The organism is Streptomyces sp. SPB162 (assembly GCF_029504575.1).
Lineage (GTDB): Bacteria > Actinomycetota > Actinomycetes > Streptomycetales > Streptomycetaceae > Actinacidiphila.
On record NZ_JAQFII010000001.1, the window covers coordinates 2,457,922 to 2,515,592 of the forward strand.

At 67.2% G+C, this 57,671-nt stretch carries 30 protein-coding genes and 4 pseudogenes (2 of these 34 only partly in view); 19 read left to right on the plus strand and 15 right to left on the minus strand.

Annotated features, from left to right (window positions below):
* Positions 1–614, plus strand: partial view of a hypothetical protein gene (locus tag M2266_RS11425; protein ID WP_277438099.1) — the 3' portion only. It extends 172 nt beyond the left edge of the window; the window shows 614 of its 786 coding nt (coding positions 173–786); its start codon lies off the left edge, out of view; it ends in the stop codon at positions 612–614.
* 335 nt (positions 615–949) lie between these two features.
* Here M2266_RS11425 and M2266_RS11430 read toward each other — a convergent pair whose 3' ends face one another.
* Positions 950–1,213 (minus strand): chitin binding peritrophin-A domain-containing protein, encoded by a 264-nt coding sequence (locus tag M2266_RS11430; RefSeq protein WP_277438100.1) that lies wholly within the window; start codon positions 1,211–1,213, stop codon positions 950–952.
* A 611-nt stretch (positions 1,214–1,824) separates the two neighbouring features.
* Between M2266_RS11430 and asnB the strand changes: the two genes are divergently transcribed.
* The 4 genes and pseudogenes from asnB to M2266_RS11450 all read left to right on the plus strand — a co-directional run bounded on the left by asnB (position 1,825) and on the right by M2266_RS11450 (position 5,804).
* Positions 1,825–3,648 (plus strand): asparagine synthase (glutamine-hydrolyzing), encoded by a 1,824-nt coding sequence (gene asnB / locus M2266_RS11435; RefSeq protein WP_277438101.1) that lies wholly within the window; start codon positions 1,825–1,827, stop codon positions 3,646–3,648.
* A 47-nt stretch (positions 3,649–3,695) separates the two neighbouring features.
* Complete coding sequence (locus M2266_RS11440) at positions 3,696–4,916, plus strand: acetyl-CoA C-acyltransferase (RefSeq protein ID WP_277438102.1); 1,221 nt, start codon at positions 3,696–3,698, stop codon at positions 4,914–4,916.
* Positions 4,917–5,205: 289 nt separating this feature from the next.
* Positions 5,206–5,400, plus strand: a complete 195-nt coding sequence (locus M2266_RS11445; RefSeq protein ID WP_277441156.1) for a type II toxin-antitoxin system VapB family antitoxin — start codon at positions 5,206–5,208, stop codon at positions 5,398–5,400.
* Positions 5,397–5,804, plus strand: a pseudogene (locus M2266_RS11450) (PIN domain-containing protein). Before M2266_RS11445 ends, M2266_RS11450 begins: the two are co-directional and overlap by 4 nt.
* 69 nt (positions 5,805–5,873) lie before the next feature.
* On the opposite strand, the gene M2266_RS11455 reads toward M2266_RS11450, so the two are convergent.
* From M2266_RS11455 to pglW, 6 genes are all read right to left on the minus strand, one after another.
* Positions 5,874–8,006, minus strand: a complete 2,133-nt coding sequence (locus tag M2266_RS11455; RefSeq protein ID WP_277438103.1) for a DEAD/DEAH box helicase — start codon at positions 8,004–8,006, stop codon at positions 5,874–5,876.
* Positions 8,003–9,331, minus strand: a complete 1,329-nt coding sequence (gene brxD, locus M2266_RS11460; protein ID WP_277438104.1) for a BREX system ATP-binding protein BrxD — start codon at positions 9,329–9,331, stop codon at positions 8,003–8,005. Before brxD ends, M2266_RS11455 begins: the two co-directional genes overlap by 4 nt.
* Positions 9,328–11,844, minus strand: a complete 2,517-nt coding sequence (gene pglZ, locus M2266_RS11465) for a BREX-2 system phosphatase PglZ (RefSeq protein ID WP_277441157.1) — start codon at positions 11,842–11,844, stop codon at positions 9,328–9,330. The genes brxD and pglZ overlap by 4 nt, the downstream gene beginning before the upstream one ends.
* A gap of 249 nt (positions 11,845–12,093) precedes the next feature.
* Positions 12,094–15,894, minus strand: coding sequence for a PglY protein (locus M2266_RS11470; protein ID WP_277438105.1), 3,801 nt, complete (start codon positions 15,892–15,894; stop codon positions 12,094–12,096).
* Between the two features lie 83 nt (positions 15,895–15,977).
* Entirely contained in the window at positions 15,978–19,709 is a 3,732-nt protein-coding gene (pglX, locus tag M2266_RS11475) for a BREX-2 system adenine-specific DNA-methyltransferase PglX (RefSeq protein WP_277438106.1), read from the minus strand.
* Positions 19,706–24,154, minus strand: coding sequence for a BREX system serine/threonine kinase PglW (gene pglW / locus M2266_RS11480; protein WP_346780881.1), 4,449 nt, complete (start codon positions 24,152–24,154; stop codon positions 19,706–19,708). The genes pglX and pglW overlap by 4 nt, the downstream gene beginning before the upstream one ends.
* Positions 24,155–24,449: 295 nt before the next feature.
* On the opposite strand from pglW, the gene M2266_RS11485 reads away from it, so the two are divergent.
* From M2266_RS11485 to M2266_RS11515, 6 genes and pseudogenes are all read left to right on the plus strand, one after another.
* Positions 24,450–25,421 (plus strand): hypothetical protein, encoded by a 972-nt coding sequence (locus tag M2266_RS11485; protein WP_277438108.1) that lies wholly within the window; start codon positions 24,450–24,452, stop codon positions 25,419–25,421.
* Between the two features lie 26 nt (positions 25,422–25,447).
* Positions 25,448–26,029 carry a hypothetical protein gene (locus M2266_RS11490; RefSeq protein WP_277438109.1) on the plus strand — a complete coding sequence of 194 codons (582 nt, stop codon included), beginning with the start codon at positions 25,448–25,450 and terminating at the stop codon, positions 26,027–26,029.
* Positions 26,030–26,965: 936 nt separating this feature from the next.
* Positions 26,966–27,199 carry a type II toxin-antitoxin system VapB family antitoxin gene (locus tag M2266_RS11495; protein WP_277438110.1) on the plus strand — a complete coding sequence of 78 codons (234 nt, stop codon included), beginning with the start codon at positions 26,966–26,968 and terminating at the stop codon, positions 27,197–27,199.
* Positions 27,196–27,603, plus strand: coding sequence for a PIN domain nuclease (locus tag M2266_RS11500; protein WP_277438111.1), 408 nt, complete (start codon positions 27,196–27,198; stop codon positions 27,601–27,603). The genes M2266_RS11495 and M2266_RS11500 overlap by 4 nt, the downstream gene beginning before the upstream one ends.
* Positions 27,604–27,814: 211 nt before the next feature.
* Positions 27,815–27,982 (plus strand): annotated as a pseudogene (locus tag M2266_RS11505) (site-specific integrase); the annotation flags it as partial.
* Between the two features lie 35 nt (positions 27,983–28,017).
* Positions 28,018–28,770, plus strand: a pseudogene (locus M2266_RS11515) (site-specific integrase); the annotation flags it as partial.
* Between the two features lie 32 nt (positions 28,771–28,802).
* Here M2266_RS11515 and M2266_RS11520 read toward each other — a convergent pair.
* The gene (locus M2266_RS11520; protein WP_277438112.1) at positions 28,803–29,282 is read right to left on the minus strand and encodes a hypothetical protein; all 480 of its coding nucleotides are present in this window, start codon (positions 29,280–29,282) and stop codon (positions 28,803–28,805) included.
* 802 nt (positions 29,283–30,084) lie between these two features.
* Complete coding sequence (locus M2266_RS11525) at positions 30,085–36,903, minus strand: RHS repeat-associated core domain-containing protein (RefSeq protein WP_277438113.1); 6,819 nt, start codon at positions 36,901–36,903, stop codon at positions 30,085–30,087.
* Between the two features lie 365 nt (positions 36,904–37,268).
* On the opposite strand from M2266_RS11525, the gene M2266_RS11530 reads away from it, so the two are divergent.
* The 6 genes from M2266_RS11530 (at position 37,269) to M2266_RS11555 (ending at position 46,291) form a co-directional block, all read left to right on the plus strand.
* Entirely contained in the window at positions 37,269–41,735 is a 4,467-nt protein-coding gene (locus M2266_RS11530) for an FG-GAP-like repeat-containing protein (protein WP_277438114.1), read from the plus strand.
* Between the two features lie 775 nt (positions 41,736–42,510).
* Entirely contained in the window at positions 42,511–42,744 is a 234-nt protein-coding gene (locus M2266_RS11535; RefSeq protein ID WP_277438115.1) for a type II toxin-antitoxin system VapB family antitoxin, read from the plus strand.
* Positions 42,741–43,148, plus strand: a complete 408-nt coding sequence (locus M2266_RS11540; protein WP_277438116.1) for a PIN domain nuclease — start codon at positions 42,741–42,743, stop codon at positions 43,146–43,148. Before M2266_RS11535 ends, M2266_RS11540 begins: the two co-directional genes overlap by 4 nt.
* Before the next feature lie 190 nt (positions 43,149–43,338).
* Positions 43,339–43,761 carry a hypothetical protein gene (locus M2266_RS11545; protein ID WP_277438117.1) on the plus strand — a complete coding sequence of 141 codons (423 nt, stop codon included), beginning with the start codon at positions 43,339–43,341 and terminating at the stop codon, positions 43,759–43,761.
* A gap of 829 nt (positions 43,762–44,590) precedes the next feature.
* Positions 44,591–45,718, plus strand: a complete 1,128-nt coding sequence (locus M2266_RS11550) for a hypothetical protein (protein WP_277438118.1) — start codon at positions 44,591–44,593, stop codon at positions 45,716–45,718.
* A 99-nt stretch (positions 45,719–45,817) separates the two neighbouring features.
* Complete coding sequence (locus tag M2266_RS11555) at positions 45,818–46,291, plus strand: hypothetical protein (RefSeq protein ID WP_277438119.1); 474 nt, start codon at positions 45,818–45,820, stop codon at positions 46,289–46,291.
* A gap of 590 nt (positions 46,292–46,881) precedes the next feature.
* Here the strand turns inward: M2266_RS11555 and M2266_RS11560 are convergent.
* Positions 46,882–48,271: pseudogene (locus tag M2266_RS11560) on the minus strand (RNA polymerase sigma factor).
* Between the two features lie 391 nt (positions 48,272–48,662).
* The gene (gene dnaG, locus M2266_RS11565; RefSeq protein ID WP_277438120.1) at positions 48,663–50,618 is read right to left on the minus strand and encodes a DNA primase; all 1,956 of its coding nucleotides are present in this window, start codon (positions 50,616–50,618) and stop codon (positions 48,663–48,665) included.
* Positions 50,619–50,738: 120 nt separating this feature from the next.
* On the opposite strand from dnaG, the gene M2266_RS11570 reads away from it, so the two are divergent.
* Positions 50,739–52,649, plus strand: coding sequence for a glycoside hydrolase family 9 protein (locus M2266_RS11570; protein WP_277438121.1), 1,911 nt, complete (start codon positions 50,739–50,741; stop codon positions 52,647–52,649).
* A gap of 31 nt (positions 52,650–52,680) precedes the next feature.
* Here M2266_RS11570 and M2266_RS11575 read toward each other — a convergent pair whose 3' ends face one another.
* Genes M2266_RS11575 through M2266_RS11585 form a run of 3 tightly spaced genes read right to left on the minus strand, consistent with a single transcriptional unit; the run spans position 52,681 to position 54,861 of the window.
* Complete coding sequence (locus M2266_RS11575) at positions 52,681–53,145, minus strand: hypothetical protein (RefSeq protein ID WP_277438122.1); 465 nt, start codon at positions 53,143–53,145, stop codon at positions 52,681–52,683.
* Positions 53,146–53,175: 30 nt separating this feature from the next.
* Positions 53,176–54,438 carry an FAD-dependent oxidoreductase gene (locus M2266_RS11580; RefSeq protein ID WP_277438123.1) on the minus strand — a complete coding sequence of 421 codons (1,263 nt, stop codon included), beginning with the start codon at positions 54,436–54,438 and terminating at the stop codon, positions 53,176–53,178.
* Positions 54,439–54,483: 45 nt separating this feature from the next.
* The gene (locus tag M2266_RS11585; protein ID WP_277441158.1) at positions 54,484–54,861 is read right to left on the minus strand and encodes a helix-turn-helix domain-containing protein; all 378 of its coding nucleotides are present in this window, start codon (positions 54,859–54,861) and stop codon (positions 54,484–54,486) included.
* 166 nt (positions 54,862–55,027) lie between these two features.
* Here M2266_RS11585 and M2266_RS11590 point away from each other — a divergent pair, with 166 nt between their 5' ends.
* Positions 55,028–55,588, plus strand: coding sequence for an NAD(P)H-binding protein (locus M2266_RS11590; RefSeq protein WP_277438124.1), 561 nt, complete (start codon positions 55,028–55,030; stop codon positions 55,586–55,588).
* An 850-nt stretch (positions 55,589–56,438) separates the two neighbouring features.
* Here M2266_RS11590 and M2266_RS11595 read toward each other — a convergent pair.
* Positions 56,439–57,671 carry the 3' portion of a deoxyguanosinetriphosphate triphosphohydrolase gene (locus tag M2266_RS11595; protein ID WP_277438125.1) on the minus strand. Its footprint extends 102 nt past the window's final position, so 1,233 of the gene's 1,335 nt are visible here — the last part of the coding sequence; the start codon falls outside the window, past its right edge; its stop codon occupies positions 56,439–56,441.

The following is a 57,671-nucleotide window of genomic DNA, read 5'->3' on the forward strand; positions in this document are numbered from 1 at the left end:
TCTGGATCACCGGCAACGCTGCGCCCACGCTTCCCGACAGCGCCACCCCCGCCGAATATGCAGCCCACGAGGCGCATATGGCCGCGCGCCTCGACGAGGGTCGCCGCTACAACAAGGCGGCCAGCCTCGTCACCGAAGAAGAGGAAGAACCCGCGGTCATCATCCTGCGCACCCTCGAAGACCTCCTCCCGGCCTTCGAGTACAAACCCCGTTACGTCGGCCACCGGCCGTGGATAGACCTCTTCCACAACGCCCTCGCGGCCGTCACCGCCGAACGCGACACCGCGCCGGCCGCCGTCCCCGCCGTTGATGGCAAAGACGTTGCGGAGGTCGAGCCTGAGCCGGTCACCGAAGCCGAGCCGGAGCCCGAGCCCGTCGCCAAAATCGCGCCCGAAGCGGACACCGAACGGGAGCCGGACGTCGAGGCCGAGCCGGAGCGTACGAGCGAACTGACGACAGCGCCCGAAGCTCAGTCCGAAGTAGTAGATGCTGCACCCGAACCGCCCCAAGCCGAGAAAGACACCGGCGAAGTCGAGGACCAGCCCAAACCAGCCGTGAGTCCGCGCCCCCGGAAGCGCGCGCCCAAGCGTCGCCCGAAGGCCAGCACTAACTGACCTGTTCGACTCGACAAGGGGCGCGGCCACGCCGCGCCCCTACTGGAGAGCCATGAGCAACGACACCGGAGCCGTAGCCCGCCACCGCCACTACATCAGTCTCCGAAACGCCGACAGAGAAGTCCTCCGTACGACCTGGTCCATCGGGTACGGGGACCCCGGTGTCCCTTCTCAGCGAAGCGAGTCGTCGTCTCACCCAACCCACCCGCCAACCGAATCTTGGCGGGTCCGGCCCCGAGGGGTGGGCTGGGTCTGGAAGTCCGAGGCCAGTCCTGGAAGGGACTGAGACTGAGGGCGTCCGGAGCAGCGGAGTACAACTGCTGGCCGGAGCGCGTCTACTCCGGGGGCATCTGCCACGGGTGGACGCACGCGATGAGCTCGGGGTGGTACAGCGTGCCCGGTCCGCACTGGAAGTCGAAGCGAGTGAAGTCCCCATCAAAGTCCACGCAGCGGTGGAACTTTGACTGGTCGTCCGGGTTAGGGAAGAAGCCCTCCTCCGTGCAGGCAGGAGGTGCAGCGGCAGCCTGCGCGGGGACCGAGTAGGAGAGGCCGGCGAGGGCGAGCAGCAGAGCGGCTGCGACGCGGCGCGTACGATTCATACCCCTTAAACGATCTTTTCGGCCTCAGGATGTTCGCCGCAACAGGTGATGCGAGTAGCTCACCAGTCCGAGGGGACCTCCCTGTCCGCAGCAGGCCCTCGGCAGCCCGACGCCCAGCCGCCGGGTCACGAGCCATCAGCTCGACCAGTTCCTTGCCCAGTGCCGTCGCAGCCAGTGTCACCAAAAGCCGGGACCGTGGTTCTTGTCGTCTCTCATGCCTGAAGAACGACGCCTGACGCGGCACGCAACGCCTCACGCGACTGGGTTGGGTGAGACGACGACTCGCCTCGTTGAGAAGGGACACCCGGCTACACCACGCAGTTCGGCACACCGCCGGAACTGTCCCGTCTCACTTGACCTGGTCCCGATCTCCGTTGATCTGGTCCGATCCGCCTGGGAAAGTCCAGGTCAAGTGAGACGGGCGTTCGTTCGGGTGTTTCGCCGTGTCAGGGAGTAACCCGGGCGCTTCTTGATCGTTCCACGTGGTGGTCGGCGTACTGGGTCCGGCCTCGGGGCTTGTCCTTTCCCGCGCGGTGGCGCGGTGTGATGGAGAAGTGCCGGATCGGGTTCCTACGGTGGGCCCCGCGCCGGGGCCGGGGGGATGTTCGAGGATGTGTGGGCTGGTTGGTTATGCCGGGTTCACGGGCCGTGTGCCCCGGGGCACCGGGGACACCTCGCTGAAGGAGATGACGGAGACCCTGGCATGCCGGGGGCCGGATGCCTCGGCCAGGTGGGCCGAGGACGCGGCGGGGTTGGGGCACACCCGGCTGGCTACCGTGGACCTGGTCGGGGGCCGGCAGCCGATGGTCCTGGTGCGCGGCGGGCGCACGGTGCTGGCGGTGGCGTTCACCGGTGAGGTCTACAACCACGCCCGCCTGCGCGGGGAGCTGACCGCCCTCGGGCACCGGTTCACCACCCGCAGCGACAGCGAGGTCGTGCTGCACGCCGTCGACGCCTGGGGCGAACAGGCACCCGCCCGACTGGAGGGCATGTTCGCCTACGCCGCCTGGGAACCGGGCCCGCGACGGCTGACGCTGGCCCGGGACCGGTTCGGGATCAAGCCCCTGTGCTACACGCGCGTCGGCGACGCGGTGGTGTTCGGCTCCGAACCCAAGGCGGTGCTGGTCCACCCGGCGGTGACCGCGCGACTGGACCTGGACGGCTTGCGCGAACTGCTGCTGTCCGCCCACCCGATGATCAAGACACCCGGCCGCAGTGCCTTCGCGGGGCTGCACGAAGTCCCGCCCGCAACCGTGGTCACCGCGACCCCGCAGGGGATTCGCAGCCACCGCTACTGGTCGCTGACCCCGGTCGAGCACAGCGAGGACCTGCCCGCCACGATCGCGCGCGTCCGGCACCTGCTCGAAGAGGCCGTCACCGGGCAGATGGCGGCCGACGTGCCGGTGAGCGTCCTGCTGTCCGGGGGACTGGACTCCAGTGCGATCGCCGCTCTGGCCCGCCCGGCGGCCGGGACCCTGCACACCCTGTCGGTGAACGTGGGCAACCAGGCCAGCGAGGCGGACGCCATGGGACGCGACCCGGACGGCCCCTACGCCGAGATGATGGTGCGCCACCTGGGCAGCTCCCACCGCCGGGTACTTCTGGGCGCCGACGTACTGGCCGACCCCGCCCACCGCGCCCGGGCCGGCACGCTGCGCGACGCGCTGACCCTCGGGGACTTCGACACCTCGCTGCTCCAGCTGTACCGCGCGGTTCGCGAGGACTTCCCGGTCACCCTGGCCGGCGACGGAGCCGACGAACTCTTCGGCGGCTACCGCTGGTTCACCCCCGCGGCCGCGGCAGCAGAATCCTTTCCCTGGGACACCGTGCTGGAACGCGCGGACCTGACCCGGCTGCTCGACCCGGCCCTGGCCGCCGCCCTGGACCTGCCCGCCCACCGCGCCGAACTCCACCGGGCCGCCTGCGCCGAGATCGAGCACCTGCCAGGAACCACACCCGCCGAGGCCGCACTGCGACGCGACAGCTACCTCAACCTCACCCGGTTCCTGCCCTGCCTGCTCGACCGCGCCGACCGCCTGAGCATGGGCGTCGGCCTGGAGGTACGCGTCCCGTTCCTGGACCACCGACTGGTCGAGTACGTCTTCAACACCCCCTGGAAACTCAAGACCTTCGACGGCCGCGAGAAGAGCCTGCTGCGCGCCGCCGTCACCGACCTGCTCCCCGAACCGGTCCTGACCCGCCGCAAGAGCCCCTACCCGGTCGTCCGCGACCCCGCCTACCGCACCGCCCTGACCCTCCAGGTGGAGCGCGTCCTGGCACACGCAGGCCCCGCCACCGACCTGTTGGACACCGCCGCCGTCCGCCGCCTGCTGCTGCACCCCCACGGCGCACACCGCTTCCCACGCGAGGGACTGGAACTCGTCCTGGACCTGGACCAATGGCTGCGCACCCACCGGCCCACCCTCCAGTTCTGACCACCCGGCCCCCACAACCTCCCCACCGAGAACCACAGGAAACCGCCATGCAGCACGCCGTCATCACCTCAGCCGTCCGCACACCCATCGGCCGCGCCCACAAGGGCGTCCTGGCCACCGTCCGCCCCGACGACCTGCTCGCAGCCACCGTTGCCGAGGCCCTGGCCCGCACCCCGGGCCTGGAACCGGGCCAGGTGGACGACCTGGTCGTGGGCTGCGCCCTGCCCGGCGGTGAGCAGGGCTTCAACATCGCCCGGATCGCCGCCGTACTCCTCGGCTGGGACCACGTGCCCGGTGTGACCGTCAACCGCTTCTGCACCTCCTCGCTGCAGGCCGTCCGCATCGCCGCCCAGGCGGTGCGCTGCGGCGACGCCGACGTCGTGATCGCGGCCGGAGTCGAATCCCAGTCCCGTCTGGCCCAGGGCAGTTCCGACACCTGGCCCGGCACCGAGAACCCCGCCTTCCACACCGCACGGCAACGCACCATCCGACGCTCGCAGGCCGGCGCCGGGCCCTGGAGCGACCCGCGCAACGAGGCCGGGCACCCCGACCCCTACATCCCGGTGGGGCTGGCCGCCGAGAACACCGCCGACCTGTACGGAATCACCCGCGCCGAGATGGACGCCTACGCCGCACGCTCCCACCACCTCACCCAACAGGCCCTGGACCAGGGCTTCCACTTCGGTGACATCGTCCCGGTCAAGACCCCGGACGGCACCACCGCGACCGCCGACGACTGCCCGCGCACCGGAGTGACCCAGCAGAGCCTGGCCGCCCTGCCGCCACGGTTCCGACCCGACGGCAGGATCACCGCCGGCAACAGCGCCCCACTGTCCGACGGCGCCGCAGCCCTCGTCGTCATGTCCGAGACCTACGCCCGAGCCCACGGCCACACCCCGCTCGCCCGCATCCTGGCCACCGCCGTCAGCGCGGGCACCCCGGAGACCGAGGGCCCTGCCCCCGTCGCCGCGACCCGCACCGTCCTGAACCGCGCCGGCCTGTCCCTGGCCGACCTCGGCACGGTCGCCGGCAACGAGCCCTTCGCCGCCCAGATCCTGGCCTACTGCACGGAACTGGGACTGGACCCCGAACTGATGAACCCACACGGAGGCTCGATCGCCCTGGGCGAACCCTACGGCGCGGCAGGGGCCCGACTGACCACCACCGCACTGACCACCCTGCGCCAGGACGACCTCGACACCGCCCTGATCAGCATCGTCGCCGCTGGCGGCCAAGGCATGGCCATGGTCCTGGAACGCACCACGTAAGACCACCACCCCACGCCGGCACACCCGGTACCCGCAAACCTGACTGTGTCACCCGACGAAAACACCCCACCGAACCACATGAATTGAGACGACGAACAGCACCAGCATCCACGGGACCAGATCGTCTGAGACTTCCCCCGACCACGCGTCTCAAATGATCTGGTCACCGCTGGTCACAGCCCTGACCCCGGGCCAGATCAATTGAGACGGGACAGGAACCCAGCGCCCGTCACGCGGCGACGTCCATAAACAAGATCATTACCGACGCTCGGTGGCTGCATCGTGGAGCCTGCCTGGCCTGTCCCTGGGAGGGCCCGGACCAACGACGCCGAGACTCAACGCGGCCCTGCGCGACTACGTGGACCGGGTCAAGCGGCTGGAGGCCGCTGAGAAGCTGGCTGCCCGCGGGGCCCAGGGTGAGTTCGATCAGGCCGCCGCCGCCCATGACGCTGTTAAGCAGGCCCGGCGGGCGGCCTTCGAGTGATCTCGTATCTCCTCGACGCCTCGGCGCTGTGGCATCTATTCCGTACCCCAGGGGCGCTGCGACCTTAGGAGGGGCATATCGCGACCGGAGTGTTCCGCGTCTGTGAACCCACCCGCACCGAGTTCCTGTTCTCGGCCACCAGTCCGTCCCACCGGGACGAACTGGCCGAGGAACTGGACGCGTTGTGCCCGCTCTCAGCGGTGCCGAAGAACGCCTGGCGCTGGGTGGATACCGCCCAGTACAAACTCACCCAGTGAAGCCAGCACCGCTCCGCCGGCCCGATCGACCTACTGGTCTGCGCAACCGCAGTCCACCACGGCCACACCGTGCTCCACATCGACAACGATTTCGCCACCGTGGCCGGCATCCTCAAGGACGTGCAACAGCGAGACATCCGCGCCTAACACCCATCGGGTTCGTCGTCGCCGACCTGATGGCGGCCGCCCGGCGCCGTACTGGGTGCAGTATCGAAGTCACAGTCCCACATTCGTGAACCTGGACGGCTCTCTGAGCGCAGCCGCCGCACCCTCCAGATCAGCGAGCCGCGCGGCAAGGGTTGCCTCCGCGAGCCGAGCGGGTAGTGCGGCGCTGAACTTGAGGCCGTTCAGCGCACGTGCATCCACTGCGGGAAGACACAGTTGATCGACAGCTTCTGAAGTGGCTTTTCTCCATTCAGTGGGCGTCACGTCCTCGCGAAGTCGGATGCAGGTGTCCGTTGGCCTCTGGAGAGGATCGGCGATCGTGGTGAGTGTGGCGGCCAGGGTGGCGTTGGCCCGGTAGCCGGCCCAGGTCCACCAGCGCACGTTGGTGTCACGCCCGCCCCTGACGATGACGGTCCCCTCCGGGTGGACCATCTCCGAGCTGCTCTCGCGCGCCTGGGCCAGCGCAGCCGTGGCACGGGCGGTGAGGACCACCGGCGGGTCGGAGCCGAGCAGTACTTCTCTTGCCGCGCGGGTCAGTTCATACGATGCGGTCCGGCCGGAACCTACTCCTCCCCAACGCGCTTTGCCGCCGCCATCGACCGGTTCGACGAAGCATCGCCGCCGGGACCAGTCGATATACGTCACCTGCCAGTTCCGTCCTGCAAGGAGCAGCCGCCGAGGACCGGGCACCTCTTCTGTCAGTAGCGCGGGATTGGTCGTGCCGATCTCGGAGCGACCCGACAGCACCGTGAATTCCGGAGCTGCCGTGAACACTGCGGTGAGATCCATGAAGTGTCGGTATCCGAAGCGGCGTTCGGCTTCGGGACCAATGAAGAGCATCCCCCCGTCACGGTCCAGGAATCCCTCGTCAATCAGGTGTCGCACGATGGGTTCGGCGGAATTCCCGAAGGGGCCGAGTCCTCCCCACCATTCCTGCCACAGCCGGTCTCCGACTCGATGTTCCTGCAAGCAGAGGGCCAGGACTTGTTGCGCGACGATGTGCCGTGGTTCCGGTGGAGCGATCACCGGCTCCACCCAGCCGCGCGACCACAACAGCAAGAGTGCTGCCGCACCGATCAGTCCGTCCTCGTCGACGGCGAGGAACAGGCAGTTGCGGGTGGAACCCGGCCGCCGGCCGGTACGGCCAAGACGCTGGAGGAACGAGGCGACAGTTCCAGGCGCGTCGATCTGGATGACGCGGTCCAAGTCACCTACGTCGATGCCCAATTCCAAGGTGCTAGTTGAGACGATGACGCAGTCACGCGCATCAGCGAAAGCTTCCTCCGCTCGCCGACGTTCATCCACTGAAAGTGATGCGTGAGACAGGAAAGTGGTCACACCCTTGGCGCGCAGGCTCTCTCCCAGCTTCTCGACCTGTCTGCGTGATTCGCAGAACACGAGCCGCTTCTCGCCGCGGTGGAGGGCTGCAATCACCGTGGCGGCATTCTCCAGGGACCCTACATAGTCAACCTGAATTTCGCCGGGCGGTGGCAGAACAGGGGATTCTTCGCGAAGGTGCGGAGCGACGACCTGAGCCGGGCGCTGGCCATATCCTGAACCTTGTAGCCAGGTGAGCAGCTGATCCGGATTACCTACGGTGGCGGAAAGCCCGATGCGTTGCACAGGCCGCCCAACGACACGCTGCAGTCGCTCGAGCACTGCCAGCAAATGCCATCCACGGTCATCCCCGGCGAAGGCGTGCACCTCGTCAACCACGATGGTTCGCAGTCCGGAGAAGAAGGCCCGGTGATCGACGTTGGTGCTGACGAGCATCGCTTCCAACGATTCCGGCGTGGTCAGCAGTACGTCCGGCCGGTTCCGCAGGATCCGCTTGCGGTGGGGTTGGGACACGTCCCCATGCCATAGGGCGGCGGTACGCCCGAGCCAGGAGGTGTACGTCTCCAAACGCGGCAGCAGGTTGTTCAGCAGCGCCTTCAGGGGGCAGACGTACAGCACCGAGGTACCGGTCCAATTCTCCTGCGCCATCCTCGAAAGCAGTGGGAAGGCTGCTGCCTCAGTTTTCCCACCGGCGGTTGGAGCCAGGAGCACGGCGTCCGAGCCGTCAAGCAGCGGCTCAATCGCCTCCTCCTGCAGAGGACGCAGCCCAGGCCACCCCAGAGTGTTGACGATGTGATGGACGAGTCCGGGATGCAACCGATCCAGCGGCTCGGGGGCGCCCGTCATGGAAGCTCCAGCTCGATCTCGTCGACGCTGTTTGCTGCCGCGTTGCGCTCTACCTCGCTCAGCTCAATGGCGTTCACTGTCAGCGCGTAGTGCTTGCGAGGGTCAAAATCGTCGAATTCGTCGACCCGGTCCAGTACGTCCGCGACGAGCTTACGCAGGAACAGCCGCGGGGCGATCCCGACCCGACCGCCGAGCTCGCCTGTCACGGCAGTGGCCAACTCAGCAACGTACGCGTCATCGACCCGCGCGGCGATGCGCTCAGGGTTCTTGGCCGCGCCCGCGTACAGATCCCTGACCGAACGACCGAGTTCACCAAGGCGCACGAGATCGAAGCCGGTCAGCCGCAGCTGGACCGCCCGCGGTGAATCGAACCGCGTATCGGTCGAGAAGTCCGTTGCCAGCCGTTGCGCGAGCGGTGGGAGCCGCTGTGCACCCTGCTGCCCGTCATAGAAGGCGGGGGTACCGGTGATCACCAGGAAGAGGCCGGGGAAGCGCCCGGCGTCGATCTCGTCGAGAAGCTGACGCAGCGCGTTCAGCCCCTTCTCCCGTACGTCTCCCCTGACCCGTTGAAGGGTCTCGATCTCGTCCAGGACCACCAGGAGCCCGGGATGCCCGCAATCCTTCAGCACGGTGAGCAACCCTTGCAGGAAGCCAAGCGCGGCAAAGTGGTCCAGATCTCCCCGCACCCCTGCGGTCCGCCGTGCGGAGGCGGCCACCGATTTCTGCCCACCGAGCCAAGCAATCACGGCCTCGGCGGTCGCCGCGTCCCCTGCGAGCGTGGCCTTGCGGTAGCCGCGCAGAGCCGCGGAGAACGCTGGGGTGGTCTGGGCGACCGCGCGCAGTCGCTCCTCCATCAGGTTCTCGACCGCTGCCTCCAAAGCCTCTTCGTCATCAGCCAGTTCCGGATGCGCCTCATCCACCTCCTCCGCAAGGGTGTAGAACCAACCATCAACCACCGAGCGCAGGGCGCTGGCCGGCTCGGTCGCCGTCGTCAGCCGCTCGGTGAGTCGGCGGTAGACGGTTTCCAGTTTGTGCAGCGGCGTTTCCGTCTCGGAGATTTGGATCTCGGCGGTGGCGAGCCCGGCGCGCTTGGCCCGTTCGGCAAGCCAGCGGGCGAAGAACGTCTTCCCGGATCCGTACTCGCCGCGGATTGCGTGGAAGGACGCGCCGCCCGATGCGATCGTGGAGATTCGCTCGTCCAGTGCAGGTGCGAAGCGGTCCAGTCCGACCGCGAACAGGTCGAGCCCAGCCTGCGGCACAGTCCCGCGCCGCAGCGCGTCGATGACTTCTCGGCGGCGGGCCGCGCTGATCGGTGCGGTGCTCACACGCCCTCCTTGGGCAGCTCAAACTGCTCACGCAGCGTCTCTCGGTTGAGCCGGACTCTGGCCCGGGAATCGATCAGGCTGATGACCTCGTATCCTTCGATGTTCAGCAACCGGGTCAGCACGGTCACGAACCCCTCGGGGCGGGTGTTCGTACGACCGCCCGAGGCGACGGCTGCCGCGGCGACTGCCGCGAGCGAGAGTGTGCCGCCTGAGGCGTCAAGCGCGTCGATGACGGCGGCCACCACCTTGCGGTCGGGCACCTTGCGGACGAACTTGCCCTGATGCTCGTAGATCTTGGTGCCGACGATCTGCTGGCCCAGTGTGAGCACGGCCGGCGCGGGCGTCACCGGCACCTCTACCGCATCGTCAGCGAAGAGCTCGCCCGCCTGTGGCCGTGGCTTCACTTTGGCCTGCGCAGTCTTCTTCACTGTCTTGACTGGTGGGCGTGCAGGTACGGACGCTGCTGCGTCCGCACCCCACCAAGCAGGCTGCACGGACTCACGCGGCAGCTCACTCCAGCCATCCGGCGCCAGCGCGGCCGAAGGCGCCAGGACCACCACCGGAACCGTCATTTCCGCGAGCGCCGCGCCACCGTGATAGCCGGCCTTGCGCGGCGTGTAGCGGATCACCTCGGACCACGGCACGATGACCCGGCCACCGTTCTCCAGCACCCGTGGCCCAGTCAGCGCGACCTCTCCCTCGCCGGGCAACGCCCCCGTACGCCAGCGAGCCGATTCCACCCCTTCGGCAGGCAGCGGTCCCACCTCGGCCCCCGTCCGGTCAAGAACATGCCCATGGTCGGACACCAGCACCACGGGACGCCCCTGCCCGCGAGCGGAGTTAAGAAGTTCGGCAAGGTACTTCACCCGGACCACCGACCAATCGGCGAGAGAACTCTGCTGCCCGTGATCGAGACTCTCGTCAATCGTGTTCAACACGACGCCTACCACAGCGTCCGAAGCGATCGCCGCGACCAGTCGCGGGTCGAGCAGCTGCCCTGCCGGTCCGGGGATCTCGCTCTTGTGGAAGAGAACGGCCTCGTGCTGGTGCTGCTTCCAGAAGGCGGCGAACCCTTCCTTCTCCGCGCTCTGTCCACCCAAGACCGGGCGTCCGCACAGCAAGGTCGCCCGGCTGATCACGGTCACCGAAGGGATCATCGCGACGGCAGCGGCCCGCCGCCCGTCGCCGGACAGTTCGCTCCACCGCCCCGCCCCGGTCAGCTCCTCGCCGAGCTGGGCCGCGACCGCACTGCTCATCCCATCCAGGACAAGCACCAGCGGCGGCCGCTTTTCGGCCAGCTTCAGTGCAACCTTCCGTAGAACGTCCTCAATGGGCAGAGTCTCCTCGGGCTGTCCGGCTGTGGCGTGCTGAGCCCACGGCTCCAGCCGGCCCGCAAAGGCCTCGTCGAGCAGGGCACGCCGCCGCCGCGCCGCGTCGTGCACCGTGCGGTAAGCCTGAGCCAGGGCGGGTTCAGCCTCCTCGTCACCCACCCACAGCTGGGCCAGCGCCCGGTCCACCCACCCCCAATCGGCGACATGTGCGCGCACGGCCTGCCCGACCGAAGACACGACTGGGTCGGGGGCGTCCAGCCAACGGCTCAGCCGCACCGCCATGCGCGCGAGTTCGACCCGCTTCGGGTAGAGAAGAGCGGCAAGTTGATGCTCTGCCACGTGTTCCCAGGCTGCCTGTGCCGCTTGTGGCCCTTCGGGCAGGGCGTTCGCTAGCCGATGCAACCGCGCCTGGAATCCGGAAGGAAGAAAGGGGTTCTCTTCCAATGCGGCGGTGAGATGGGCATTGCCTGCCAGCTGGTTAGCCTGGTGGAGCACATCGACCACCCGCTGTCGGGCTTCCTCGCTCTGTGGTCCTCGCCCCGATGCCTCGCCGATCCAGCGGGTCAGACTGCCTTCCACCGCTCTTGCGTAGGCGCGCAATTCGGAGGGCCTGGATCCCGACCCGAACACGGATCCCAGTGCCACAGCAGCATCCGGCGACGCCGCGTCATCGGTCATGACTGAGGCCAACACGCCCAGGGCGGTGGCCTCAGTACCCCGCCCCTGGAGCGCAAGCCGCAGCAGCACAGGGGCTGCCTCTCCCGCGCTCTGTGCCAGCCATTCGGTGATCCCCTGGCGTTCGGCCTCAGACAGCCCGGCAAGGCGCTCGGGGCCCCCCGGGGTACGGGACCAGGCCAGCAGTGCGTCGACGTCCACCGACACCCCGCCCTCGTAGACGCCCTCGAGTCCGAGCCGCACGCCGACTAGGGCACGCATCGCCGCGTCCAGGGTGAGCACGGCCCCGCGTTGTGGCCACCCCCCTTGCGCCGCATCAGGCTCGGCTGCGATCAGGGCAGCGGGCAGCCATTGCCACGGGTCACGGCGCATCCGCGGATCGAGGTCGGAGGCGCCAAAGAGCTGCTTGACGATATCGACCTCGTCAACGGCGATGATCTGTGAGCGCACCATCTCGCCCAGCAGGTCGAGGCTGATCTGATCCCCCGGCACATCCGTGGTGACCACGAGCAAGTCTGCCGCCTCAGCGGGCCAGGTGGTCCTGCCAGGCGTTCGTGAGGCCGAGTACCGACGTGGCGTGGGTGATCCGGACCTTGCGCCGCGCCCCATCACCGGTGGGAACCGTGAACTCCTCAGGCCCACCCGCTACGTATTTCCCATGCACCAGGAGTAGTCGACGGCCCCTGGTACGGGCCAAGCGAGTGGTCAGTAGGCCGGTGATGACCCGCTGGTTGAGTTCAGGCACGAGGGCTCCCATCAGAGATCGCCGACCGGCAGGCTCGCACTGTCTCCCAGTCCGGTCGGCAACACCTGCCAGTTGATCTCGATCTCGACGTTCGGGTGAGCTGCCGCATAGTCACGGATCTCGTCCTGCACTGCGCCGAGAGCCCGGGTGAGCGCGTTCTCGAGCACGCTCCCGCCCTCCGCGGCCTTGATCCGCCGGGAACGACGAGAACTGATCGTCGGTGCGTCGTCCAAGGAGGGCGACCGTCGCTCACCTTGGTTGGTCTGCCCGTCATCCTCGGGACCCGGGACCTTCACGGGGGGCTCAACGGGGGGCGGGGGCGCGACCGGCGCGACGGTACTCAGCCGCGCCGCCTCATTGATCAGCGCCACGGCTTGGCTGCGTGCCCCACTGAGCACCGGTGCCAGCCTGGTATCGAACTCATTCTTCGAAGCGGCGTCTGCAATCTCCGAAAGAAGCCGCACAGACCGGTCGGCGAGGCCGTCCCCGCGCTCGGTGTACTTTCGTACGCTGTCAATCAGTTCCCAGTCGGTCCCCTCAAGAGCGTCCAACACCTCCTGAGCGGAGGAGATCACCTTGCCCAGTTCGAAGTACGTGCTCGCGTAGGTCGCCGCAGCAAGGTCGCGGGTGAGGGGTGTCGCCTCTGGCGTCTGCTTGATCCGAGCGAGGAGGTCGGCCGCGTCCCGCACCGACTGCTCGCGTGCGGTCGGTGACTCGCCGGTGACGCCGAGGGCTGAGCGGTAGCGGAGCAGAGCACGTCGCAACCCGGTGACAGCACTTTCGCGCGCCTCAGCCTTGCTGCGGACATCCGCTGCCAGCGCGTTGACGTTACGGGCGAACAGCACCGTCGGCACAGTCGTGCCGAACAGCGCCGCAGCCCGCTCGTGCGCCTTGGCGTACTCCTCCTCGCTCGGCCGCTCCTGTGCTCGCAGTGCCCAGCCGGCACCGATCTGGTCCAGGGACGGCGAGGCGTCAGGCCTGCCGTTGTACACCCAGGAGCGGTCCGAGAGGAGGGCGTAGGTCGCGATCACCAGGTTGGAAACCAACTTGTCGAGCCCTGTCCAACCCAGCTCGGCGATCCAAGCGCGGATGTCTTCGACTGCGAAGTCGCCCTTTGCACCGTGCTTGCCCGCCTGCTGGTCGATGTGCCGGCGCCAGTCCGTGGAGACGTTGAGCGGCCCGTCATGCACCTCGCCCAACTCCAGTGGATGCACGATCCGCGCCACATCGCCCAGATCGCGGCTGTCGACGACGACCCTGCGCGAGCTGTCGTCCATCGCCTTGACGATCCACCCGTACACCATCTTGAACTTTGCGGGAGTGACCTGCTTACGGCTCTCCTGACGGTCGAAGTTCGGGTGCTTGGGATACATGGCGTCCAGCAGCCCGTCGGCGAGCTTCAGCAAGTTGTACTCGAAGGACCCACCGCCCTGGAGCTGAGGGGAGTGCCCCGCGTACAACGCATGGACGTGTTTGCCCTCGGTAACCTGGGCGCCCAGGTCACTCTCGTTGGCCTTAGCGATTCCGTACGCCTGATGCAGGACCTGCCCCAGCTGCGCGACGAGCGTCTCGCGCTGCGCCTCCAGTTGATGCCGCACCCGCACCTGGTCGTCAGAACCCAGATGGGTGGCGAAGTCCTTCAAACGGTCTCGATCCAACAGGTAGTTGATCTTCAGTAGGCGGCCGAGCTGGGTACCCCGCTGATCGGAGATGAAGGACGGCAACCAGACGAGGGTCGCCGCGTCCGGCTTCTCGCGCTGCAGGCGGTAGACCCGGTTCTCGTCTGCGCTGGGCGTGCCCTCCTCATCGAAGGGGTAGTCAACAACGCAGCGGATCCGGTCCGGGGTCGACGGCTCGAACTGTGCGTCGGGGAGAATCTGCGGATCGCCCACGTTCTCGAATACGAACTCCGCAATGCGACGCGTGCCGTGCCAAACGATCTCACGGTCCGCTACGAGCGTACCGTTGTCGACGATCTTCAGCTCTCGCCACAGCCACTCCTGTACCCACCGCTTGCGTGCCCCTTGGGTGTCCTTCTCGCCGACGCTGTCCAGGATCGGTTCGACATCCAAATCGGACAAATGCAGCGTGAACACCGGGTCCAGGTCGTGGCCGTCGCTGCGCAGTTCTCCGGGAAACTGCGCCTGGAGCTCCTGCATTCGCCTGACCACGATCCGGTCCTCCTGACCGATGCGCGAGCGGATCGAACCGTGATTCAGCGCGTTCAGCCGCGGCCCCGTCAACCGGGCGAGAGCCGGTACCTCGGGTGCGAGGTAGGCGAGCAGCATCGTCTTGATGAAGCGTTCGTCAGCCTTGTACTTGGCATCGCCGGCAGACCCATACTTCTCCAGGAGGTGGTCCTTCACCTTCCCGTGGAAGCGAGTCGCGGCCTCCGCCTCGCTGCGCAACCGGTCGGTGAAGGCCTCGCCCATCCCATCGGCCAAGACGTCCCACAGGTCGCCGAGCGGGATCAGCTCACCCACCTTCATGTCTTCGCGCCGCTTGTAGAGCATCTGCTGGAGCAGCTTGAGTCCGGTGCGCTCGCGCTGGAGCGCGCCGGAGAGAGCTACCAGCACGTTGAGCAGGACGGGCGAGACCGGATAGAGCGCCTTGAAGTCCGCCCAGTCTGCGTGCGTGACGCCGTTGGCGTCGAGCAATACGTCGCGTACCGACTGGTTCGAGGTCTCGATCCGGGCGAAGGCCGCTTCCAGGGCGGCCTTCGCCGCATCGTCCTTAGGCTTGAGGACACGCTCCTTGATGATCTCCGGAAGGTTACGGTCCTCCAGGCTGATCGGGTCGATACGTCCCGCCAGATACTTGACCTGCTGTTCGAGATTCTTGGCCTCGGCGCCAACCGCGTCCGAGCCGATCAGCTCGGACAGATCGCGTTGGCGGGAGATGAAGGAGACGACAGGCAGCGCGCGGCCACCCGTACCCGATTCGATCAGCTTGACCAGCTTGTTGACCTCGTCGTTGACGAAGGTCCGCTCACGCAGATGCGCCTGGAGCCAGAGGATCAGCTCGTCGAGGAAGAGGATCAGTCCGTCGTAGCCCAGCGATCTGGCGTGCCGGCTGACGATGTCCAGGCCGTTCTCCAGCGGGAGGTAGGCGTCCTTCATGCCAAGTGCCCCGCGGGAGTACGAGGAGTACGGCCCGGACAGCAGCGCGGAAGCCAGCCACTCGCGGACCTTCGGTTCGGGCGATGCGGCCAGAGCTTGGTCGAGGAGTGGCGGCGTCCAGACCTTCGGAGCCTCCTTGACGTCGAGGTCCTCCAGGTCACCCTCGTCCTCCGCCGCAGCAGTTTGCCGGGCGGGTGCCTGTTCGTCCTTCGGCAGCGCAGGGTCGCCGAGCCAGCGAACGAACTGCGCATCGTCGGCGAAGAACGCCCGCTGGCGGCGGGCATCGTCGAACATCGCGTCTGCCCGGTAGACCGGAGGTACAGGCGCATCCGGATGCAACTGCTGCACTGTGCGGACGTACCCACCGAGGATCGCCGAGTCGAGGTCGGTCGCACCGACCAGGTGGAAGGGGACCATCAGGAATTTGCGGTTCCGCAGCCAGGAGTCGTGATCCGCGATGACCGGCTGGAGCGCAGGCTTGGCTCGGGCAGCCGGGTCGTTGGAGAGGATCGCGTGCAGCACGGTCATGAAGTGGCTCTTGCCGGAACCGAAGGAACCGTGCAGATAGGCCGCGTTGGACGACCCCGCCTGCACCGACACCTCAACGATCTTCAGTGCCCGACGGAGTGCCTGCTCGAGCTGAGGAGTGACCACGTACTCGCGGACCCCGCTCGGCAGTCTCGTCGAAGCCACCAGACAGTTCGATCTTGAACGAACCAGCCAGAACGTCCTTGGAAAGGTCCAGTACATCCCGGAGGTAGAGCTCGCCGTTGCCGTTACTCATCGTCTTCCACCGTCTCCATCGCGAGCGTTGACTGCGTCTGCACGGCCGTGCCTGCCCCCTTACGCCCCCGGGTCTTCTTCACCGGACGCCAGTCAGTGAGGGCAGCCGGGGTGAGCTGTGCGTTCGCCAATTCCCCGTCCAGGAAGCTCTGGAACTCCTCGGCGGCAGACTCCTCGCCCCATTCCTCGTCGATATCCCCGAACCACTGACGCAGCCACGGCATGAGCTCCGCGATCCCGGCGAGCAGCGGCACGAGCCGCTCGGTCGGCCAGTCCTGCTGTTTGCGGCGCTCGCTCACGAGGTTCAGCAGGGCAGTCGCCTGGTCACGCTGGTCCCAGCCGGCCCAGCCGAGGAGGAGCGTCGGGTCGGAGTCGGGATTCGCGTCCGGGTAGGACACGAAACGCTCCTTGGGCACGTCGAGCTTCCCGCGGTTTGACCAGTAGGACTGCTTGGTGAAATCCGCAGAGGCGTACTTCGGAGGCACGGCAATGTCCAGGCGCTCCCCCGTACGGTCTTCCTCGCGCTGCTGCTCCCAGACGCTCTCCCACTGTGCGCGCTTGCGCAAGCCAGTGTCCTTGTAGCGATAGGCGGCGAGGTAGGGGACGTGCTCGGTGTCGACTACGTCTGCCAGGACCAGGGCGAGAGAAAGGTTCGGCTTACCGAGGTGAGTCGCGTAGAGGCGCGCGGCGTTGAGGATCGCCTCCGCGTCTGGCCGCTTCTCCAGCTCGTCGGCGAGCTGGCCTACGGTGAGAGTGCGGGGCTGCTCGAAGTCGTTGAGGACGTGGTACCAGAAGGCTTTGTCCTCGCAGCGGTCCAGTAGCCAAGTGCGGAGTGCGACCTTCTCGCGCTTCTCCCAGGGGTCGGCTGCCCAACGCCGCTTGCACTCGGGGCGCTCGATGAGCGCGAGGTCACGGCGTGCGGAGATGGTGTCAATACGAGCCTGCACGATGTCCCGGTACGAGTCCGGCCAATGGGCCGGGATCTCGGTGACGGGGGTGGACCCGTGCCGGTTAAACCAAGCGGTCTCCGCCTTACCGGCTGCCTGCTTACGCGCGAGCACGATCTCGAATGCGCGCTCGCCGAGTTTGACCTGAGGGGGTGTGCTTGGAGAGGGAGCGGTGAGGCGAGTTCTCTCGGCGTCAGTGAGGAGCCCGTAGGCGTGGTAGACCTCCCAGTCCAGCTCCTCCTGAAGCGCGATCATGCGGTCCCGGGTGCGGGTCCAGGCGGTGTGGGCGGCGTCGAGGCGAGCCCGGGTGGGCGGTTCGTCGGCGGTGCAAACGACGGACGGCTCATGGGTGGCTAGCTCCTGCGCTAGGGCGTCGAGGGCACAGCCGAGGGGGAGGGGGAGGCGGGCAGGAAGAGGGAACTCCTGAAGCTTGGTGCCGGTGAACTCGTAGAAATCTTCCCAGGGGACAGAGGTAGTCCGTGCGCCTCGACTATCCACACTGTTGCCCTTGTTGTGGCAGACCTGCTTGAGCCAGAAGCACGCCACCGACGAGTTGAGCACCCCAAGCAGCGCCAAGTGATCGTCCTCGGTCGATCCCTCCCTCAACTTAATCACAGGCGCATGGCGGTTAAAGATACTGCCACCGCGATCAAGAATGAAGTGATTATGCGTGGCAACGAAAGCGAAGGTAATGGACAATGGAGTCTGATATGGGGACGCCGTGTACTGCATGTACTCCCACCATCGAAGCCCCGCATCCTCCATATTCCCCTGGAAGGTTCGCCGTTCTGCTAGCAATGCTCGCCAAGGCCACATCTCGATCGCAATTTCGCCATCAGTAACTTCTCGCACATAAGGAAACCAGATTCCCTGTTCGGGCGAGGAGCACCAGTCCCGATTAGACTCTCCCGACAGAAGGGGTTTGATTCCCGAACGAGGAGCAACTGTTCGCAACGTCGAACGAAGGGGCCGCATGTAGGCTTCATCCGCGCCAGCGCGGATGCCTCTTCCGATGGGTGGAGAAATTGAATCAAGCATCTTAATTGTTTTTTGCGTTAGCCTGGCCAGGACTACACTGGCCTGGCCGCCAGAGAGAGACCAAGGGGGATCGACCCATCTTGTGCGTGGCGTGTCCAGGACGGTAACCCAGTCATCCTCCGTACCCGGCTGGTTGATCCGCTTAGTGATGGACGTCCATACAAGGCCTCTTGAAGGTTCTCTCGGCTGCGAAGGCTCCCCACGAATCCCTAGGACAGCTCTAACTTGGTCATCCTGAAAAGCTAGCCTGTTCCGACCAATCAAGATAACTGTCGGAGTTCCGTGTCCCGGAATATAGGCCCCAGAGGTGTCGATGACGTGTGTGAGGTCGACTTTCTGGTGGAACCAGTCGATCAGCTTCCTACCGAACTCTCGCTTCATGAAGGAGTTCGCCGTAATCTGCCCGGCGAACCCCGCCGCGCGCTCCGACCCGCTCGCGCGCACCGCGAGCTCGAAAATGCGCTGTGCGAAAGGCACCGATAGCGCATACGTCCCCGCGCATGTGTCGTATGCATCCCGGTAATTCTGGTTTTCTTTTTTGTCCTTGACCGTAATGTAGGGCGGGTTGCCGACCACCAAATGGTACGAGCCCTTGCCTAGCAGGTCACAGTCTTGTACGTACTTGTCGACGTCTTCCGTCCGATACAGAAACTGCTTCGTACTAGAGAAAAGGTCATCGCCCACGACGCCCGCGTCCCGCCCATGCAGCAGCGAGTCCCCCACTGCGATATTGATCGGGAACTCCCCCAACACATCCAGCCGCCGCTTTTCCGCAGCCTTTAGGACGGCAACGAGCAAACGGAATCGTGCTACAGCCACTGCAAACGGGTTCTTATCGCAGCCATGTACCGAGGCCAACGCCCGCCGAATCAGGGTCCAGTCGTCCGCAGCCTTGTCCGTATTCCGCCACTTCTCCAACAGCCGCTCGAACATCCCCAGCAGGAAGTGACCCGACCCGCACGCCGGGTCGATCGTCCTCAAACCCGCAGGGAGTTCGCGTACAATGCCGTGGCCGTCACGGACCTCGACGATTGGCTCGAGGCCGAACTCAGCCACTGCCGGCTCCAGCGTCAGGTCGAGGATGAACTCCTCGACGAATACCGGGGTCTGGAGCAGCGCATACGTTTTCCGGGCGTGCTCGCTCAGGTCCTGGTACAGGTCTCCGAGGAATCGGGTGTCCAGGTCTTCGTCCACGAACTCGTGGACGATCTCGCCGTCAGCCCCCACCCGCCTCCAGAACTTCAGGAGCCCGGTCGCCGCCTCGTACGAGGGCTCGATCTCCCACAGGGGGTTGTGCGCACGGTCGAACAGACCAGCGACCGTTCGGTTGGTCCCGGCAAGATGGTCGAAGGCGGCGATGATCCAGTCGCGGTCGTTCTTCTCCGGGTAGGCCGCGAAGAACGCCGCGTCGTGGTCCTCCGCGTCCTTAAGACGTTCGCCGACGCCCGCCAGCCACGGCCTGGCGACGAGCTCGTTGTCCTCGCAGAAGCGGACGAAGACGCAGCCCAGGACCCACGCCGCCGCGACCTGCGTAACCCGCTCGTCCCTCCACGCCTCGTACGTGGCTGCCGTACGCCCGGCATCGAATGCCTTGGCGTACTCCGCCCTCAGCTCCTCCCGGTACGCCTCCACCGAGTCGCTGCGCGCTCGCAGGTCGTCTTCCAGGAGCGAGACCTGCTTGCGGAGGTCCCTCAGCAGACCGTCCTTGTTGCTGCCGCCACCACTACCGCGCGCGCTCACTGTGCCAGTCCCTCTCGATGTGCGGCCAAGTCCTTGAGGAAGCCCTCGGTCAGCACCACGCGTTCCGCGTCGCCGCCGGTCACCTCCACTGTGCGTCCGTCCAGTTCCGGTGTGCCCTGCGCATTGTGGGAAGGAGTGAGGAGCCACAGCCCGTGGGGCCGGCCACCTGGTTTGCGAGCCTCCCGCTGGAGTCCCACCAGCAGTTCGTGCCCGCCCGCTTCGTAGTAGTGGGCGAGCAGCCCTGCCGTGTGGACGAACAAGACCGTCCCCGGCTCCCGCCCGGCAGCCTCCGCCAAACGTTCCGCCACCCGGGGCCACACCCGGACCACAAACGACCGCAGCCCGCCCGGCAATGCACCACTCCTGGTGTAGCGGGTGTCCGCGCCCAGCACCTTGGACCAGTCCGTCCCGTGTTCGGCGGCCAGCGCCTGGAACTCATCCAGGAAGACCCGCCCGAGATTCACCGGCACCACCGGGAACGCACGCGCGACCGCCTCCATCACCGATCCACTCTCGTCCCGCAATCGCCTAACGGACACATTAAGTGCGAGGAAACCACCTTCGCGTACAGCGGAGTTGAGCTTCTCGGTGAGCAGGGCCACCGGATCGCGCCCGGCTCCCGCCCGCGCAGCCTGCGCGCGGGAGGCCGCCGTCACCGTTCCTGTGGAGGATGAGTACAGCCAACTGCTGCCGCCGCCCATCGGGGTGACCGGCGCCAACGGCTTGAAACGCTGCTCCGTCGTCTCGTAGGTCAGCGCGAAGCCAGCTTTCTGCAGCGCGTCCTCGACCTCGACATACGTGGGCTTGCCCAGCGTCATCTCGGGAAAGCGGGAACGCAGCCGCGCCAGCAGCCCGTCCCGGCTGATTCCCACTTCGCGGCGCACGCCGGAGGCAGCCTGCGAGATCTGCAGGGCCCGCCACAGCTCCAGCGTCTTGGGGTACAGCTCAAGCCGTGGCGACGCGGCCGCGCCCGCCGAGGCCGCGGCCGCCAGCGTGACCAACCGGGCGTCCGGCAGCGGGTTCATGTCCTCGGGGGTCGCCACAGCCCTCAGATCACGCAAAGTCACGACGCGATCGGGCAGCGGTTCGGTGGCAGCGATCTTGTCGGCCGCGTCACCCAACGCTACGGCGTACGCTGCGAGCTCCTCCGGCGTGGGGTCGTCGGAGCCGTCCAGTGATGCTAGGGCTACGATCAGCCGTCCTCTGCGCCGCATCTGCGCGAGCCGTGGCTCATGCTCTTCGTCACGGCCGGTGAGTAGCACCTCGGCCGCGACCGCAGCACGTACGACGGCGAAAGCGGCCGCCTGTGTGCCTTCGTCAGTCTCGCTCTCCGATCCATGAGCTGCAGCGAGTACCCGGGCCAATTCACGCGCGGTCATCGCACGGCCGGCGCCAGCGACTGCCTCGACGAGCTCATCACGGACAGTGTCCATCCAGCCCGTCTCGGCCCAGACGCCGATAGCCGAGCCAAGATGTTTCGAGACTGTGTACTCAGAGACCTTGACCCTTTCCGCCACCTGCCGGCTGGTTGGCCAAGTGCCGACCGCCGACGCGCCGTCGAGCCCGAGCCAGGCCGCGACAACCTGGGGCCGTTTGTTGTCCTTGCGGCCCGCCGGTACCGGATTGAGGAGTGCCGCGAGCCGCTCCACGGTCTGCCGGGACTCGTGCTCCGCGCCAACAGTGCCACCAGCGGCCGGTTCAACCGGCTTCACTGCCGCAGCAGCCTGCGCAACCTTGGACTTCCTCGGCCTCAGCGCCGCCGTCCACTGTCGGTGCCGCCGGTTGAGCTCCTTCTTGACGACCGCGCCGATCCCACGTTTGTTCCGGAAGCTGGGCAGAGGCACATCGAGCAACTCGCCAACCGTCACGGCCCCCAGTTCCTCGGCCACCGCCGCTGCCCGCGCGGTCAAGCCGGCGTCCCTGAGAGTCGTGGTGCACTTCGCTCTGTCCGCGCACAGATCCCGGACGGCGTCCTCAGACAGCCCCTCGGGGAACTCGCCAACCCCAAGGAGCGAAACGTTGTCCGTGGTCGGCGGCGGCTGAATACGGTCGGCTTCGGCGAAGATCGCCCGCCAAGCATCCCGCATTTGCCGCAAAGTCTCGAAGCGGCGGTTGACGTCCCGGTGCAGGGCTCGCTCGAAAAATGCCTCAAGTCCCGGCTTCAATACGGCTACGAAGGCATCGGAAGCGATGAACGGGAGCTCGTCCTCGATCCCGACGTTAGGGTCCTCCTGGCCGGTTCCCCACGCGGGGCGCTCAGCGGCGGCCATCTCGTACAGGACGACCGCAGCCGCATACCGCTCCGCGTAGTCGTCATACACGGGCCGCCGTGCATCACCCAAGAATGGGTCCAGGTAGCCGCGGGTGCCCGCTTTGATGTCCCGATCGGAGGCTGCTGCCAGGGAGAAGTCGAACAGCATCAATTGCTGTTCTCCGTCCTCCCGGACCTTGATCCCGAGGTTATCGGGCTTGAGATCGCGGTGTCGCATACCCCTGGCTGCAAGATCGTCCAGCGCCGTGAAGAGGTCCTCGCCGCAGGAGGCCAACTCTTCGTATCCCAATGGCCCATGGCTGCGCAGCCGCTGGGCGAGGGTCTCAGGTCCCGCGTATTCAAGGGCGAGCACAGTCCTGCCGGCGAGGGTGCGCGGGCCCTCGTAGAGTTTGACGATCCGGCCACTGCTGACCTGCTGTAGAGCTGCGGCCTCGGAGGCCAGGCGCTCGTTCTTCTCAGCGTCCAGAGCTACCTTGAGGACCCGTTCCTCCGCTACCAGCCGGCCGCGCTCGTCCTCGCTGACGCGGGTCACATACAGGGCACGTGCGGTGGCGCCTGAGCCGAGGACTCGTTCCACGGTCCAGTCGCCGTCGACGGCCTGGCCAGGAGTGGCATCCAGAGGATCGGCCTCCACCGCGGCGGCCTCGGCGGCACTGGCCTGTTCGGTTTGGTCAAGCCAGGTGAGGAATGCGTCTGCGGAGTCGAGGCGCTCGTCGACCGAGGATCGGGTAGCGGCGTACACCAGCTCGTCGAGGCCGGAGTCGACCGCGTCACTGACTGCGTACATGTGCAGTCCGCCGTCTGCGTGCAGCCGCTCCTTGAGCGCAGTACGGGTTTCGGCGGGCGGCATCCCGGTCAGGATGTGGTGAGCGACCGCACCCAGGCCGAAGACGTCGAGGTCCACAGGGTCGGGGAAGTCAGCGTCTGTCTCCGGCGCGAGATAGCACTGGGCAGCATCCTCAATGTGCTCCCCCGTGAAGGATGCCTCGCCGAGCGAGCGCAGGGAGGTGGTGTCGAAGTCGCGAGCGGATGCCTGCCAGTCGATGATCCGCAGGACCGGATTGCTGCCGTTATCGCGCGCAGTGACGTATACCGAGCGAGCGGCCAGGGCGCGGTGGTAGAGCGAGCGACGGTGGGCGTAGCGAACAGCCTCGGCGAGCTGGCGCACCATGTCACGGCGTACCGCGTCGGGCAGCTTCGCTCCATGCACCGCCAGGTAGTTGTCAAGGCGAAGATCGCTCTCACGGTGGCGGAAGAGGATTGCCGGCCCGCCCTGGTGCTGGCGGATAGCGACGGCCTGGGCGATACCGCGGTGGGCGATCCCCTGAAGCACCTGATACTCACGCTCGGCCGCCCGAGTAGCCGAGCGGCGCTTGTCCTCGCTCGCCATCTGCTCGACGAGATAGACCCGGACCCGGCCCTCCTCGTGGATCATTTCCTTGCGCTCGGCGAGCCGATCCTCCCAGGTGGGGCCCGCATCCAGGGGGCGGGAGGAAAGTTTCCAGCCATCGCCGAAGTCGAGGTGGGCGGTGGAGGCCCGCACCCCGATCCTCTTCATCAGCTCGGGCAGGTGCCGGGTGAAGTCCTCGGTAACACGCGAGCTCTCACGTTCCGGCGGCAGACTCAAGAAGTCGTCCCAGATGCCGGGCAGCCCCGTTACGGCACCATCGCGTCCGTACACGTGGGTACGTTGCACCGTATCCAGCGCGCTCTGGAGCAGCGGATCGGAGAGGAAGACCGCCGGGTCGATGCGCGGGATGCGCGGAATCCGCAGGTGAAGATCATCGGCGGCCTGCTGGAGGCGGGACTTGAGCTCCTTGGACTTCAGGTCGGTGAGGTGCAGCGGATTGCGGATCGTACGGATCCGGCCATCAGGAGCGTGAAAGCTCCAGGTATCGCCGGTATTGACCACCCGACCGGGGTGCCCCTTCAATTCGACCAGGTACAGGCCGCGCGGTACTGCGATGAGAAGATCACACTCGTTGATACGGCCGCTCATCGCCGTGAAGGAGAAGGTCGCACACGCGTAGTGGGGGGCGGTGACCGGCATCCGCTGCTTGACGTGATCGAGAGCCGCCTGCTCCCAAGGGAACGGTGACGGCCGCGTCTGATACCAGCGTCTCACCTGAGGTGGTCCGGGCCTGGGGGTCGCCTGGCCGGCTGCTGCCGCCACCGCCGTTCACCGCACCTTTCCACTGCCGGGCTCGCCTGCTCGTCGGCATGATCGATGCCGAGGGAGATGGTATGGGGCGAATCACGGCTTTCTGAAATCGTCAGACTACTGAATGGGACATCCTGCCAGGTGGGAGGCCACATCGCAGTGAACCGAGGCAAACTCGGACTACCGCCAGGCAGACCCCAGAGAGCTCGTCGCTATCTGGCCATTCTGTGGCCGGTATGCCATACGCCGCAGAGGACCCTTCTACGATCATGGGGTACTCAGCGAGCCGCAGGCGGGGGAGACGGATATGGCCGGGACTGTACGCAAACGAACCGTTTTCTTCTTCGAGATTGTGGAAGCCCACCGCGGTCAGCCCCGTATGGAACCCCAGCCCTGGAGACGCTTCCTCGACCACGTCGCGGCCTCGGAACCACACGAGCGCATCGTGCGTAGCGCGGACGACCAACTGGTCGGGATCGTAGATACGACCACCGCGACTGATCACCTGCAGCTCGCCAAGATCACCGGCGAGGTGCCACACCAGCTCGACCACAGCAACGGCACCATTGAAGCTCTACAACTTGCGGCCGGCACAGACGTCGTCCACGTGACCACGCTCTGTTTCCTGCCCTACGGCAACATCATCGGCGCCCTACACGGAGGCTTCTCCGCACCGCGCGTCAGCGCCATCACCAAGTGGCTGAACGGGATCGGCCTCCCCTGCGGCGAGGTTGTACTCAAGCCCGTCATTCATGCGCGATCCCGTGAGAAACTCAACCGGATCGAGGCGGTGTCGGAGTTCACCGTGCAGCTCGAAGGCGCCCCGGCAGACACCGTCAGCGCCCTGGGGGCGCGAGGCGACCTCGCAGACTCGCTGCGAAGTTTCGGGCAGCGTCATCCCGACACCTCCATCACCCTCTCCCTGAAGGTTCCCAGGCGCGGCGGGCGGCTGAGCAAGCTCCGCAGGAACCGGGCCGCCACCCAACTGCGCAGCGACGTGCTCCAGTTCATCCCCGACCTCGATGAATGGATGGACGAGTCGGGGGTGGTGCGCTCCGTCAGCGGCCAGGTAGCCATACGCGACCCGCACCGACAGTCCCTTGAGTACGAGCCACTCGACTTCCTGGCCCACCGCATCACAGCGCAGTGCGAAGTGCCGGTCGCCTTCACCGACGGTCGTTCGGTGGACCTTCGATACGCCGTCGACGCGATCTTCCGCGCGGCCCGTACACATGAAAGTGCGCTTCAGGAAGCCTGTCAGTACCGGCCGCTACCCTGAACAGCAGCTCAGGACTGGGGGGCGACATGCTGGACTGGTTGTGGCGACGATGGGTGGGCCGACCCGCTGTCGACTGGATCCTCGCGCTGACGGTCACCGGGGGGCAACTGGCGGCTGTGTGGATCACAGGGGGCGGGGATGTCCTGGCCTGGCCCGATAAGGACCAGCGCATCGCCGTTTATACGGCAACCGCGACCGTCGCCGCAGTTGTCGGCAGCTTCATCACCGCGGCTGTCACCCTGTACGCCGCATCCACCGGAGAGCGCATGCGCACGTTGCGCACGCATCCCGTACAGGGGCCGCAATTCCGGCGAAACTGGATGAGCATCCTCAGCGCAACACTGGTGGTCTCAGGGTTGTGCTTGCTGGCCATCATCCTCGACACGAAACAGCAGGACCCGGGCGGGGCGCACTGGCTGGCCTCGGTGGCTATAGCCCTGGGGGTGGCGCGAGCCACGCGACTGGTATGGCTGTTTGGCAAAATCATCATCGGCGGCGACATCGATCTCGCGGATGCTGCCCTCACCCCAACGGGGCCACCACCGACGCCGATACCTGTACCGACGCGGCGGCCAGGCGGCCATGGCGGTGCGGCGGGGAGTAGCTGACGCACTCGCCAGGCGACGGGTCTGAGCTTCTACGCGCTGGAAGGGAAATCCGTCGGTCGTGGGTTCGAGCGCCTACCCCGAGCTGGCGCGACCCCCGGGGAGCGTGGGGTCCTCGTCCACCGGGGACGCGTTCGGGACACAGTCGGGACACAAGGATAGGAACAGACCGACAAAGAGCAACAGGGGTCGATATTACTTACCCCATCTGACCAGCAAAAACGTACTGAATGAGCACACATGATCAAGGGCCGCCAAGATCCCCAAAGGACTCATAATCCGTCGGTCGTGGGTTCGAGTCCCACCCGCCCCACAACAGACATGCTCTGACCTGCGGAAACGTTCCTTGTGAGGTGTTGGAGCGTCAACTCCGGTTCAACGGAACAAATCCGCTGCTCGGGAGTTCGGCTGCAGAGCGGCCGAAGCGACTGGCACCCGCCTGACCTGCCCAGATGCTGCGAACCATTGCCGAGGCGAGTCGCCGCGAGGGACTGACAGGCGCCCGGGAACCTAAATTCGGGACACTGGCAGGACGCGGGCATCGGGAACTGCAGTTCGAGGACATCGGCCGCCGGACCTCGTGCCGCTCCGCGATTTCGGACTGCTTCCGCTCGGCGGCGCACTGTTGGCGCCCCAGAACGATGCCGTGCCATTGGGCCTTCTTCGTAGTCTTCGGTCGATGGAAGAGATGAAACGGCCCCAAGAGGAAACGGTCCCCCCTCCCCGAGCTTCGCGACTCCCGCGGACTGGCTGGAGTCGCCCAACAGGGCCACACACGCCCAGGCTGACCCTGCCGTCGAACTTCCTGGCGCCGATGGTCGCGCCCATGAGGCACCGGGCCCTCGGACCGTCGACGACGCGCAGCTTGCCGTTTCCTGGGTCGCCAATGTTGGTGATGTATCGTAGATACATACATCAGCATCAGGGGGATGGTCGGTTGTGTCAGTCACCCAAATTGATCTCGACGACGAGGCGCTGGCAGAGGCCATGCGGTTGATGGGCCTCACGACGAAGAAGGAGACGGTCAACGCGGCCCTACGCGACTACGTGGACCGGGTCAAGCGGCTGGAGGCTGCTGAGAAGCTGGTTGCCCGCGGGGCCCAGGGTGAGTTCGATCAGGCCGCCGCCGCCCATGACGCTGTTAAGCAGGCCCGGCGGGCGGCCTTCGAGTGATCTCGTATCTGCTCGACACCTCGGCGCTGTGGCATCTGTTCCGCACGCCAGGGGCGCTACGCCCCTGGGAGGGACACATCGCCGCCGGGGTGTTCCGTGTCTGTGAACCCACGCGGACCGAGTTCCTGTACTCGGCCACGAGCCCGTCACACCGGGACGAGCTGGCCGAGGAGCTAGACGCGCTGTGCCCGCTGTCCGCGGTACCGAAGGGCGCGTGGCGCTGGGTCGACACCGCCCAATACAAACTCACCCAGCGCAGCCAGCACCGCTCCGCCGGCCCGATCGACCTACTGATCTGCGCAACCGCGGTCCAGCACGGCCACACCGTGCTCCACGTAGACAACGACTTCGCCACCGTGGCCAGCATCCTCAAGGACGTACAACAGCGCGACATCCGCACCTAACGCCGACCGAGTTCGTCGTCGCCGACCTGATGGCGGCCCGCCTGCCGCCGTACTGGGTGCAGTATCGAAGTCACTGTCCCGCAGCCATGAACCTGGACGGTTCTCTGAGCGCAGCCGCCGCACCCTTTAGATCCGCGAGCCGTGCAGCAAGGGTGGCCTCCGCGAGCCGGGTTGGCAGTGCGGCGCTGAACTTGAGACGTTTCAACGCCCTCTCCTGGAGCAGGGCGTCGAACTCGTCGTCATCAAGGAACTCCTCGGCCACGCCCACATCGGCGTCGCCGCCGGCGTCTACGCCCACGTCCGACTCCGCCTCCAGCGCCAGGCCATCGCGCGGGCTACCGAGGAGTCCCCGTCTCGACATCCGTCAGTTGCAGCCTGACGAACTTCCGGTACCGAGTCGTACACCACAGCATCATGTCGTCTCCGAGTGAAGACAGCACCTCCGCCTCCGCCCGGGCAGGAGCGTCAGCACGGACTGCCAGGGCCCGGCCGCGAGTCGGCTGTGCGGCGGGCGCATACCGCAGTCCATTAGTCCCGCCGGGTACGGCGACAACGGCGACGAATCACCGCTTTGTGCAGCACCCGTCCGCTGACGTTGCCGCCAGCTACTGCCGTCAGACGCTCCCAGCACCATGCAGAGACCCCGCCGGAGACAAATCCGACGGCTACTGGATGGAGAACGTCGCCGTCCACCAGCTCCGCGAGAACACCCACACCCGCTACACCGCCTGCACCCGCCTCTACCTCATTCATGGGCTCGGCCGGAAGAAGCTCGCCGAGCTCACCACCAAGGACGTCCGCACCTGGCTCGACCAACTCCGCACCACCTGCCAGTGCTGCGCACGCGGCCTCTACACCGCCCGCGACCAGCCGCAGTGCTGCGCCATCGGAACGTGCTGCTCCAAGCGGCTGTCCCTGCTGACGCTGGCCTACGTGCACTCCGTGCTCAAGTCCGCTTTGGAGCACGCCGCCCGGGAGGAGGAGATCCCCCGCAACGTCGCCCGCAACGTCCGCATGGGAACCCCGAGGCCCAGCCGCTTCGAACCCCTCACCGCCGATGAGGCGCGCGGGTTCCTGGCTGCCACCCACGGTCACCGGCTGAGCGCGCTGTTCGAACTCGCCCTGCGCACCGGGCTCCGCAAGGGCGAACTCCTCGGCCTGCGCTGGGCGGCGATGTGTTCCGCCTCCTCCAGCCGGCCCTACCGCACCAGCAGCCAGCACATGCAGCCGACTCCGGAGCCAGCCGCGAGCAGGTCCCCGCCCTCCCGGGCGTCCGTGATGGCGCCGCGAAGGGCCGCGTAGGCGATGTCGTACTGCCTCACCTGTGTGAGGTACGTGCCGGCCAGGCGCAACGCCTCGGCGCGGGCGAGCAGGGCTTGTCTGTGCTCTTCGCCGCTGTCGTAGTGGGCGACGGCCCGCGCGGCGTCCCGCAACAGGCCGGGCAGTTGGGCGGCGACGCTCTTGTAGCTGTCGGAGAAGTACAGCACCCGCGCGTCTCGAACCGTTCGAGCGTAGGCGCGCAGGTTCGGTTCCTCACCCACGGCCTGGGCGTCCTGGTCCACGAGCCCCACCGCCGGGGTGAGCGCGGCGCGAAGCTGGATGAGGTTGAGCCGGTTCGGCTCCTCCGCCCGTCCTGCGGGCTCCGGTGCGTCGGACGTTCCTAGACAGCTCCACCACACCGGAGGTCTTCGCCATGTTCAAGACCCACGACTGTCAACAACGCTCGTGATCAATACACCTAGGGCTGGCGGCGCTCAAGGGTCCGGTTCGAGGTCCGACGAGGGGAGTTCGCAGGACCGCGAGAGCGCGAGTATTCGCCCGCCACGGGAGTGGCCGTTGCCATCCAACGGCCACTCCGCACCAGTGTCGAAGGTCGCCCTCCTGTGATCTGTCGCTGTAGGTGGATGGCCGACGTCGGCCGTCAGCAGACCTTGTAGTCGACCTCACACCCCAGGCCACACACCACTCGGCCACCCCGGCAGCAGCATCGGGCACGTAAACATCGGCGTCACCTCCGCCTACGCCCACGTGCGACTCCGCCTCCAGCGGCAAGCCATCGACAAGCTCGGGCACGCTATCGAAGGCGGCGATGGGCCCGACGAACTGCAGCCCCCGTAGCAACCTTCGTCTCTTGACGTTGCCGTCAAGCACTGCAGGAGTCCCACCCAAACAAACTCTGGTGGGACTCCTGCTACTTTCACGGAAATACGAAGCCGAACTCTCAATCACTCGGAGTTAAATTCCAACTCCCGCCTCGCGACATAGCCAGCGAAATCGCGACGGATCTCAATCACATCTGCAAGCGTCAATTTCACGACTCCGCAGTGTCTGAGCGAGCAATTCCTAGGAGCGGATGCATCGATCAAGGAGATGCCGATCACCGTATCCTCGTATGATTCTAGACAGAGAACCGGATGGAATGCGCAATCCTCATAGATGTCTCCGGGCTTGATCACCGGAAATTCCATTTGCGCCAACCCCTCATCTAAGCTTGCCGTTTGGCTTGAAGATTTTGGCCTTGATAAGCACTCCCTGCTCGTTGGCTCTCAGATCCTTCCAGGTTGACACGTACCCATGATACGTGCCGCCGCCATGAGAGCGGAACACCACAATCTCACCGGCATCCGCGTCATAGGCGATCCGATGCCCATCGTTCACATTCATCGACCGGTCCAGCATGGATTGTGGGTTCGACGGCTCCGGAGCCACTTTCCCACCCAACGTGCCACGGGCGTGTTTTGGGTTGGCCTCATAATTCATCTTCGGCCCAAACGGAACCTCGCAAGACCAATTGTGTACCAATACCGGAGTCTCGCCCGCGAGTACATAGTACGTGTGGAGCTTGGCGACCGTCAGGTTGTAGCGGTCGGCGGCGCCAGGAGTCGGCCGGAGGGCGATGATGTTTACGAGATGGGACTTGTCAGTGGTGAGGCTGTGTCCCGGTATGAGCTTCCCTGCTGGGACCCAGGTATGGGTGCTGGCGTCCCAGAAGGGGTGTTTGGATGTGGTGTGAAGGGTGGCCTGCTTGCCGTCGCCTTCGCCCTTGATGGTGAGGTCGATCAGGTCGTCGTCGTGATTGATGAACGTGGCGGTGACGGTGTGCGGGCCTTCGTGTTTACCGGTGTCCGGATCGGCTGCCTCAACCTTGTCACCGACGGTGATGTCACCGATGGGCTTGGTCTCTCCCCCATCCATGAGGACCGGAGTGTCAGGGGAGAAGCTGCAGCCTCCGGCGGCGCCAGGCTTACCACCATTGACCATCCCCAGAACAAAAGGTAGTCCTACATTTCCGCAGAGGGTAGTCAGGCAGGGATCTTCCGGAAGGTCCTGAACGTCGTCCCAAAAGTGGTAGAAGTCCCGGATATCAACGCAACCATCCTGGGTGATGTCGTATCCGCAGCGAGTTCGGAAGTAGAGCTCGACATTGAGTTCGTAACTCAACTGCTGCTGATATGTTCCATTTCTCTGCATCTGCCCGATAGACGGGTATTTTGACTGAAATACGGTCAACAGTTTTTTGGGGAGCGGGGGCGCCTCGCCGTGACCGATGTCGGTTATGGTCGTCTGAACGGTTTTCTTCGGGGGTGTTCCGTCGCTGCCGCAGGGCACGTCTCCGCACATGCCGCCCCCGGTGTCTCCCTGGGTTCCTCCATTGGGACGGGTCCAGCCGTTTCCGTTGTTGCAGCTGTCGCAGTACAGCCCCGTTGGGTCGCTGCCCGAGACTGGGTTGTTGTTGGCGTAGGTGTAGCCGTTCATCTGTTGGGAGTCGGCGAGGTCCATGACCGGGTCGACGCTGATGAATCGGCCGAGGGTGGGATCGTATTCGCGGGCGCCGAGGTGCGTGAGGCCGGTATCGGCGTCTTTGGTGCCGCCGACAAAGCTTTTGTCACCAGTCCATCCAGTCGGTGCCGTGCCGCGGGGCGCACCGAAGGGGGTGCTCTTGCGGCGGGTGACGGCCTGGGTGGCGGCGTCGATCTGGGTGGTGGCGGTGCCGTGCGAGTCGGCGAGCAGGAAGGTGATCTTTCCGCCGGTGCGCATGGCGACGGTTTGGCCGGCGAAGTCGTAGTAGCGGGTGCCGACTTTGGTGCCGTTGGGCTTGAGGAGGAGTTCGTTGCCACCGGGCAGGTACAGGGTGGTGCCGGTGGAGTCCTTGCGGAGCAGTCGTTGGCCGATGGTGTCGTAGGTGTAGCTGGTGCTGCTGGTGCCCTGGGTGACCTTCGCGAGGTGGTCCTCGGCGTCCCAGGTCAGGTCTTGCTGGGCGCTGGTGCCGGTTTTGCGGGTCTTGGTGTTACCGGCGGGGTCGTAGGTGTAGGTCTCGACGTCGGTACCGCCGATGCTGACGCCGGGCAGGTTGTGCTTGCCGGCGGCCGGGGTTTTGTACGTGCGAGTGGCGTCGGTGGCGGGACCGGCAGGGGTCTTGTGCTGGGTTTCGGTGGTGCGGTTTCCGAGCGCGTCGTAGGCGTAGGACGTCCAATAGGTGTCCGGTCCGCCGACGGTGGCGGAGGAGGTGCCATTGGGGGCGGCCGCGCACTTGTCGGTGGCGGTCCAGGCTTGCGTGATACGACGCAGGGCATCCATGGCGAAGCACTGGGTGTCGGTGCTGGCGGTGGCGCCCTGACCACTGGTGGTGCCAGTGGAGGTGATGTTGCCGACTGGGTCGTAGGTGTAATGGGTGGCGTCGATGCGTGCCGGGGCCAGGTCCCGATCGGTGGTCTGGTCGGTCAGGGCGCCGGTGTGATCGTCGTAGGTGCTCGTGGTGTGGATCTTCTTGCCGAAGCCGCCGAAGTCCTTGACGGAGGGGCGGCCGTAGGCGTCGTAGACCGTGTTGGAGACCAGTGAGTCGTCGCCGTCTCCCGCGCGCAGGGTGACGGGCAGGCTCGCGTGGTAGCTGTAGGCGGTGAGGACGTCTTCCTCGGGCAGCCCGCCCAGAGGCGGCTGGGAGGTCGTCTTGAGCTGACCGGTGGGGTAGTACTCGGCCGACCAGGCATAGGTGTCGGCCAGTCCCTCGGCCCCGGGCACCGACGGGACGGTGACGGTGGACCCGGTCGGCTTGTACAGCTCGTTGTACGCGGTGATGGCGCTGGTGTAGGCGGCGGAGCCGACGTAGCGGGTGGACGTAGCGGGCTGGCCGATACCTCCGGTCGCGGTGTCGTAGGTCCAGGCCGACAGGGCGGTGGTGCCCTGCTTGAGGGTGATTCTGCGGCCGAGCGCGTCGTAGTCGGTGTGCAAGGTGATGCCCCGGGCATCGGTGACGTCGGTGACCCGGTCGCCCTGGTCGTAGGTGCTGAGCGAGGTGCCCTTGTCCGGGTCGCTGGTTTGGGTCTGTCGTCCGCGAACGTCGTAGGTGTAGGTCCAGGTCGCGTTCGACGCGTCCTTCACCTGAGCGAGTTGACCGTGGTCGTTGTAGGTGTAGGCGGTGGTCTGCGCCACGGTGCGAGCGGCGTCCGTGTACTGCTTGACGGCACGGGTTCGACCCAGGGCATCGACGACCGTCGTAGTGGAGGTTCCGCCCGTCGGCGGCACCACGGTGGTGGTATCTCCGGTGTAGCTGGTGGTCGCGCGCTTGGTTTCGACGCCGAATCGCCGCGCGATCACCGCTGTGGTGCGTCCCGCGCCGTCGTAGACGGTGTCGGCGGAGGACGGGTATTTCAGTTCCTGTCCGGTGACCAGGGCCGGTTGGGGACTCCCGGTGGCGAAGTAGGTGCCGGAGGAGCGCCAGGCCAGGCCCCGGGTGTCGTAGAACGTCTCGGTCACCGTGCGTCCGGAGTCGTCCGCAGCCGGCGCCTGTGTCTGGACCGGACGCATCAGGCCGTCGGATATGGCGTAGGACGTCTGATAGATGTCACCGTTGTGCGTCAGGGCACTGGTGGTGACGACGACGGGCCCGGTGTTGCGGACGAGGTAGTCGAATTTGTAGTTCGGCGCTGTGGGGTAGTCACCGGCGGAACGGCCCGGGGCCCAGATCTGGGTCGTGCGGCCCAGCGGGTCGAAAGTGCTGCTCGTGACCCGTGCGTTGGCATCCGTCATGGAGGTGGGCTGACCGCGCAGCGGGTCGAGCGTGGCAACGGTCTTGTGGCCGAGCGCGTTGGTGATCACGGTCTGGGTAGCGACTTCACCGGTAGCGGGAAGGTAGCTGGTGGTCATGGTCTTGCCGTAGGCGTCGGTGGCAGCCAAGACGCGCCCGTAGACGTCGTAACAGAGCTGATTCGCCGGCGTACCGCAGGTGCTGGGCACGGTGGTGGCGGTGTCGTAGCCATCGCCCTTGCCGTTGATCTGCTCGGATTTGGCCACGTCACCCTTGGACGGTGCGTCTCCCCATGTAGCCGCGCGGTCGTAGTACGTGCGGACGTCACTGAGCAGGTCTTGGGGCAGTGTCACCGGTGTGCCGCAGGTCTTGGCGACCGTCTGGGTGCGGGAGACCTTGTTCAGCAGCCAGGTACTGGTGTTGCGGGCATATGTGGTGGTGGTGCATGACTCGTCACCGGCAATGGCGCTGTCGCCGGTGGTGGACAGGGTACTGACCATGCCGTACTCGTCGAACTCACGGTGCGAGGAGGTGGCGCGAGTGCCGGCGGCGACGGTGGTGCGGGTTTGCTCGTCGGCGATACCCGTCCGGTAGGCGACGAGGTCCGGTAGGCCCGGGCGGATCCGTGTCGCGGTGGCCGCCGAGCGCCAGGGTGTGTTGGAGGTGGCGGCGATGAGTTTGGTGGTGTCGTCGCCGTTGTAGGTGGCGGTCTCACGGACCATGCCGGCGAACTGCTCGCGGTCGGTGACCGTGGCACCCGAGGAGTCGGCGACGGCCGCGCCGTCGATGCCGCGGAAGTAGCGGGCCTCGCTCAGGGTTTTGGGGTCCTGGTCGGTGCCGGTGCGGGTCTGGACGCGCCCGTATCCGCGGGCGATGGAGTAGGTGCGGTCCTCGGCCTTGGTGAACTCGTCTGTGGACTTCGCCCAGGCGGCGCCGTCGGGGTATGCGTAGGTTGTCTCTTTGTCCGGGGTGGTGGCGAGGTTGTCGCCTTCCAGGACCTTGGTGACGACGTAGGAGTTGAACCAGTCCTGCGTGGCCGTGTCGCCCGCGTGCGCCCATTTCACCGGGTAGCAGCGTGTGGTGTTGGTGGCGTCGGTCGGTGGCAGGCTGGTAACGGTGCAGCCGGGGACGGAGTAGTACACCCCAATGGTGCCACCGGTCTCCGTGGTGACCTGTGACATCCGCAGCCGGACGTACGGGGCCAGGCCGTCGCCGAGTTTGTCGACCCGGTTGTCGTGCTGCTCACCGCTGAAGGTCACCGGATCGAGCGGCAGGTTACCGCCGGCCAGGCCGGTGCGGCGGATGGAGCTGAGCCACAGCGGTGTGGAGATGCCGTCCCCTGCCGGCGGGAAGGTTTGTGCCAGCGCCCAGGAGTCGACGTCCTTGTAGGCGCCGCCGGTCAGGACCTGGGTGGTGATGGTCTTCAGGCGCTTGCGGGACCAGAAGGTCGGGGAGTACTGGTCCTTGCACTCCGCGCCGTCCTTGCAGTACTGGTCGAACGGTACGTCTTTCCAGTTGTGGGCGTTCGTCTCGTCGAATGTGTCGCAGCCGGATTCGCAGCGTTCGTCGACGGCGAAGGTGACCTTTCCCATGGCCTTGCCGGAGTAGACGGCATCGTTGCGCAGGCCGTAGTCGATGTGATCCAGGTACCCGGCACGGTCATAACCGGTCGCCGTTGCCTTGCCGGTAGTCTCCGAAAAGTTGAGACCGTAGTTGTTGGTCTCCTGCTTCCAGTAGTACGCCATCGCGCTGTTGTGGGGGTCCACGACGTAGTCCAGCTGCCAGCGCCAGGCCTGGTCGCAGTGTGCGGCGGCGAACGAGGCGTTGTAGCACGGTTCACCCGGCTGGTTGCCGAAGACCGGGACCGTCAGCGTCGAGTTGGTCTCCGGGGTGGTGTGGTCCTTCCAGCCTGGCAGCCGGTTCAGGCCGAAGAAGTACTGGGTGCCGTCAGTCGAGGTGACTTTCCAGTGCTCGCCATCGTTGTCGCCGTTGCCGGTGACGGTGGTGGCGTTGGTCAGCTTTTCGATCTTATCGCCGGAGTCATCAGCCGCGTGCCAACCCTTACCCGACTGGTAGACCAACTCGGTGCTCTTACCGCCCAGCGACATCGTGGCGTTGCTGGTGGCGTAGCACAGGTCACCGACCTTGGTGGTGTTGGTGCCGCCGGCCTGGTCGTCGTTGCAGCTCTTGTAGCGGCGCTCGATGAAGCCCGGCTCGTAAGCCCAGCCGTCACCCAGCCAGCCCGCCTGGCTGTTGGAGGCAGCGGTCTTGCCATCAACCGCCTGCGAGGAGTAACCCAGTGACACCGAAGGCTGCAAGCTGCCCGGCACTGCGGGCACGCCGATCGGGTAGGACCAGGTGAACGCTCCGCTGGAGCCACCCTGGCTCCATGACCCGGACGACTGCAGGGAGGTGGCCTTGTAGTCACCCGTAGAACCCGAGGTATCAGCGGTCAATCCCAGTACCGTTGCACCGGTCGGCGCGGCCGAGCGCGCGGCGGCCGCGGTCGTCTGCGGTGCGGCGTCGACCTGAGCGGTCAGTGTGCCGGACGTGGTGTTGTTGCGGGAGTCCACCGGGCGGGTGAGGCGGCATGCGGGTTTGTCCGGCGTGGTGAGCGCGCAGGCTGGCATCTGCACCAAGTGCAGGCGTGCGGCCCAGTCGCCGCCGTACGCACCACGAAAGGCCGTGTAGTCGACCTGGACCTGGACCGGCCCCGGGGTGGTGGCGTTGTCAGTGCGGGCGACGGACAGCATTATGCCGTCGACGCCGGCGGTGCGTGCCGTCGCACGGTCGGCGACGGTGACCTTGATCTTCGTCGGTTCCGCGGAACCTGCGCGAGTGCCGGTTGCGGCGGGGGCGATCGTGACGGGGAGGGTGCCGGCGCTTTGGGGTGATCGTGCGGCAAGTGACGGGGCAACGGACTTCGTTCGTGCCGGCGCGGGGATGGCCGTCAGATCTACCTCGCTGCTGCCGGCGGCAGGCCACACCACCTTCGCTGTGGCCTGGTTCGCACGGGCGGCCGCAGCATCCTTGCGTGGCTTGTTGCCGCCGATGGCAACTGGCGTGACCGGGACAGCCGCCGGTTTCTTCGGATCCGGGAAGCCGCCCGCAGAGGCATCCTCCGGGGCCGCAATCGAGGCGGCAGGTAGTGCTGCCATCAACGCGGCGACGGTCAGTGATACCGCCAGTCCGCGTACGCCGAACCTGCCCATGCCCCACCCCTTGCACAATTCAAGAATGACCGGCGAAGAATAACAGAGAACAGGAATGCCCATTCACATCGACTGGAAGGGCAAGGAAGTGTCCATTGTGTCCGATTTAAAAGAGCTTTACTCTTCCTTTATCTTCTTCGAGGCATGAATGTCAACCCTCTTCTAGTGCAACCTTCCATGCGAGAGGGCCACTTGGCGGACGCGAGCCTTCCATTTAGTGCGATTTGGTCGTTCTGGATGGGCATGGATGCGCAGCACATCTACCTTCGACCGAGGTTCATCCACGGGGTCAGACTAAATGTTTCTCGTTGGCCTGACGGCTATAGAGTCGCCGCAGCAATTCATGCCATCAAGGGGACTGTGTAATGTTGATAGCAAGCCAAGGCAGGCCGTCGAGACGTTGGCCTCATTCGCGGGCGGTTGCCCTCGTGGTGGCCGGCAGCTTCGGACTGACCGGTGCCCTGGTGCCGGTCACGGCAGTTGCCGCGCCGCAGACGGCCGGAGTCGTCGATCCGGTGGCCGCTGGGGCAATCTCTGCAGAGGATCAGGCGCTGCAGCAGGCGCAGACCACGGGTAAGCAGGTTGAGGTGGTCTCCGCGCGCAGTGAGGAGTCCGATCAGTGGGCGAATCCTGATGGCACGTTCTCGACCATCACCCATGGTTCGCCGGTGCGGTTGTGGCGGGACGGTGCGTGGGTGGACACGGATCCGAAGTTGGTGTTCGCGGCCGATGGCCGGGTGGTGCCGAAGGTGTCGACGGTCGCGGCGATCTTCTCCGGCGGGGGTACGATGCCGCTGGTGTCGACGGTCAAGGACGGTCGCACGCTGAGCCTCTCGTGGCCGACCGCGCTGCCCAAGCCGACGCTGCTCGACAACATCGCGACCTATCCCGAGGTGCTACCAGGCGTCGACCTTCGGCTCAAGGCCGAAGTCGAAGGCTTCTCCCAGGTCCTGGTGGTCAAGACGCCCGAGGCCGCGAAGAACCCGGCCCTGGCAACCCTCAACTACAAGATCGACACCACGGGTCTGAGCGTGGCGGCCGATGCCGCCACCGGCACCGTGACCGCTGTCGACTCCGCAGGGCAGACCCTGTTCAGCAGCCCCGCGGCCACCATGTGGGACTCCACCTCCGTCACCAGCCAGGCCCCCGCCGCCAAGGGCCTGCGGGCCGCCGCGCAAGCCGAGCCGGCTCCCGGTGATCTCTTCGAGCCGGCACCAGGCGCGAAGGATGCGCTGATGCCCACCACCGTTGCCGGTGGCACTCTCAACATCACCCCCGACCAGCCGTTGCTCAAGGCCGCTGACACGCAGTACCCGGTCTACATCGACCCGCAGTTCACCCGGGCATGGGGCAAACTCAACGACTGGACCCGGATCTACAACCGGTGGCCGAAGAACTCCTACTGGAACGCCAACGACGTCGCCCGTGTCGGCCACGAGAGCGACACCAACGGCACGTCCGCGTCGTTCTTCGCCATGGAGACCTCCGGCCTCAAGGGTGCCGGTGTGATCGCCTCGACGTTCCGGATCAAGAACACGTGGTCCTGGTCGTGCACGAAGTCACCGGTGGAGCTGTGGCAGGTCGACGGGATCTCCAAGAACACCACCTGGGAGAACCCGCCCACCAAGAAGGGTGGCAGCCCGCAGTTCACCGTCACCGCCGCCAAGGGCTGGGGCCCCGGGTGCCCTGCGGACAACCTGGAGTTTGACGCCACCCGTGCGGTGCTGGACGCCTCCGGCCGTGGGGAGGACGTCACCTTGGGCCTGTACGCGCCGAGCCTGACCGACACCTTCCAGTGGAAGAAGTTCGACCCCAAGACCGCGACCTTGGAAACGAAGTACAACCACCCGCCCAAGTTGCCTACCAAGCTCGACACCAACCCGCACCGCCCATGCACGGGCGGTGATCCCATCGGTAATACCCGTATCAGCCTGCTCGCGTACGTCGATGACGAGGACGCCGGTAACCTCACCACCACCTTCCAGCTCTTCGCCGCCGGCGCCAGCACCCCCCTGGCGACGAACACCAAGTCCGCCCTCAAGCACAACACCGTCACCTGGAGCGTCCCGGATACCACCTTGGTCAGCGGCTCCTACGAGTGGCAGGTGAAGAGCACCGACCAGCAAGGCGCCTCCTCACCCTGGACAGCCAAATGCAAGTTCACCGTCAAACGAGAGCGTCCGGCGAGCCCTCCCACCATGTCCTCCACCGAATTTCCCAACGGTGACGCCGGCTGGGACTACAACACCACCCACCAGGCCCGAACTCCCGGTTCCCTGACGTTGGGCGCCAGCGGGGTGACGGACGTGAAGGAGTACAACTGGTGGACCGACTGGGAGCCGCAGGTACGCCAGGAACACGTCGCCCCCGGCGCTGACGCCACAAATCTGAGCTTCACACCACCCAACTACGGGCCCCACCTCATCTACGCGTTCAGCCTCGACGGAGCCGGCAACCGCTCCGACACCGCCACCTACCTCTTCTACGCCAACGCCAGTCCCGACGGCAAGGACAGCCCCAACGACCTCAACGGCGACGGCAAGAACGACATCTGGAGCGCCGACGGCAACGGCACACTGCTGTCCTCCTTCGGCCAGGGCAACGGCCAGTTCTCCAACACCGTCTCCAGCGGCCGCACCTTCGCCGCCGACAGCCAGGTGGCCTCCCGCGGTGACTGGGGCACAGACGGCTACAACGACCTCATCAGCCTCGAACCCGACCAGAACAGCGCCTTGTCACCCAAGCCGAAGGTCCTGTGGCTGACACCCAACAGCGGACTGGGCGTGGCCACCGAAGAGGGGGTCGACGGCGGGCGCCAGCAACTCACCTTTTCCTCCAAATCCGAAGCCAACAGCCACTGGGCCAAGGCCGATCAGATCGCCACCCCTGGCGACATCACGGCGGATCTCCGTTCCGACCTGCTGGTCAAGGAATCCGGTGTCCTATGGGCCTACACCGGAAGCACCGGATCCCTCAAGAAGTCCCCGGTCGCGCTCGGCAGCGCCGACTGGAACGGTTACACCGTCATCACCCCTGGCGACGTCAACGGCGACAACCTCCCCGACCTGTTGGTGCGCAAGGACGACAACGGCGACATCCTGGCGATCTACGGCACCGCCCTCAACGACGGGCAGGTCTACGCCACGCCGCACCTGGACACCGCCAGTTGGAGTGTCAGCAAGGCCAAACTCCTCATCAAGGCTCTGGCCACCAAGGACGCCTACCCGCTGATCAGTTCCTCCGGCGACACCAACGGCGACGGCGTCACCGACCTGTGGGCACGCAAGGCCGGCAAAGACGGCGGGTCCCTGGACACCTGGCCCGGCACACCCAGCGCCCCCGGTGGAAAAATCCTGGACTCCTTCGGCACCGTCACCGTCATCGACGGCGTCACCGGCGGCGTCCGCCTACCCGCCGGCACCACCCTCAACAACGGCCAGTCCCTCAGCGCCCACTCCTCCAAGCTCGCCCTGAACGACGGCGTCCTGACCATCAGCACCGGCACCAACCCGGCCAGGACCATCTGGTCGGCCGGCAAACCCGGCCACCCCGACGCCAAGGCCCTGGTCGACAGCGACGGCAACCTCGCCATCTGCGCCCCCGCCGCAACCATCGCGGAGCGCAACGACTGCCAGAACGACACCACCGGCGCCGCGGGCAAACGCCTGTGGTCCACCCACGTCCAAGGCCCCACCACCGCCAACCCCAACACCCCCACCCCCACCCTCAACGGCTACGCCCTCCTGCAGAACCGCGGCGCCCTGGCCCTCTACAACGCCAAAAGCCAGTCCCTGTGGTCCAGCGGCACCAACGTCCGCCACGACTACAACAGTGACGGCCGCAGCGACATGGGCGCCCTGTACAGCCACCCCGACGGCAGCTACGAGCTGTACTCCTTCAACGCCAACGCCGACGGCACCTTCGCCGCCCCCTTCAAGGGCTACACCGCACCCGCCGGCAGCGCCTGGGCAGCCAACATGAAGTACGCCACCGGCGACTACAACGGCGACGGCATCAGCGACGTCGCCATCCTCTACGGCTACAGCAACGGCAGCGTGCGGCTGTTCACCGCCACCGGCAGAGCCGACGGCACCTTCACCACCCCCGCCGCCTCCTGGTCCCGACCCGCCGGCAGCTGGTGGTTCAGCCAGATGTATCTGCAATCCGGCGACTTCAACGGCGACGGACGCGACGACCTCGCCGTCTGGTACGACTACACCGACGGCCACGACACCCTGTTCACCTTCACCGCCACCCCCGCCGGCGGCTTCAACGAACCATTCCCCTCCTGGACCACCTCCGCCGGCAACTGGGAAGTCAAGCAAGCAAAGTTCGCCATCGGCGACTACAACGGCGACGGACGCGACGACCTCGCCGTCTTCTACGGCTACGGCGACATGAACACCGTCAAACTCCACACCTTCCTCGCCAACCCCACCGGCGGCTTCGACTACACCGCCACCTCCTGGACCAGCACCGTCTGGGGATCGTGGAACCAGGCCCACATCCAAGCCGGTGACTTCAACGGGGACGGCACCGATGACATCGCCGCCTGGTACGACTACTCCGACGGCCACGACAGCCTCAACACCTTCGTCAGCCTCGGCACCACCACCGGTACCTTCCAGGCCCCCTACTCCGCCTGGTCCAGCGCAGCGGGCAACTTCTACTACGCGTCCATGCCCCAAATGGTCGCCGGCGACTACAACGGCGACGGACGCGACGACCTGGGCGTGATGTACGCCTACGGCACCGGCTACTCCCGCATGCTCACCTGGACCGCCAAAAGCGACAACAGCGGCACCTTCAACGCCATGACCCCCAGCACCTGGACCTCCACCCCCACCGGCACCTGGACCAACAACGACGTCCACTTCTTCAACACCCACAGCTAGCCACTAACCGCAGCAACAGGTCCTGGTGGGCAACCGGAAAGCACTGGTGGCCCACCAGGACCTCCCTTCCATCTCGACCACCGCTTGGCCACGAGGCTCCCCCCAGCAACCGGGGCGGAGCCTCTGCGCATTGGAAGGACAATCCGCTGCGGGCGGGCTCCAGACCCCGTCCCGAGCTTGCGCGATCGGCCCCGCGTAGGCCGTGCCCAACAAAGCGGGACGCATTCGGGACGCGGGCGGGACGCAAGGACAGGAAGAGACAGGCAAAGGCCGGATAGGGGCGACATGGACCACTGCATCTGGCCTGCGGAAACGTCAAGAATCGGCACGCATGATCAAGGGCCGCCAAGATCCCCAAAGGACTCATAATCCGTCGGTCATGGGTTCGAGTCCCACCCGCCCCACCCTGGCCTGCTGGAGCAGAACGTTCTGACCAGTAACTTTGCTGGCAGAGCGATTGGCTTGGGGATCCTGGCGGCCCTCTTGGATCATGGCTTCATGATCATGGGGACACATTGGGGACGCCGATATCCGACCTGGTCGGACATGAGTCGAATGGCCTGAAATACGGTTCGGGCAAGGCAGACTGCAACTGACTCATCAAGGCCAAACTCCCCCTGGCTTACCCGCGTCGAACGCCCCGTCGGTCCGATGGTCGCGCCATGAATCACTGGGCCCATCGCCATTGACGACGGGGGACGTCCCGTTTTTCGAGGCCCCCAATGTTGGTGATGTATCGTAAGTGCATACATCAACATCAGGGAGATGGTGGGCTGTGTCGGTCACCCAGATTGATCTCGACGACGAGGCGCTGGCCGAGGCCATGCGGTTGATGGGCGTCACGACGAAGAAGGAGACGGTCAACGCGGCACTGCGCGACTACGTGGACCGGGTCAAGCGACTGGAGGCCGCCGAAAAGCTGGCCGCGCGGGGGGCGCGTGGTGAGTTCGAGCAAGCTGCTGCCGCACAGGACGCCGTCAAGCAGGCCCGGCGGGCGGCCTTCGAGTGATCTCCTATCTCCTCGACACCTCTGCGTTGTGGCATCTGTTCCGCACCCCGGGGGCGCTGCGCCCCTGGGAGGGGCACATTGCCGCCGGGGTGTTCCGCGTCTGTGAACCCACGCGGACTGAGTTCCTGTACTCGGCCACGAGCCCGTCCCACCGGGACGAACTGGCCGAGGAACTGGACGCGTTGTGCCCACTCTCGGCTGTACCGAAGAACGGTTGGCGCTGGGTGGACACTGCCCAGTACAAACTCACCCAGCGCAGCCGGCACCGCTCCGCCGGCCCGATCGACCTACTGGTCTGCGCAACCGCGGTCCACCACGGCCACACCGTGCTCCATGTGGACAACGACTTCGCCACCGTGGCCGGCATCCTCAAAGACCTACAACAGCGCGACATCCGCGCCTGACACCAACCCGGCGCGGCGACGCCGCGCCACTACCAGGGTGTCATGAGCAAGGACACCGGAGCCGTAGCCCGTCAGAGCCGCTACACCAAACTCCGGAAGGCCGACAGGGAAGCCCCGAAGTTTGCCGTCAGGGCTTGAGGACTCTCTGCGTACGACCAGATCAGCTTCTGCTTCCATGGGAGCTACGCCCGTGGAGAATGGAGCCGACACGGGGGGACCGATGGGCATCTGGTTAGTTTTTGCCGTCTTCTTTGGTCTGCTGGGCTTGAGCCCGGCCAGTAAGGCGAGGGGGGTTCGTGACCTCATAACTCACGGCGAGCGTGCGCCCGGCGTGTGCGACTACGTCACTTGGGACGAAGGTAACGCCTCCGCCTGGTGTTCGTTCTCCACTCCGGACGGCAGGAGACGACGGTTTGAGGTCACGGGGTACGGTGCACCAAGGTTCGAGGCCGGCGACGGAGTAGAGGTCGCCTACTGGAAGGGCAGTCCGCGCAGCGCCGTGGTGGTGGAGGACGAGAAGAACTACACCCGCGTTCATCGTTTCGCCGCGATCGCATGCTTCGGGCTGGCCAGTGTCTTCGGGCTGGCCGCAGTTCTGGTCGCGGTGCTCTAATACCGCGCCTGTGAAGCTTCCCTTCGACCGGCACGAGGCGGGGCTCCGACGGTGGGTTCATCCTGTGCACGGCACGTCGACGGAGCAGGCAGCCTCGCAGTGCCACGCCGCTCACCCTGGAATAGGCAGGCCAGCCGGGTAGGCTCGCGACACGACGTCTGGCCTGCATGAATGGCCACAGAGGCTCCGCTCCGGTTCAGGGGCGGAGCCTCTGCGCGTTGGAAGGGAAATCCGCTGCGGGGAAGTTCGACTACCCGCTCCGAGCTGTCGCGATCGTCCCCGGACCACTCCGCCCGTCCCCGAGGGGACTCATTGGGGACGCAAGGATAGGAACAGACTGACAAAGGCGACAGAGCATCAGCACGCGACATGCACTCTGAGCTGGGAAAACATCCAAACTTAGCGTAATGCAAGGGCCGCCAAGATCCCCAAAGGACTCATAATCCGTCGGTCGTGGGTTCGAGTCCCACCCGCCCCACCCTGGCCTGTTGGAGCAGAAACGTTCTGACCGCCTGGCCGCCCGAACGTCCGGCTGTTTGGCCTGCTACCGCCTCACCGCCCGTCCGGCGGCCGGAATGCTCGCCGCGGCGGAGCAGGTACGGAAGCGGCCCCGTGCGAAGCCCCGCCCCGCTACGCCCCACCCCGCCCCGCTACGCCCGCATCCGGCGCCCTGCCGCGGTGACCCTGCGGCCCGGGCGCGGCCGAATTTGCTGCAAGATCAGCTGAGGCGCACTACGGTCAACGGGGCGACTGGTACGCCTGGTTACGGTCACAAACGGGGGAAAGTATGGGCGAGTTCTCGGGCATAGATCCGGACACACTCAACGGGATGATCAGTTCTCTGGAGAAGGACTCGAACACGCTGGTGACGATGGCCGCGTCCATCAAGGGGAGGTTCGCCCGGTACGGGATCGAGCAGACGGCCCTGAACGAGCTGATCCTGCTGGGCAACTGGGCACAGGACCAGCTCTCCGGCCTCCGGCGCCGACGCGACCTCGCCAAGATCATGGAGCACGACAAGACCGGCCTGGTCCAGATATCCGACGCGGTGCTTGCCCTGCTCGACGAGACGGGCGGCCACCCGGAACATCCCATCTGGGAGTTGCAGGGGCAGCCCGGCGTCCCGACGGTCACGGACTTCTACACGGCGAAGGCGATGATCGCCGCGGGCGTCGACCCCACGACGTGGGATCCGTCGAAGGGCCTGGGACCGAACGACGAGAACGTCCAGAAGGTCTACGCCTGGTACGCACGCATGTGGCAGCAGAATCCGAATCTGCAGTGGGCCGGGATGGCCAAGCTCGCCGGCGGAACGGTCTACGCGGGCATGCAGGACCTCGATGTGGTGATCAACCACCACGACGAGGCCGGACTCCTGTCCCCCTTCATGGGCCTGGGCGTCGACGAAGCGAAGTGGTTCAACAACAAGTTCCTCGAGATGCAGAAGCAGATCTTCCTGGACATGGGAGCCCAGCACGCCGCGTACCTCGACGGCGGAATGGACGCCATCAACGCCCTGAAGCAGGCGGGCCAGATCGACGCACGGTCCGTCGACGCTTGGCAGGGCATCGACTCGGGAGACCCGCAGCGGATAGCCGACGGAAACAAGTCTCTGCTCATGCGCGAACAGAAGAAGATCCTGCCACCGTACTATTCGGAGGTCTACCACCACGATGGCCCGGTCGGCTACCTCTTCGCATCGGAGTTGGACAACATGACGTCGTCCCCCATTCCGGGAAGCAAGAGCTTCAAGTCGTACTCGCACGGATTCGTCGGCTACCCGTTCAACCAGGTCACCAACACGGACGACCGCTGGGATTGGATCAGCGGCGACATGCTGCCCGCCTACCAGCGTCTGCTCCGCGACGACCCCGGCGAGGCCAAACGCCTCATCGCCCTGCCGCTGGCCCAGCGTGCCAAGGAGTTCCGCCGCATCACCCTTGAGAGCGAGGGCTGATCCACCGTGTTGCGACCCATCCGTCACCTGCCCGTCCTGGCGGCCCTTTCCATCCTTTTGCTGGGATCCGCCTGCAATACCTCGGAGGAGTCCGGTTCCATGAGTTCCGTGAAGTGGGATCTGAGCAAGAGCCACACCAAGTCGGATGTGAACTGGTCGGGCAAGAGCAAGAGCACATGGGAGATCCCGGAAACCGAATACGACATCACGCTGCAGGGCGGAGTGCATCTGACGGGGAAGCACATGCTGCGCCTCGACGCGGATTCGGACACCGGACGCATCAACTCCATCGACATCATCTATCCGAATATGAGCACGGACGACGTGTACGGGGCGGCCAAGGCGCTGGCCGCGGAACTGAAGATGCCCACGACCAATCTGGAACGGTGGTACCAGCAGCGCACCGGTGGCCGCGCCGCCGGCCACGAGGAAATCAACTCCACCACGGGAATGTCCGCCGCCGAGCACTCGCCGGGCGCACCGGCCCTCGACGCCTCGCTGCTCTACTCCTTCGACCATGAGAAGCCGACCTTCATCGACCTCTCCATCTACTGGTCCAAGTCGGAGGGCTGAGGGCCACAACGATCCGGCCGGCGAATCACGGGAGGACCAGGCTGAGTTGAGTGCTCCGATCGAGACGGGCGAGGTCCGTCTGTCCGTGCTCCGGGCGCACGGGTAGCGTTGGACCCTTGTGTTCTGTCCGCGCACCGCTCGGGGGATTTACCTCGTGACCCGCGCCACTCGTTCCACGGCCGCCGCCCTCACCTGGCCACGGCGCTCGCCCTGACCGCTCCGTAGTCCGTCTACGGAGACCACGACCGCTACTCCCGTGGCGCTCCACCTGGATCCCGGAACCCCGGATGCGGCGCAGTTTCCGCTTCGGGCGACTGCCCCATCGACGCAAGTGGAAATATCGGTACGGCCTACACCGTGGGATCCCCTGGAAATCCGTCCTGCGGTGTCCTGTATCAGCGCATGACCCAGCCGGGAGCCACTCTTCCGATCAATGCGTCCATCACGTGGCGCATCGAATGGAAGGGCAGCGACGGGGTCGGCGGAAAACTGCCGGATGGCACGCTCAAGACGCGAAGAACGTCCAGGTGCGGGAGATCCAGACCATCGTGCGCTGACCGGACGGCCGTTGACCAAACGGCCCACCGATATCAGTCCAGGTAGCCGCGGAGTTGGTCGGCGAAGGCGTGGTCGCGGAGTTTGTTGAGGGTTTTGGACTCGATCTGGCGGATGCGTTCGCGGGTCACGCCGAAGATGCGGCCGATCTCCTCCAGCGTGCGGGGGCGGCCGTCGGCGAGGCCGTAGCGGAGTTGGACGACCTTGCGTTCGCGTTCGCCGAGGGTGGAGAGCACCGCCTCGAGGTGTTCGCGCAGCAGCAGGAAGGCGGCGGATTCGACGGGGGATGTGGCGTCGCCGTCCTCGATGAGGTCGCCGAGGGCGACGTCGTCCTCCTCGCCGACCGGGGCGTGCAGGGAGACCGGTTCCTGGGCGAGGCGGAGGACTTCCGTGACGCGCTCCTCGGTGAGTTCGAGGTGGGCGGCGACCTCTTCGGTGCTCGGCTCGTAGCCGTGTTCCTGCAGCAGGCGGCGCTGGACGCGGACGACGCGGTTGATGAGTTCGACGACGTGCACGGGGACGCGGATGGTGCGGGGCCTGGTCGGCCAGGGCGCGGCTCATGGCCTGGCGGATCCACCAGGTCGCGTACGTGGAGAACTTGTAGCCGCGGGCGTAGTCGAACTTCTCGACGGCGCGGATCAGGCCGAGGTTGCCCTCCTGGACGAGGTCGAGCATGGTCAGACCGCGCCCGACGTACCGCTTGGCGACCGAGACGACGAGCCGCAGGTTGGCCTCGATCAGCCGCCGTTTGGCCATCCGGCCGTTGACCACCAGCCGGTCCAGGTCGACGGCGAGCTGGGAGTCCAGGTCCGGGAAGTTGTTCAGTTTCTCCTCGGCGAACAGGCCGGCTTCGACCCGGCGGGCCAGTTCGACCTCCTCAACGGCGGTGAGCAGCGGTATGCGGCCGATCTCGCGCAGGTACTGCCGGAAGAGGTCCGCGGACGGGCCGGCCGACTCCTCGCGCGACCGGCGCTCCCGTTGGTCGGCCTCCTCGTCTGGGTCCTCGGGGCGGGGTTCGCGGGCGGTGGCCGCGGAGGGCGCGCGGCGCTCGCGGGAACGGGGTCCGCCGAGGTCGGGATCGGCGGTGTCCGGGGGCCCCACGAGCTCCGACAACGCCGGTTCGGCTTCCGCTTCCGGGAGGTCCTCCGCTTCCGCGTGGGTGGCGGCGTGGTTCTGCTCCGGGACCCTCTCCCGTTCCCTCGGCTCGGCGTCGGCAACCGACAGGACCACCTCGGCCACGGTCGTCAGGGTGTGGGTCTGCACGGGCGCGACCTCCATGGTGAGCACAGTCACGGGCTCGGAGACACGCGGCATCGGGACGGTCGCGGCCTGGCCGCTGTCCGCCCGGGAGTTCGCCGTATGCGGATCACCGGTCGCATCTCTGTTTGCAGAATCCGGTATTCCGCGCTCCGAGGACTCAGGCACCGCCCTCAGTGTGTCGCACGACACACCCCCGCTACGAGGGGCGTGCGGTGGATTTTTCGGGCCAATGTCACGGAGGGCGTTCGTTCCGTCACCGGATCGGAACCCGGCCCGCGGGCCGCCGCCCCGAAGCACCTCCAGCGTGAGCTGGGGGGAACTCCCAGCCCTTGGCTCGGCGGCACCTCCCAGCGTTAGCTGGGGGGAACTCCCAGCCTTGGCTCGGGGGCACCTCCCAGCGTTAGCTCGGGGGCACCTCCCGGCGTTAGCTCGGCGGCACCTCCCAGCGCTAGCTCGGGGGCACCCCCAGCCTCAGCTCGGCGGCACCTCCCAGCCTCAGCTCGGCGGCACCTCCCAGCGTTAGCTTGGGGGCACCTCCCAGCGTTAGCTGGGGGAATTACAGCGCCGCCGTGCCCTGTTCTCGCAGCCGCTGGCCGTACTGCTGCAGCGCCCACAGCTCGCTCTGGACGGCGCCGATCTCCTCCGCGCCCGCTCGCGGGCCGAGCCGGGTGAGATTGGCGCGGACTTCGCCGATACGCCGCTCGACGGCCTGCAGCCGGACGGCGACGAGCTGCATGCCCGCGTAGACCTCGTCGGGGGCCCGCCGGGTGTGGGTGGCCTCGACGGCCAGCTCGGTGACGAGGCCCCGGACGGTGTCGTCCGGGGCGACCTCGCGGACGCGGGCGAGGTATCCGTCGTCCGCCTTCTCGGTGCCGCCGGCTTCGGCGATGGCGCGCCGGACGGTGGCGTAGGGCGGGGCGGTGAACTCGTCCTCGCCGTAGGCGTCGAAGGCCGGGGAGACCAGGTGCGGGTGCTGGAGGGCGAGCTTGAGCAGTTCGCGCTCCACCCGGTGGGCGGGGCTGCGCAGGTCCAGCCGCGGCCCGCGCGGCGGCTGCGGGCGGCCCGCGCCCTGACCGGACGCACCGGAAGGGCCGGAACCCTGACCGCGACCTGGGCCCTGCCCCTGCCCTTGCCCCTGCTGGCGGTCGCGGCGCGGGTCCTGGCCGCCGCGCTGGCCGCGGTCGCGGGCCCAGCGGGCGAGCTGGGAGACCCGGCGGACGACGAACTGCTCGTCCAGGATGCCGAGCTTGGAGGCGAGCGACACCGCGTACTCGTGCTGGATGGAACCGTCCTTGATCCCGGCGACGATCGGTGCGGCTTCCTCCAGCGCGGCGGCGCGGCCCTCGGCGGTGTCGGTGTTGTGCCGGGCGACGGCGCTGTGGATGGCGAACTCGAAGAGCGGCGAGGAGTTCTCGACGAGGTTGCGCACGGCCGCGTCACCGTCGGCGAGCCGCAGCTCGCAGGGGTCCATACCGCCGGGGCTGATCGCGATGGAGGTGCGGGCGGCGAACTTCTGGTCGTCCTCGAAGGCGCGCAGCGCGGCCCGCTGGCCGGCCGCGTCGCCGTCGAAGGTGAAGACGACGTGCGAGCTGGAGTTGTCCATCAGCAGCCGGCGGAGGATCTTGATGTGGTCCTCGGCGAAGGCGGTGCCGCAGGTGGCGATGGCGGTCGTGACGCCCGCGAGATGGCAGGCCATGACGTCGGTGTACCCCTCGACGACGACGGCCTTGCCGGTCTTGGCGATCTCCTTCTTGGCGAGGTCGATGCCGTACAGGACATGGGACTTCTTATAGAGCGGCGTCTCGGGGGTGTTCAGGTACTTGGGCCCGTTGTCGTCCTCGCGGAGCTTGCGGGCGCCGAAGCCGATCACGTCTCCGGTGATGTCGCGGATCGGCCAGATCAGCCGGCCGCGGAAGCGGTCGATCGCCCCTCGGCGGCCCTCGCTGGCGAGCCCGGACGTGAGGAGCTCCTTGTCCGTGAAGCCCTTGCCGCGCAGGAAGCGGATCAGATGGTCCCAGCCGGCGGGCGCGTAGCCGACGCCGAAGTGCTCGGCGGCGGCCTGGTCGAAGCCGCGCTCGCGGAGGAACGTACGGCCGATCTCGGCCTCGGGGCTGCCGAGCTGCTCGACGAAGAACTGCGCGGCGATCTTGTGCGCCTCGATGAGGCGGATCTTCTCGCCCTGCTGGCGGCCCGGGTTGTACCCGCCCTCGTCGTACCGCAGCACGATGCCGGTCTTGGCGGCCAGCCGCTCGACGGCCTCGGAGAAGGAGAGGTGGTCGAGCTTCATGACGAAGTCGAGCGTGTCGCCGCCCTCTTGGCAGCCGAAGCAGTAGAAGAGCCCCTTCGAAGGGCTCACCTGGAACGACGGGGACTTTTCGTCATGAAAGGGGCAGAGCCCCTTGAGGTTTCCCCCGCCCGCGCTCTTGAGCTGCAGGTACTCCGAGATGACGGCGTCGATCGGGACCGCGTCCCGGACCGCCTTGACGTCCTCATCCTTGATCCTGCCTGCCACCCGTGAAGTCTAAGGCCCAGGTGCGACAGACCCTTGACCTCCGCCGCGACCACCCACTAGCTTCCCCAATTGTTAAGAATCTTTACTAATGCGGTTCGGCACCGACGGAGAGGTGGGCGCATGCCCCACAAGCACAGTCGACGACGCGGACTCGGCCTGGCGGCAGGTGCGACCACGGCCACCGCCGCCGTCGTCGCGGCCCTGCTCAGTGGCGGCGCGGGTACCGCGGACGCCGCCACCACCGGGCAGGTCAGGGTCAACCAGGTCGGCTACGAGGGCAGCAGCGCCAAGGAGGCGTTTCTGCTGGCGAAGGGTGCCGTCTCGGGCGCGACCTGGAAGCTGCTCGACAGCGACGGCGCGACCGCCGCCTCCGGGAAGACCGGCACCAGCGCGGGCAGCTGGAACACCGCCTACCCGGCCGTCTACCTGATCGACTTCAGCTCCGTGAAGACCGCGGGCAGCTACCACCTGGTGGTCAGCGGCGCGGCCACCGGCGCCTCGCCCACCTTCACCATCGGCAGCGCGAAGGACGTCTTCGGCAAGCCCGCCGCCGACGCCACCACCTTCTTCCAGGCCCAGCGCGACGGCCGCGACGTCATCCCCGGATCGCTGAAGCGCCAGCCGTCCCACCTCAACGACACGCACGCGGCCGTCTACGACTGGCCGAAGTTCACCAGCGCCGACGGCGACACCATCGCGAAGGCCCCCACCAAGCTCGGCGGCACCGTGGACGCCGAGGGCGGCTGGTTCGACGCGGGCGACTACCTGAAGTTCACCGAGACCACGAGCTACGCCGCCGCCACGCTGCAGATCGCGGCCCGCGAGACCGGCGCCTCCCCCACGTCCGCGCTCGGCGCCGAGGCGCAGCACGGCCTGGACTGGCTCGACAAGATGTGGGACGGCGACACCAAGACCCTCTACATCCAGGTCGGACTCGGATCCGGCACCGACAACGGCAGCGTCGTCGGAGACCACGACACCTGGCGGCTGCCGCAGAAAGACGACGCCGACACCGCCAACCCGTTCCTGCGCAACCGCCCGGTGTTCCGGGCCGGCGCCCCCGGCTCCCAGCTCAGCCCCAACCAGGCGGGCCGGCTCGCCGCCGACTTCGCGCTCGGCGCGCAGCGCTACGCCGCCTCGGACCCTGCCAAGGCCAAGGGGTACCTGGCGGCGGCGGCGCAGGTCTACGCCCTCGCGAACACCCACCCCGGCAAGCTCGTCACGACCGTCCCGTACGCGTACTACCCCGAGGAGAGCTGGCAGGACGACCTGGCGTTCGGCGGCGCCGAGCTGGCGCTGGCCGCGCAGAAGCTGGGCGACTCCCGCGCCGCCGGCTGGCTCCAGCAGTCGGCCACCTGGGCGAAGGCGTACGGCACGACCGGTGACACGCTCAACATGTACGACACCAGCGCGCTGGCGTACATCGACCTGGCGCGCGCCATCAAGGCCGCGGGGAACCCGTCCGGCCTGCCGGTCTCGTACGACACGCTGGTCGCGAACGTCAAGGCGCAGATCGCCTCGGGGCAGACCCGCGCCGCCAAGGACCCGTTCCACGCCGGCGCCGTCTACAACGACTTCGACGCCGACTCGCACACCCTCGGCCTCGCGGCCACCGCGCGCCTGTACAAGGGTCTGACCGGCGACACGTCCGTCGACCGGTTCGCCGTCCAGCAGCTCGACTGGCTGCTCGGCGCCAACGCCTGGGGCACGTCCTTCATGGTCGGCTCGGGCAGCACGTACCCCAAGTGCACCGCGGGCCAGCTCGGTAACCTCGCCGGGAGCCTGGACGGCAAGGGGGCGGTGGACACCGGCGCCATCGTCAACGGGCCCAACGGGACCGCGCAGTTCGCCGACGGGCTGGGCGACTACCTGGACGACATGCGCAAGTGCCCGGCCGGCGGCGCGGATCCGTTCGGTTCCTTCACCGGCCACGGAAGTCGCTATGTCGACGACGTCCGGTCCTGGCAGAGTTCCGAGCCGGCGCTCGACATGGACGCCTCCGGGCTGCTGGCCTTCTACCTGTCGAGCTGATCCGGGCGACCGGGCACGACCGGCCGCCTGATCACGAGCGGGTCCTCGTGATCAGGCGGCCGACGTCTTGATCAAGAAGATGAAGTGCGGTCCGCTCGGCTCGACGATGAACTCCTCGCCCGTCGCGGTGAACCCGAGGTGTTCGTAGAAGCCCTGGGCGGACGTACGGCCGTTGCACCACACCAGCTCGGCGCCGCGGACCGTGGCCTCGGCGAGCCCCGGCCCGCAGGACGGCGGCGCCGTACCCCGCACCGCGCACCTCGGGGCCGCTGCCCATGCCGCGGAACCGGTAGGCGGCGACGTCCTCGCCGGGCAGCGTGTCAGGGAAGAACGTGACGCACGCCTGGACCGCGCCCTCGTCGTCGTAGGCCGCGACGTGGAAGGTGGACTCCCGCGAGTCCTCCGGGTAGATCGCGGTCTCGCGGGGCAAGCCGGTGCGCAGCACCGCCCAGCGCAGCTCGAAGATCTCCTCGACGGGTACGACGGCCGTCCGCATGGCGTGTTCCTCCGCTGGTCTGTCCTTCGGTCAATCCACGAAGGAGGCTAGCGGCACGGTGGGATCGGAGAGCCGGTCGGGGTCCACACCGCGGCCGGAGCGGATCAGCTGCTGGATCGGGTCGGTGACGTCCCAGACGTTGACGTTCATACCGGCGAGCACGCGTCCCTCGCTGAGCCAGAACGCGATGAACTCGCGCTTGCCGATGTCACCCCGGCACACCACCTGGTCGTAGCTGCCCGGCGCGGCATGGCCGGAGAACTCCATGCCCAGGTCGTACTGGTCGGAGAAGAAGTACGGGACCCGGTCGTAGCTGACGTCCCGGCCGAGCATGGCGCGGGCGGCGGCCGGGCCGCTGTTGAGGGCGTTCGCCCAGTGCTCGACGCGCAGCCGGCCGCCCGAGAGCGGGTGCTCGATGTTGGCGACGTCGCCGGCCGCGTAGATGTGCGGGTCCGAGGTGCGCAGCGACGCGTCCACCGCGATGCCGCCGCCCGCCGACCGCTCGGCCAGGGTCAGCCCGGCGGCCTCGGCGAGCGCGGTGCGCGGGGCGGCGCCGATCGCGGCCAGCACGTCGTGGGCGGGGTGCTCCTCGCCGTCGTCGGTGAGGGCGGCCAGCACCATGCCGTCGTGGCCGGTGATCTCGGCGAGCTTCGCACCGAAGTGGAACCGGACGCCGTGCTCGCGGTGCAGATCGGCGAAGACCCCGCCGAGCTCGGGACCGAGCACCGAGTACAGCGGTGTCGGCTCGGGCTCCACGATGGTGACCTCGGCGCCGTAGCCGCGCGCGGCGGCGGCGACCTCCAGGCCGATCCAGCCCGCGCCGGCGATGACGAGGTGGCCGTTCTCGCGGCCGAGCGAGGTCAGCACGTGCTTGAGGCGCTCCGCGTGCGACAGCCGTCGCAGGTGGTGGACGCCGGCCAGCTCGGTGCCGGGGATGTCCAGCCGGCGCGGCTCGGCGCCGGTGGCGAGCAGCAGCTTGTCGTACGGGAGGACGGTGCCGTCCCCAAGCCGCACGGTCTTCGCCGCGGGGTCGAGGTGCACGACGGGCTGGCCCAGGTGCAGCTCGATGTCGTGCTCGGCGTACCAGGCCGTCTGCTGGACAAAGACCGAGTCGCGTTCCGCGCTGCCGATCAGAAAGCCCTTGGACAGGGGTGGCCGCTCGTACGGGTGCTCGCGTTCGTCGCCGATCAGGATCACCCGCCCGGTGAAGCCCTCCGACCGGAGGGTCTCCGCCGCCTTGGCGCCGGCCAGTCCCGCTCCGACGATGACGATGGTCTGGTCTGCGTCCACCACTGTGCGCCTCCCCAACAGATGCCGTACCTGCGAGCGTCCCTTACGTCACGCCTGGCGGGAAGAGCGCCGCGCCGAGTCGACAAAGCGCCCCTCGTATGCCTCGCGCGCCCGCAGTACATCGGACAGGTGCTCCCTGGCCCAGTCGCAAGTGGCCGCGATCGGACCGAAAAGAGTACGTCCGAGGTCGGTCAGCTCGTACTCGACGCGGGGCGGGTTCTCGTCGTACGCGGTGCGGGTGACGATGCCGTCGCGCTCCAGGGCGCGCAGGGATTCGGTGAGCACCTTCGGGGTGATGGCGTGCAGCGGAACCCTGAGTTCGGAGAAGCGGCGCGGGCCGTCCTCCAGACACATCATGATCATCCCGGCCCACTTGTCGCCGACCCGGAAGGGGGTGGCGCGACTGGGGCACTCCGGGGCGAACATGTCGCGTCGCAGGGGCGGGAGGGGGGTGGGCTGCCCGGACGTCTGCGCGTCCTGCGCGGTGTGCACGGTCTCGGTGGTCACCCGTCCCAGCGTAGAGCCGGTTTCGTTGCGGTAACCGGCAAGTCGGCGGTTACGGTCCCCGCAGTCGAACAACGGGGAGGCCGTTATGAGCAGGATCGCGGTATTCGGTGCGGGTGGGCGGTTGGGGCGTCTGGTGGTGGCGCAGGCGGTCGGCCGCGGGCACCGGGTGACGGCCGTGGTGCGGGATCCGGCGAAGTACGCGGACCTGGCCGGGGCCGGGGTGACGCTTGTCGCCGGTGACGTCACGGACCCGGACGGCGTGGCGGCGGTCGCCGCGGACCACGACGTGGTCGTCGGCTCCGTCTACACACCGCTGACGCCCGCGGACCAGCTGTACCCGGCGGCGGCGCGGGCGCTCCTCACGGGGGTGGGAGCGACGCGCCTGCTGGTGGTCGGTGTGGTCTCGACGCGGGAGGCCGCGCCGGGGGTGATGCTGCTGGACACTCCCGGCTTCCCGGCGGAGGGCCGGGAGTTCTCACTGGCGCGGGCGGCTGAGCTGGAACTGCTGCGCGGCGCCGGGCCGGAGATCGACTGGCTGCTGCTGATGCCGCCGATGGAGATCGACCGCGAACGGCTGGCCGTGGAGATCCTCGACGAGATCGAGACGCCGAAACACCACCGCACGGCGGTCCCGGCGGGCGGCTGAGCGGGGGGCTCGCTCTTCGCAGTGCGGGGGTGCGGGGGTGCGGGGGTGCGGGGGCAGGTGAGCGGGGGCGGGTCTTCGCACTGCGGGGGTGCGGGGGCAGGTGAGCGGGGGCGGGTCTTCGCACCGCGGGGGTGCGGGGGCGGGAGTACCGGCAGATGCGGAGCGGTGCGTCTGCGGCGCTGCGCACCTTGACCGCGCGGAGGGGGGAGGGCCCTGGCGCTGCGCGCCCGGCAGGGGACGGCACCGCTGCGCGGCCCGAGAGGCGCAGTGAATTCCGGTCCGCTGCGCTCCCCTTGCCCGGTGGTCGGGTGGGTGAGGCGGATGGGGCGGCGCGGGTCAGTTGGTGCGGCAGTGCGGGTGGCGCCCATCGGCTCCGGCGAGTGGATCACTTCGGGCGGCCGGAGCATCGCTCAAGCGAGTTCTGACCGACCTAAGTGATCCACATCCCCGCAGAAAGCGCCCCATCAACACCACGAGTCACACCCAGCCCCACCCGACCCGCATTCCGGCAACAAGAGCGGACCAAACCTCGCTTCCCCTGCGACCACCCTCCGCAGGAGACCCGCGCACCGCACCCCCCAGCAAGGGCAGCGCAGCGAACCCATGTCACTCCAGGACTCCCCCTCCGCACGGCACCCCCGGCGCCACACCACCCGCCCACCCGGCAAGGGCAGCGCAGCGGACCGCAGTCCCTTCGCCCGGACCGCGCAGCGGGGTCGACCCCTGCCAGGCGCGCAGCGCCAGGGCCCTCCCCCTCCGCGCGGTCAAGGCGCGCAGCGCCGCAGACGCACCACTGCGCACCGCCCGAACCTCAGCCCCCCGCTCCGCACTCCCCACCCCCCGCCGTGCCTCACACCAGCCGGGCGGAACGGCCCGTCGTCAGGCGTGCGTGCAGCGCCGTGGCCGTCGCGTCGGTGAGCGACGCGATCTGGTCGACGACGGCGCGCAGCCGCGCGCTGTCGTCATCCGCCTCGTCGAAGATGCCGCGGAACTGCGGGTCCAGGCCCTCGGGGGCGCGGGCCAGCAGCGCTTCGGCCAGCTCCGCGATGAGGATGCGCTGCTCGGCGCGGCGGCGTTCCTGCGCGGCGCGCTGCATGACGTACCGGTCGGCGACCGCCTTGAGGACGGCGCACTCCAGGCGCTGTTCGCGTGGCACGACCAGCTCGGCGCGGTACCGGGTGAGCCGCCCGGTGCCGTACGCCTCGCGGGTGGCGCGCTCTGCGGCCAGGCAGAACCGGCCGATGAGCTGCGAGGTGGCGTCCTTCAACCGGGCCTGGGAGATGGCCGAGCCGTCATAGCCGTGCGGCCACCACGGCTGCTCCAGGAGCCGGTCGAGGGCCTCGGCCAGCTCGTCGGGGCTGGAGTCGGCCGCGTACCGCTCCCCCGCGCAGTCGAAGATGTCCGCCCGCTCGGCGTCCGCGAGCAGCAGATTCGGGTCGAGGTGGCCGGCGTGCAGGCCGTCCTCCACGTCGTGCACCGAGTACGCGACGTCGTCGGCCCAGTCCATGACCTGCGCCTCGAAGCACTGCCGGTCCTGCGGGGCGCCGGCCCGCAGCCAGTCGAAGACCGGCAGATCGTCCTCGTAGGCCCCGAACTTGGGGCTGTCGCGGTTCGTGGGGTGGCCGCCGCGCGGCCACGGGTACTTCGTGGCGGCGTCCAGGGCGGCGCGGGTGAGGTTCAGGCCGACGCTCACCATCGTGCCGTCCGCGTCCCGCCGGAAACGCTTCGGCTCGATCCGGGTCAGCAGTCGCAGCGACTGCGCGTTGCCCTCGAAGCCGCCGCACGCCTCGGCGACCTCGGCCAGCACCTGCTCGCCGTTGTGCCCGAAGGGCGGGTGGCCGAGGTCGTGCGCCAGGCACGCCGTCTCGATGAGGTCGGGGTCGCTGCCGAGCGCGGCGCCCAGCTCCCGCCCCACCTGCGCGCACTCCAGCGAGTGCGTCAGGCGGGTGCGCGGGCTGGTGTTCATCAGGGCCGAATCCGGGTCGACCACCTGGGTCTTGCCCGCCAGCCGGCGCAGCGCGGCCGAGTGCAGCACCCGCGCCCGGTCGCGCTGGAACGCCGTGCGGCCCGGCCGCTTGTCGGG

What these genes read in the sequence shown, in the direction of transcription:
- M2266_RS11485 (WP_277438108.1), top strand. Translation starts at nt 24,450, where the DNA reads ATGGCCGGGACTGTACGCAAACGAACCGTTTTCTTCTTCGAGATTGTG.
- M2266_RS11440 (WP_277438102.1), top strand. Translation starts at nt 3,696, where the DNA reads ATGCAGCACGCCGTCATCACCTCAGCCGTCCGCACACCCATCGGCCGC.
- M2266_RS11585 (WP_277441158.1), bottom strand. Translation starts at nt 54,861, where the DNA reads ATGTTCGCCCCGGAGTGCCCCAGTCGCGCCACCCCCTTCCGGGTCGGC.
- M2266_RS11570 (WP_277438121.1), top strand. Translation starts at nt 50,739, where the DNA reads ATGCCCCACAAGCACAGTCGACGACGCGGACTCGGCCTGGCGGCAGGT.
- M2266_RS11455 (WP_277438103.1), bottom strand. Translation starts at nt 8,006, where the DNA reads ATGACGGGCGCCCCCGAGCCGCTGGATCGGTTGCATCCCGGACTCGTC.
- M2266_RS11525 (WP_277438113.1), bottom strand. Translation starts at nt 36,903, where the DNA reads ATGGGCATTCCTGTTCTCTGTTATTCTTCGCCGGTCATTCTTGAATTG.
- M2266_RS11575 (WP_277438122.1), bottom strand. Translation starts at nt 53,145, where the DNA reads ATGCGGACGGCCGTCGTACCCGTCGAGGAGATCTTCGAGCTGCGCTGG.
- M2266_RS11590 (WP_277438124.1), top strand. Translation starts at nt 55,028, where the DNA reads ATGAGCAGGATCGCGGTATTCGGTGCGGGTGGGCGGTTGGGGCGTCTG.
- M2266_RS11490 (WP_277438109.1), top strand. Translation starts at nt 25,448, where the DNA reads ATGCTGGACTGGTTGTGGCGACGATGGGTGGGCCGACCCGCTGTCGAC.
- M2266_RS11555 (WP_277438119.1), top strand. Translation starts at nt 45,818, where the DNA reads ATGAGTTCCGTGAAGTGGGATCTGAGCAAGAGCCACACCAAGTCGGAT.
- M2266_RS11430 (WP_277438100.1), bottom strand. Translation starts at nt 1,213, where the DNA reads ATGAATCGTACGCGCCGCGTCGCAGCCGCTCTGCTGCTCGCCCTCGCC.
- asnB (WP_277438101.1), top strand. Translation starts at nt 1,825, where the DNA reads ATGTGTGGGCTGGTTGGTTATGCCGGGTTCACGGGCCGTGTGCCCCGG.
- M2266_RS11550 (WP_277438118.1), top strand. Translation starts at nt 44,591, where the DNA reads ATGATCAGTTCTCTGGAGAAGGACTCGAACACGCTGGTGACGATGGCC.